This is a genomic window from Streptomyces sp. NPDC017890, assembly GCF_044328675.1.
Lineage (GTDB): Bacteria > Actinomycetota > Actinomycetes > Streptomycetales > Streptomycetaceae > Streptomyces.
The window spans coordinates 279,911-336,462 of record NZ_JBIRHU010000002.1 but is presented as its reverse complement, the minus strand read 5'-3'; the positions used below and the strand labels follow the sequence as shown (position 1 = coordinate 336,462).

Below are 56,552 nucleotides of genomic sequence, written 5' to 3'. Positions count from 1 at the left end.
CCGACCGGGTCAAGCGCGCCACCGGCCCGCGGGTCATCGACGTCGGCGACCTGACGCAGGTCGAGTGGCTGCCCAACTCCGGGTCCGAGGACGGTTTCCTGCGGTTCGTGACCCGGGAGACGGTGCTCTCCACGCTGCCGCCCGAGAAGGACCCGTACGCCCTGGCCCTGTGGGGAAGCGCGCGTCGCGATCTGCTCACCGCGCTGATCGCCACCGCGGTCACGGCCCGGCTCCCGCATCCGTCGACCCGTGCGGACGGCGCGGACACCGGGAGCGGGCCCCCGCCCCGGCGGCTCGCATCCGCCGTACCGCCGGCACCGGCCGTACGGTCCCCGGCGGATCATCACGACGTCCTGCTGCGCCGACTGCGCGAGTTGGGCGAGCTGCATCGCAGCGGCGTTCTCACGGACGCGGAGTTCGCCGTGACGAAGGCGGCCGTACTCAGGGACTTCTGAACCCAGGCACTTTTGAACCCAGGAACGCCTCGACCCGGGAACGTCTGAACCCAGGAACGGCTGACCCCAGGATTGCTGAGCGCGGGCGGATTCCGGATCGGTTCGATACCCGACACATGGTGTCGGGTATCGGGTCCACACTCGGTGCATGACATCGAGCATCGCCGCCAACTGGGCCGACTTCACCACCGCCGAACCCGCACTGGCCGCCACTGTCGAGGCACGCTTCGGCGCGTACACCCACCACACCCTCGCCACCCTGCGCAGGGACGGCTCGCCCCGCACCACCGGTCTGGAGGTGCGCTTCCTGGGCGGCGAGCTGTGGCTCGGCATGATGCCGGGCTCTCTGAAGGCGCTCGACCTGCGCCGCGATCCGCGGTTCGCGCTGCAGGCGAACCCGGGGGACGGCACCGGCATGGGCGGCGGGGACGTGCGGATCGGCGGCCGGGCGGTCGAGGTCGAGGACCCCGAGGCACGGGGGGCGTACGTGAAAGAGGTGGAACCGCCAGAGCCGTTCCACCTCTTCCGTACCGAGCTGACGGAGGTCGTGCGGACCTGCGTCGAGGGCGCCTGCCTGGTCGTTCAGGTCTGGCAGCCCGGGGAGCCCCTGCGCACGGTCAGGCGCGCGTAGGGCCGGGGATCACTCCCACTCGATCGTCCCCGGCGGCTTCGAGGTCACGTCGAGGACGACCCGGTTGACGTCCTTGACCTCGTTGGTGATCCGTGTCGAGATCTTGGAGAGCACGTCGTACGGCAGCCGGGACCAGTCGGCCGTCATCGCGTCCTCGGAGGAGACGGGTCGCAGCACGATCGGGTGGCCGTAGGTGCGGCCGTCGCCCTGGACACCGACGGAGCGGACGTCCGCGAGCAGCACCACGGGGCACTGCCAGATGTCACGGTCGAGGCCGGCCGCGGTCAGCTCCTCGCGGGCGATGGCGTCGGCCTCGCGGAGCAGGTCGAGCCGCTCCTTGGTGACCTCGCCGACGATCCGGATGCCGAGGCCCGGACCCGGGAACGGCTGGCGCTGGACGATCTCGTCGGGCAGGCCGAGCTCCTGGCCGACCATCCGGACCTCGTCCTTGAACAGCTGGCGCAGCGGCTCGACCAGCTCGAACTCGATGTCGTCGGGGAGGCCGCCCACGTTGTGGTGGGACTTGATGTTGGCGGTGCCGGTGCCGCCGCCGGACTCGACGACGTCCGGGTAGAGCGTGCCCTGGACGAGGAAGGCGACCTCGGGGCCGTCCTCCTGCATGATCTCCAGCTGCGCCTGTTCGAAGACCCGGATGAACTCGCGGCCGATGATCTTCCGCTTCTCCTCGGGGTCGGAGACCCCGGCCAGCGCCTTGAGGAACCGCTCCTCGGCGTCCACGACCTTCAGCTGCACGCCGGTCGCGGCGACGAAGTCCTTCTCGACCTGCTCGGTCTCACCCTTGCGCATCAGGCCGTGGTCGACGTAGACGCAGGTCAGCTGGGTGCCGATGGCCTTCTGGACGAGGGCGGCGGCGACGGCGGAGTCCACGCCGCCGGACAGGCCGCAGATGGCGCGCTTGTCGCCGACCTGCTCACGGATGGCCGCGACCTGCTCCTCGATGACGTTGCCCGTGGTCCAGTCCGGGCTCAGGCCCGCGCCCCGGTACAGGAAGTGCTCCAGCACCTGCTGTCCGTGCGTGGAGTGCATCACCTCGGGGTGGTACTGGACGCCGTAGAGCTTCTTCTCGTCGTTCTCGAAGGCGGCGACCGGGACGACGGAGGTGGAGCCGGTGACGGTGAAGCCCTCGGGCGCGGCGGAGCAGGCGTCGCCGTGGGACATCCACACGGCCTGCTCGGCCGGGGTGCCCTCGAAGAGGGTGGAGGACGACTTGGAGACCGACAGGTCGGTGCGGCCGTACTCACGGGCGCCGGAGTTGTCGACGGTGCCGCCGAGGGTCTGCGCCATCAGCTGGAAGCCGTAGCACATGCCGAAGACGGGGACGCCCGCCTCGAACAGGGAGCGGTCCAGGGTCGGGGCGCCGGGCTCGTACACCGACGAGGGGCCGCCGGAGAGGATGATGGCCGCCGGGTTCTTGGCGAGCATCTCGTCGACCGGCATGGAGCTCGGCACGATCTCGCTGTAGACCCGCGCCTCGCGGACACGACGGGCGATGAGCTGGGCGTACTGCGCGCCGAAGTCGACGACCAGGACGGTGTCGGGGGCGGCGGCAGCGGGAGTCGCTGATGACACGGGGTGCCTTCCGGCGGTCGGGCGGGGGTCTTGTACTCCTGATTCTACCGAGACGGTCAGGCCGCCCCGCCCCGCCTGCGGCGCCACGGCCGCCCGCCCCCATGTCTCACCATGCGAACCGGCTTGGACACCGTCCGTCCCCGGGGCATACTGACCCCATGCTCACGCACCAGACCTTCCTCTTTACCTATGGCAACCGGCCCACCGGCTGCCATGGTCGTGCTGCTTGAGCAACTGACAAGCGACTTCCCAGGCGCCCCGGGCCGACAAGGCCCGGGGCGCCTGGCGTTTCCGGGTTCTGTCGCTCCGGGGGCACCACCACCCCCTTCGACGAGGAGCCACCGAGATGACCGTCACCGCAGCGGACCAGGCGGACAAGACCGGCGCCCGCACCACCGAGGCCGCCGGTGTGATCACCGGCGCCCGTGAACGCATCGATGCGCTCGACGACCGGATCATCGGCCTGATCCAGGAACGGATGGCCGTCTCCGCCGTCATCCAGGAGGCCCGGATCACCTCCGGTGGCCGGCGCGTGAACCTCTCCCGTGAGATGGAGGTCCTCGACCACTACCGCCAGGCGCTGGGCAAGCCGGGTACGGCGCTGGCGATGACGATGCTGGAGCTGTGCCGCGGGCGCGTGTGAGTGTCGCAGCCGAGTTCGGGCGACTTCCCGGACTTCTCACCCGTACGGCGCGTTACCGGTGCCCGGGCCTTTCGTTGGTCCCGGTGTCCGTGCCAGCCAGGGGCGGGCCCGAAAGAACCACGCGTGGCTCGCTGGAGCGATGAGACGTGCGGATCGTGCCGTGCGTCGTGGGACCTCGCTCCAGAAAGTGACCGGACGGCAGGGGACAGCAGCCCGGTCACCCTAGAGAACGGCCGGCTCCGGGGACGCCCGGAGCCGGCCGACGGAATGGGTCCGAAACCGGACCGAACGGTTGCGGAGGCCTCCCCGTCCAGCCCGATGCGGTACGACGGAGAGGGCCGGAGCCCCGTACACAGCCCCACACACAACTCGTGCCACCCGAGACAAGCGGTGCAACCCCCCGGCGCCGCCCCCCAGGCACCGGCACCGCCCTGACGCCGGTGCCGGCCGAGTAAGGGCCCCGCGGCGCACACTCCGCGGGGCCCTTCGCCGTGCCATCGCCGTCCCCTTCGCCTCCCGCGCCTCCCCCTTCGCCTCCCGCGCCTCCCCCTTCGCCTCCTCAGTCACCTCAAGCTCCCCCACCTCTCCCACCTCCCCCACCTCAGACATCTCCCCCACCTCTGGCATCTCCCCCATCTCGCCCACCTCCCCGCTCACAGGCGTGACGCGGGTCACATAAAGTTCTTGTCAGGTCGGGCACAACCATTCACAGACTTCGCCGATCAAACAGGCCGAACCGATCGAGCAGATCGGTCCGAAGGGTCCACCGCGTCCCACACGCGGAGGCCTCCTCAGAGCCCCGTACCGCGAGCATGCGGTACGCCTGACTTCACGAGGTCTTCATGAAGCTTCGCCGCGCCATCGTGACCATGGCCGCGACGTCCGTCATCGCTCCGCTGGCGCTCCTGTCGGCACCGGCCGCCTTCGCGACCGAGAGCCCGGCCCCGGCAGCGAGCTCCTCGTCCGAGGCGGACACCTCCTCGGGCGACCAGAACTCCTCCTCCGACGGCAAGACCACCCCCTCGGAGGGAGAGAGCACCCCGACCGACGGCCAGTCCACGCCGTCGGACGGGCAGAGCACCCCCACCGACGGTCAGTCCACGCCGTCGGACGACGCGTCGACGCCGTCCGGCGACGCGAGCACCCCCGGCGGTTCCGAGACGACCAGCCCCGCCCCGTCGACGTCGGCGCCGACCGACGAGCCGACGGAGCCGGAGGACCCCGAGGCCGAGGTCCCGTTCTGCGAAGACGTCGACGCGGAGTACTCCGCCGCCAAGGTGTCCGCGGACATCAAGGGCCTGCCGGGCAAGATCGTCGCGGGCGACGGCCACCACGCGTTCCAGCTCGTCGTCACCAACGAGTCGAAGACCGACGTCAAGGAAGTCGCGTTCTACGCCGAGGTGGAGAACTACGAGTTCGAGGACGAGTCGAAGTTCCTCAGCTCGTACGTCGACCTGGAGTTCAAGAACCCCGAGACCGGCGCCTGGGACCGCATCGGCGACGACGAGTGGGCCGGTGACTACTTCTTCTTCGTGGAGAAGCTGAAGGCCAAGGCGAGCAAGACCGTCGACCTGCGGGTCAGCATCGACGCCAAGGCCCCGGCCGGTGACGCCTACTCCTTCGCCTTCGGCGCCTACCTGGACAACGTCGACGGCCAGGAGTGCATCGCCTCGGGCTGGGCCCAGTACGACTTCCAGGTCCTGAAGCCCGGCTCCGGCAACCCCGACCCGGGCACCGCCAAGCCGAGCGACAAGGGTGACAAGGGCGGCAAGGACGACAAGATCTCGGTGAAGAAGCCGCAGGGCAACGTCTCCGAGCTGCCGACCGGCAGCCTCGCCGAGACCGGTTCCAGCTCCGCGCTGCCGACGATCGGGCTCGTCGGCGGACTCGCCGTCGTCGTCGGTGGCGGCGCGGTGTTCCTGGTGCGTCGCCGTAAGGCCGGCATCGAGGCGTAACCAGCGGTACGGCAAGACGGGAAGGACCTGCGCTCGGAGGGGGGCGCAGGTCCTTCTGTGTGTCCGCCGCCGCTACTCCTTCGGCGGCACCGCCGGTATCCCCAGGAACGGCAGCCGCAGCGCGCCGAAGGCCTCCGCCGGGACCGCCGGGAACTTCGGCTCGACGGGGGCCATGCGCTCGTACGCCGCTCCCTGGACCGGGCGCGGGTCGCTCTCGCCCTTGTTCGGCCAGTACGACATCGCGCGCTCGGCCTGCGCCGTGATGGTCAGGGACGGGTTGACGCCCAGGTTCGCGGAGACCGCGGCACCGTCGACGACCGAGATGCCGGGATGCCCGTAGAGGCGGTGGTACGGGTCGATGACGCCCCTCTCGCGACAGGCGCCGATCGGGCAGCCGCCCAGGAAGTGCGCGGTGAGCGGGGTGCCCATCAGCTCGCCGACGTTGGAGCCGGCGAAGCCGCCGATCTCGGCCGCCAGGGCGGAGGCGCCCTCCGTCGCGGCCTTGATCTGCTTGGGGTTGGGCGAGCCGTGGCCCTGGCGTGCGGTGAGCAGGCCCTTGCCGACACCCGTCGGCTTCAGATGCGTGGTCAGGGAGTTGTCCAGTGACTGCATCACCAGGCCGATGATGGTCCGCTCCGACCAGCGCCGGTTGGACAGGGAACGCAGGACCCGCGAGGGGTGCCTGGCCGCGTGGCCCAGGAAGCCCAGGACGCGGGACGCGCCCGAGGCGTTATGCCCGGCATAGGGGACCTGGAGGATCGACAGGCCGCCCATCGAGTTGGATCCCTTGCCGTAACGGACCGGCTCGATGTGCGTGTCGGCGTCCGGGTGGATCGAGGACGTGATGGCGACGCCCCGCGTGAAGTCGGCCCGCGGCTCGCCGGTGGCCCTGCGGTAACGCCGGTCGTCGGTCTGGGCGCCGACCAGCGCCTCGGAGTTGGTGCGGGTCAGCTCGCCGAGCCGGTCGGACAGGTGGGGGAGCCGGCCGCTCGCCTTCATGCGGTGCAGCAGGGTCTGGGTTCCGTAGGTGCCGGCGGCGAGGACGACCCGGCGGGCCGTGAAGGTGCGGCCCGCGTCCTTCTTCCGCCGGTCGGTGGGGAGGGTGGCGATCGCGAAGCCGCCGCGTGAGTCGTCGGTGACGGAGACGGCCGTGGTCATCGGGTGCACGACGGCGCCCGCCTTCTCGGCGAGGTACAGGTAGTTCTCGTTGAGGGTGTTCTTCGCGCCGTGCCGGCAGCCGGTCATGCACTCGCCGCACTCGTTGCAGGCCTTGCGGTCGGGGCCCGCGCCGCCGAAGTAGGGATCGGCCGCCCGCTCGCCCGGCTCGGCCTTCGTCGTGCCGTCGCCGTCCTCGCCGTCGCCGAAGAAGACGCCGACCGGCGCCATGTGGAAGGTGTCGCCGACGCCCATCCGCTCGGCGGCGGCCTTCAGGTGCACGTCGGACGGGGTCATGGTCGGGTTCAGCCGGACCCCGAGCATGCGCCGGGCCTGGTCGTAGTACGGCGTCAGCTCGTCGTGCCAGTCGGTGATGTCCCGCCACTGGGGGTCGTCGAAGAAGGGCTTCGGCGGCACGTAGAGCGTGTTGGCGTAGTTGAGGGACCCGCCGCCGACACCGGCACCTGCCAGGACCATGACATTTCCGAGCAGGTGGATGCGCTGGATGCCGAACATGCCGAGCTTCGGGGCCCAGAGGTAGTTCTTGAGGTCCCAGGAGTTCCTGGGGAGGGTGCCGCGGGTGAAGCGGCGGCCGGCCTCCAGGACACCGACCCGGTATCCCTTCTCGGTGAGGCGGAGGGCGGAGACCGAACCGCCGAAGCCGGAACCCACTATGAGGACGTCGTAGTCGTACCCGTTCTCGTCCCGGGTCCGGGCGGATTTCTCCTGTGACACGTGCTCTCCTCGTTGAGAACGGGTACGGGTGGCGGGGTTGCTCAGCGGAGGCGGAGGGCCTTCATCAGGCGCAGGCTCCGGCTCATGAACTGCGCGTACTTCTCGTCGTCCATCCCGAGCGACGGCGCCATCGGCAGCAGCCGCTGGTGGGCGACCGTCTGGGACTCGGTGTACTTGAGGATGCCCTCGGAGCCGTGCCGGCGGCCGAGGCCGGATTCCTTCATGCCGCCCATCGGGGACTGGACACTGCCGTACGCGGACGCGTAGCCCTCGTTGATGTTGACCGTGCCGGTGCGCAGGCGGGCGGCGACCTCCCGCCCGACGCGGGCGTCGGTCGTCCACACCGAGGAGTTGAGCCCGTACGACGTGGCGTTGGCGCGCTCGACGGCCTCGTCCACGTCCGAGAAGCGGTACACGGAGACGACCGGCCCGAAGGTCTCCTCGCAGCACAGCGTCATGGCGTCCGTGACGCCTTCGAGGACGGTCGGCTCATAGAAGTACGGACCGATGTCGGGGCGGGCCACCCCGCCGGCCACGATCCGCGCCCCCTTGGCGACGGCGTCCTCCACGTGCCGCTTGACGGTCTCCAGCTGATGCCCGCTCACCAGCGACCCCATGTCGGCGCCGTAGGCCAGGGCGCTGCCCAGCCGCACAGCCCGGGTTCGGGCGGCGAAGCGGTCGAGGAACGCGTCGGCGACCGACTCGTGGACGTACAGCCGCTCGATGGAAACGCACAGTTGGCCGGCGGAGGAGAAGCAGGCGCGGACGGCACCGGCCGCCGCCTTCTCGATGTCGGCGTCCGCCAGGACCAGCATGGCGTTCTTGCCGCCCAGCTCCAGCGAGACACCGACCAGGCGGTCGGCGGCGACGGTGGCGACCTCGCGGCCGGTGCGGGTGGAGCCGGTGAAGGAGACGTAGTCGCCGTGCTTGACGACCTCGGGGCCGATCACCGGGCCGACGCCGATGACGGCTTGGAGGACGTCGGCGGGCAGCCCGGCCTCGATCAGCAGGTCACGGGCCCACAGGGCGGTGAGGCAGGACTCGGTGTCGGGCTTCATCACGACCGCGTTGCCCGCGACGAGTGCGGGCAGGGCGTCGCCCACGGAGAGTTCGAGGGGGTAGTTCCACGGCACGATCTGGCCGACGACCCCGCGCGGGTGGCGCAGTTCGGTGACCTTCGTGAGGGTCGGTACGGCGCCGGTGTGCCGCTTGGGCCGCAGGTACGCGGGAGCCTTGCGGCCGTAGTGCCGGGCGGCGACGGCGACGGCCTGGACCTCCTCGTGGGCGTGCAGGCGGGCCTTGCCGGTCTCCAGCTGGATGAGGTCGAGGACCTCGGCCTGGCGTTCGAGGACCAGGTCGTGGAAGCGCAGCAGGACGGCGGCGCGCTGCCGTACCGGGGTGCGCGCCCAGACGGCCTGGGCGGCGCGGGCCAGCTCGAAGGCGCGGGCCACGTCCTCGGGTGTCGACTCGGGCAGGTCGGCCAGCTTCTCGCCGGTGAACGGCGAGTGGTTGGCGGTGCGGCCGGAGCCGGCCACGCCCTTGGTGAGCTGGGCGACCAGCTCGGGCGTCACCACGTCGGCAGCGGTGCGGGCGCCCGCGGGGGCGGGGGCGAGAGGGTTCGTGCCGGTGATTTCCGGGGCCTGCGCATCCGTCATGAGCCGCAGGGTATGACGCCGCGAGGGCTTTGTGTACCCGTCGGTAATCGGGATTCACCGAGTGCTCACACATTGCCAGTGATCGCTGGCAACAAACCCACTGATCAGGGCGTTACGCGGGATGGCTGAACCTGACCGATTCCTGCCGCTCCGGAGCGGGGCCGGTGCCGCCGGTCACTGCCGCAAGGCCCTCGGCGGTGCGGCCGGCCGGTCCTGATCCCCCGTCAGGGCTTGTCGATCTCCCAGTTGGCGATCACCGTCCGGGCGATGTCCCGTCCCTCGTCGGCGAAGTAGCCCTCGCGCGGGTAGTCGATCGAGACCTTGTACATGTCGCCGTTGCCGGCCCGGTAGTAGACGACGTGGTACTCCCGCTTGCGGGGATTGCGCGTGTCCGTGGTCGTGTAGGCGATGACGTTCTCGGCCGCTCTGCCGTCCTTGTACTCGGTCGCGACCGGTTCGCCTTTGGGAGCGGGATCGTCGGCGAAGTTCGACGTGTACTCGCCGTCCTTGAACACGTCCCAGTCCGCCCACGCGTTGGCCATGGCGGAGTCCGGGATCTTGTCGTCATCGTCGTCGGCCTTGATGTCACGGTCCACGTGGACGGTGACCGCACCGCTCGGGTCGGCGAACGACTCGGTGGTGCCGTCCCAGTTGTCGGGGTGCTCCAGCTTCTCGAACGACGCCGGCACGCCGACGCTCATGCCGTGTTTCGCGCCGAGTTCCTGCTTCTTCCACCCCTCCGGCAAGGGCCCCGCGAAGGGGTCCGCGATCACCAGGTACGACGCCACCGCCGCCGCGACGACCGCCGCGCCGAGGGTGATCCACGCGTTGCGGCCCAGCCGGACGCTCCACCTGGACGCCGGCCCGGACGGCTCGTCCTCCTCGGGGGCCCGTACGACCTGGGTGGCCGCCGGCTCGGGCGGGTTCGCGACGGCGTCCAGCAGGGCCCGGACCCGTGCGGCGTCCGGGCGGCGCGCCGGGTCCTTGTCCAGCAGGCCCGTGATGGCCTCGGCCAGCGGTCCCCGCGCGGCGGCGGGCGGCGCGGGCGCCGCGTTGAGCACGGACTGGAGCGTGGCGGGGGTGTTGCTGCGGCGGAACGGCGAGACGCCCTCTGTCGCCGCGTACAGCACCACGCCCAGCGACCAAAGGTCGCTCGCCGGGCCGGGGCGCTGGCCCAGCACCCGCTCGGGGGCGATGTACTCCGGCGAGCCGACGAAGCCGCCGGTGTCGGTCAGGTTGGTCTCGCCCTCGATCTGGGCGATGCCGAAGTCGGTGAGGACGACCCGGTCGTGCCGGCCGAGCAGTACGTTGTCCGGCTTCACGTCCCGGTGCAGGACACCGGCCGCGTGCGCGGCCTCCAGCGCGCCGAGCACCTCCAGACCGATCCGGGCCGCCTCCCGCGGGCCCAGCGTGCCCTCCTGCAACGCGTCGCCCAGCGAGCGGCCCCGCACCAGCTCCATCACGATCCACGGCTGGTCGTCCACCACCGCGACGTCGTGCACACCGACCACCGCGGGATGATCGAGCCGGGCCGCGGCGCGCGCCTCGCGGCGCATCCGTTCGAAGGCGTTGTCCCGTTCGCGCTCGGGAAGGTGTTCGGGTACGCGGGGTTCCTTGACGGCGACCTCGCGGTCCACGGTCTCGTCCTTCGCCCGCCACACCGTGCCCATGCCGCCGTGCCCGAGCTTGGCGATCAGCCGGTAGCGGCCGGCGATGAGCCGCCCGACGCCCGGGTCCCGCGTGGACGGCGCCGCAGGCTCGGGCTGCGACCGGGGCCGCGACGGCGATTGCGACGGCGCCTGCGCCTGCGCCTGCGCCTGCGGCGGTACGACCTGGGTGGGTGCCGCGTACGGGTTGCCGGGATGCGGCACTGCGACGGCCGGATTCGGTGGTTGCAGGCCAAAACTCGTCGGCTCGTCCGTCCCGTTGCGGCGTCCCCCGTTGCTGCTCATGCGTCCATCCATATCGCGCCGGACGCGTCCGTATCCACCACTCGTGGCGCGCGGTCACAGACCCGTGACGCACGCTGCCGCTTATCTCCTGTTTAGGTCCGTTGCGGCGGACTCCCCGGGGGGCGGAGACGTGAAGGAGGCCGCGGAGGAGGCGTCGGAGGAAACCCCGGTGGACGCCCCGGAAGACGCCCCGGACGGTGGCATCGGCTCCGTCGTCGGCGTCGCGGGCGCCGAACTCTTCGGCGTACCGCCTCCGGCACCGTCGCCGTCCGCGAGCAGCGCCGCCGCCGTGACGCCCGCGCCCGCCGCCACGACGACCAGCAGCGCCACGACGAGCACGCCCCGCGTCACGCGCCGGGACGCGCCCTCCCGGTGGGGCGCGGGCGTACGGCCCGTGGTCAGGAAGGCGCGCAGCATCCGCTCGGCCTCCGCCGCGTCCAGCCGCTGTCCGGGGTCGCGTTGCAGCAGGCCCCGTACGACCGGGAGGATGGGCTCGGCCTGTGCGGGCGGGCGGATCTCCTCGGTGACCACGGCATGCAGGACACCGCCCAGCGAGTCCCGGTGGAAGGGCGACGCGCCGCTGAGGACCGCGCACAGCAGCACGCCCAGCGACCACAGGTCGGACTCCGGCCCGGTCCCGGCACCGGACATCCGCTCGGGGGCGGTGTACTCGGGGGAACCGACGAAGGAGCCGGTCTCGGTGAGCGTGGTGGCGCCCGCCACCTGGGCCACGCCGAAGTCGGTGAGGACGACCCGGCCGTCCTCGGCCACCAGCACGTTCGACGGCTTCACGTCCCGGTGCAGGATGCCGGCCGCGTGCGCGGTGCGCAGGGCGTCGAGCAGGGCGATGCCGATCCGGGCGGCCTCGGCGGCGTCGACCGGGCCGTGGCTCAGGACGCGGTCGGCGAGCGACCCGCCGTCGACCAGCTCCATGACCATGTACGCGCGCGCGTCGGCCTCGACCACGTCGTGCACGACGATGACGTGCGGATGGCTCAGCTGCGCGACCGCTCGGGCCTCGCGCAGAGTGCGCTCGCGGCGCCGCCGGGCCTCGGCCGCGGAGAGGCTCTCGTCGAGGGGCAGCGCCTTCACGGCCACCTCACGGGCGAGCAGTTGGTCGGTCGCCCGCCATACGATGCCCATTCCGCCGCGCCCGAGCCGCTCGTGGAGCTGGTAACGGCCCGCGATGACTCGCCCGCCCGCCCCCTCGGTCACCATGCGTCCCATCATGCCGCACCGGACGCGCCGACTCCGGGCCGCCGTCACACGGGTGGCCGACAACCGACGGGTGCGCGGGCGGCACCCGGCCGGTTGCCGGCCGTCGCACGGCGGTGATTCAGCCGGTCTTCTCCTGCCAGCTCCGCAGCACCGCCCCGAACTGCCGTTGCATGGTCGGCCAGTCGTTCGCCGGCCCCGACATGTTGAGGGCGTACTCGACACCGTCGCGGGACATGTACATCTCCGCCACGGCGCGACGCGGGCCGGGGAAGGGGGTGTCCTTGGCCAGCGCGGTCCAGGTGTACTCCCACCGGGCGCTGTCACGGTCGCGGTAGGTGGTGCGCTCCATGGTGACGCGCTGGTAGCCGACCAGACGGTGGAGCTGCACCTCCAGGTCGAGCTGGTGTGCGTAGGGGTCGTTGTAGTCGGGAGCGGTGTCGACGGATATACGGATGATGTGCTCGCCGCCGTCGGGGGTGTAGTCGACCTGCTGGAGTTCGCCGGAGTCGTCGAACTCCGTCCGCTGCCATCCCTCGGGCAGGGAGAGGCCGAAACCCAGCGGGTCGTCGTGGCGGACCCAGTCGGCCGGCACGGAGCTGCCGGGGTCCTTGCCGGTCGTGGCCGAGGCGGAGGGGGAGGGGGAGATGGAGGCGGACGGCGAACGGGTGGGGTCCGGACCGGCCGACGAGCCGTCTTCGTCCCCCCGTTGGAGCACCACGACGGTGCCCGCGCCGACGAGGGCCGCGACGGTCACGACCAGGGCGAGCATACGCAGCCGGCCGCGCCGGGGACGCCGGGGAGCGGCGGCGCCCACCGGTCCGGCCGGCGCTTGCGCCGTCGGCATCGGGCCCGCCGTCGCGGGGCCGGGTGCCGGATGCCCCGCCGCCGCGTGACCGGGTGCCGGATGCCCCGCCGCCGCGTGACCGGGTGCCGGATGCCCCGTCGCCGCGGGGCCGACCACCGTCGGGCCGGTCATCGGCCGGTACGGCGTCGCGGTGTTCCCGCCCGCCGGCCCCGGTGTCCCCCAGTGGGACGTGCCGCCGTGCCCCGCCGGGCCCGAGTACTGCGTCGGCACGTACGCCTGGGCCGCGTCGGACCGCCGTCCCTCCGCCGCCTCCGCGAGCATCTGCTCGGTCTCGGTCACGTCGGGCCGCGTGGCCGGCTCCTTGCGCAGCAGGGCACTGATGACGGGCCCGAGCGGTCCGGCGTACCGGGGCTCGGTGGCCTCCTCCTCGACGACCGCCTGCATGGTGGTGAGCGGCGACGTACGGCGGAACGGCGACCTGCCCTCCACCGCCGTGTACAGCGTCGCGCCGAGCGCCCACAGGTCGGAGGCGGGGCCCGGGTCGTGGCCCCGGACGCGTTCGGGCGCCAGGTAGTCGACGGAGCCGACCACCTCCCCGGTCCGCGTGATGGTGGAGTCGCCCTCGATCTGCGCGATGCCGAAGTCGGTGAGCAGCACCCGGCCGTCGTCGGCGAGCAGCACGTTGCCCGGCTTGACGTCGCGGTGCAGGACACCGGCGGTGTGCGCGGCGCGCAGGGCGCGCAGCACCCACAGGCCGATCCGGGCGGCCTCCCGTGGCTCGACCCGTTCGTCCTCCTTGACGGCGTCGGCCAGTGAGCGGCCCTCGACCAGCTCCATCACGATCCAGGGCCGGCCGTCGTGTTCGAGTACGTCGTGCACGGTGACGACGGCCGAGTGGTTGATCCTCGCCGCCGCGCGCGCCTCCCCCCGGGTGCGCGCCAGCAGTATCGCCTGATCGCTCTCGGAGACGTAGAGCGCGGCGGTCAACTCCTTGATGGCGACGATCCGGTGCAGCACTTCGTCGTGTGCGCGCCACACCCGGCCCATGCCGCCGCTGCCGATGGCGTCCTCGAGCCGGTAACGGCCCGCGACGAGCCGGCCCTGCATCTGATTCACGTTGCCCCGCAATGGTCTTGTCCAGGGTCAGACTAGGGACCGGCCCGCGTACGGGGAACGGGTGGGGGGCCATGGAAACCGCTCTGTGACGGTTGTCGCTTTCCGGGGCAGGAGGCAACCATCGGACCCAACGGCGCTCGGCTCGGCGACAACTGGCGCGCCATCAGCCGTCGCACCGAGTCGGTCAGTCTGTGAACCGGTAGCTCGCCGACGCCTGTTCGTACAGCCGGGTCACCTCGTCGCGCTGCGCCTCCGGGCCACGGACCTGAAGCACGTGGTAGCGCCCGTCGATCAGCATCGCGACGTTGCGCACGTACAGCTCGCCTCCGTCGGCCGCGGTCCAGGTGAACTGCCCCTCGGCCATGGTCCGTCCGCCGACCTCGATGGTCTTCAGGCCGCTGGAGGTGGCCCAGCTGGAGGCGCGGTACGACTCCAGCTCGGGTTCGCTGTCACGCTGGTAGACCATCGGGTCGTCGCCGAACTCGGCCGCCCGGTCCCGGCCGGGTACGACGATGAGCTCGAAGTCGCCCTTTCCGTAGACGACCTGGCCGCTGCCGTTGCGGGGCGTGCGGTTCCAGCCCTCGGCGACGGCGACGCGGAAGCCCTCGGCGTCCTTGCGCAGGGCGAAACCGTCGGCCACGTCGGGGTCGTCGGTCTGCGTCTCGGTGGAACCGCCCTCCGTCTGGGAGGCACTGGGTCCGGGCTCGGGTTTCGTCTGCTCCGGCCGGGGTTCGCTGCTGACGTCCGGGGACCGCTCGGGCGGTGCCTGGCTCGCCTCGCCGGCGGCGCCCGTCCGGTCGGTGCCGCCGGTGCCGCTCGTGTCGCTCTTCGGCATGAAGAACATGGCGTAGGCGACCGCTCCGGCCAGGACGAGCAGTATCACCAGGAGCAGTGTCCGGCCGAGGCTGCGCGGTGAACGGGCCGTCCCCTGCCTGCCCCGCTTGTGCCGTCCGTGGTGCGCGGGCAGCCCGGCACGCCGTCTGCGCACCAGCTCGCCCCGGCGACGCACGATGGGCAGCCGGCTGGTTTCGACGGGCGGGGCCGAGACGACGTGCAGGCCGGCCTCCGGTTCCGGCGCCGACCGCACCAGAGAGCGCAGCCAGCCGCTCAGCTCCTCGAAGTCGATGCGCTCGGTGGGGTCCTGACGCAGCAGCGACTCCACGACCGGCCGCAGCGGCCCGCACTCCTCGGCGAACGCGGGCGGCTCCGCGCACACGATCTGCACCAGCTCGGCCGTCGACTCCTCCGGATAGGGCGCGTGCCCCTGTACGGCGCGGAAGAGCAGCGCGCCCAGCGCCCACAGGTCGGTGGCGGGTCCGATGGGCGCGGCCAGCTGCCAGTTCTCGTGCACGGGCCCGGCCTGTTCCGGCGCCCAGCGCTCGGTGACCGGCCCGACCACGGCCATCCGCGTCTGCCGTGCCCGTTCGGCGGCGAGCGCGGTGGCCGGTCCGCGCGGCGCGGGCGCGCGGGCGACCATGTCGTCCCAGTGCCCGGCGGTGGTCGCGGGGCCGGGTTCCTGCGGCGGGGCGGCGGGCAGAGGGCGTCCGGCCTCCGGAGCGGGGGGCACGGAGGAGGCGGGCGGGGCGGTGGGGACCCGGTCGCCGGCGGGGCGGGGGGTGGCGCCGTGCCAGGAGGCCGTCCGTACGCCGTAGGGGTCGGTGATCTGCCCGGGCGGGGCGGCACCGTGACCGGGCGCTTCGGTGGGCCGGGCGCCGGAGGGGGGCGTGCCGGGGCCGGTCGTACGGGGCCGCTGGGCGGCGTCGGTGTCGTTGTCGGGGGCGGGGCGGGCGCCGGGCAGGGCCGCGCGGCCGTTCTGCGCCTCCTGGACGCGGGCCGCGGCCCGTGCCCCGGCGCGGTAGGCGGCAATCGCCCCGGCGCGCGCGGCGCGCACGTCCCCGCCGGTGTCGAACGGCGCGGGGGCGAGCCCGGCGGGGGCGCCGCCCGGCCTCTGGGCACCGGGTACCGGCAGCCCGCCGACGGTCCGCGCCTCGATGGCGGCCCGCCGGGCAGCCTCGGGATCGGCACCGCCGGGCCCGAGCATCCCGGCCCGCACGTCCCCGGGGGCGGCGCCTCTGGCCCCGGCACCACCGGGACCGGAAAACCCGGGGTCCGCACCACCGGAGCCATAGCGCCCCGGGCCCGCACCACCGGGACCAGGAAGCCCAGCGCCCGCACCACCGGCCCCGGCACCACCCGGACCAGGAAGCCCAGCGTCCGCCCCGGTCCCGATCCCAGCCCGGCCAGGGCCGAGGGCCCCGGTCCCCGTGCCGCCGCCCCGGCCGAAGGTCCCGTCAGGGGCGGTCGTCGCGTTCGTCGCGGTACCCGGGCCCTCCTCGCTCTCGGGGGCGGGCACCGGGTCGTACCCGCACAGCGCCTCCTCCGCCGCCCCGACCGCCAGGCCGGTCAGCATCACGCGCCCGTCGTCGCAGACGAGCACCGTGCGCGCGGTGATGTTGCGGTGCACCCAGCCGTACGTGTGCAGCACCCGCAGCGCCAGGAGGACGTCGGAGGCCACCTCGGCCGCCCGGTACGGCGTCAGCGGCTGCTCGGCGAGCAGGGCGGCCAGCGGCCTGGCGGCCACCAGCTCGCTGACGATCCACAGCGAACCGCCCTCGGCGAACACGTCGAAGACCTGGTCCAGGCGCGGATGGTCGGGAACGGCGGCCGCGGCCTGCGCGGCCTCGACGGCACGCCGTACCACCGGGTCGGCGGGCCGCCGGGGGCCGCCGCGCGCGTCCGGCGACCGCCTGCCGGGGTTGCGGGCGCCGCCGTCCCGGGCCGTGAAGCCCTCGGGCAGGCCGTCCGCGTCGAGCACCTCGGCCTCGACGACCTCCGGCAACGGAACCTGCCGGACCAGGACTTCCTGACCGCTGTACGTGTCGAAGGCCCGGGTCTCGGTGAGTTCGTACTCGTCGGACGGCGGCAGGGGCAGGCGGTAGCGGTCGGCGAGTACCCGTCCCGCATAGTCGTCCACGTCGCCACCCCCGGCAGCCCGTCGGTCAATTCCGTTCGCCCGGCGGGCCGTTCCGGCTGCGTACGGTCCGCAAGCACTCACGATACGTGCCGGAGGCAACCCACAAAGAGGGGATGCCAGATATCGGGCCGCTCAAACCCGGGGCCCGATGGTTCAGGACTTGGGCCGGAAGGTCTTCGTCAGGGTCTGCCAGGTGTCCCGGCGCAGGTCACCGTCCCAGTCGGCGGCCTTCGCGGTGTACATGAGCGCGTAACCCTGGTGGTCGTTGACGACGAATCCCCGGTCCACGGTCCGGTACTTGGTGCCGCCGTCCGTGTAGGTGAACTCCCAGTCCGCCGCGTTCCAGCCGCGGTAGCCCACCTTCTCTATGCGGATCTTCCGGTACTGGGAGCGGACCATGTACCGCTCCTGGTTCTTCCAGTCCGTGACGGGGTCGCCCTTGGGCGTGGACGTCCAGGCGACGAGCAGCTTCTGCCCCTGGGGGCCGGTGAACCGGTCGCCCGCGGAGCCCGTGGACTGGTACTTCCAGCCCTCGGGCAGTCCGATGCCGTAGCCCTGTTTGCCCTGGTGGGTGGTGGCCGCGCCCTCGTCGGCACCGGACTCTCCGGCATCGCCCGAGCCGGCCCCGGCGCCACCGGACGCGCTCGCTCCGGAGCCGGGCGCGCTGCCCGCGGCTCCGTCCGTCGCCGGATCCGACGCCGCGCCGTCGGTACCGGTACCGCTCTCCTCGTCCTGCTTGGTGCCGCCGCTCGCGGGGGCGGTGGCAACGGCCTTGTCACCGCTTCCGCCCTCGGCCCCGTTCCCGTCGTCGCCGCCGAGCGTGAGGGCCAGCACGGTGCCGAGCACGGCGAGGGCCACGACGACGGCGATGATCACCAGCGTCCGGCGCGGCACCACGTCGGTGAGCGGTGCCCGGGGCACGGACCGGGGCGGCAGGTCCGGCGGCGGTACGACGGGCCAGCCGGAACTCCGGGTGCCCCCGGGCGTGTTCGACGCACCGTGCTCCGAGCCCACTCCGGCGCCGACGGCACGGGCTCCCGCCCCCGTCGTCGGCGACGTCGCGGGCGCGGCGGAACCCGGGGCGCCGGACACTCCGGCGGAACCGGCCGAACCGGCGGTGTCCGACGCGGCCCGGCCGGCGCCGCCCGGCTTGGCGCGGGAGGCGGCCGCGGCACCGGCCGCGCCGGCCCCGACGGCGGCCTTGCGCACGGAGCGAAGCGCCCCGCGCAGCCGCTCCCCGGCCTCCTCGCCCCGCTTGCCCCCGGCGCCCGCCGAACCGCCCCGGCGGGTCCGCTCGTCCGGCTGTACCGGCAGCGGTACGACCTTGGTGGCGTCGGCCGGCTCGGTCTCGGCCGCCCGGTCCGGGGCGTGGATGACCTTGTTGAGCATCGCGCGGGCACCCGCGTCGTCGAGCCGCTGGACGGGGTCCTTGTTGAGCAGCCCGAAGATGACGTCCCGCAGCGGGCCGGCGTTCTTCGGCTCCTCCAGGTTCTCCGTCATCACCGCGGTCAGCGTCGCGATCGCGGAGCCCTTGTCGTAGGGCGGGGTGCCCTCGACCGCCGCGTACAGCAGTCCGCCGAGCGACCACAGGTCGGCGGCGGGTCCCGGCTTGTGGCCGCGGGCGCGCTCCGGGGAGATGTAGGAGGGGGCACCGACGAGCATGCCGGTGGAGGTGATGGACGGGTCGCCCTCGACCTGGGCGATGCCGAAGTCGGTGAGGACGACCCGGCCGTCCTCGGCGATCAGTACGTTGGACGGCTTCACGTCGCGGTGCAGGATGCCCTCGCGGTGCGCGGAGCGCAGGACGTCGAGAACGGCGAGGCCGACCTCCGCCGCGCGCTTCGGATCCAGCAGGCCGTCCTCACGGATGGCCTCGGCGAGCGACTTGCCCTCGACGAGTTCCATCACGATCCACGGCCGGTCGTCCTCCTCGACCACGTCGTAGACCGTCACGGCGCTGTTGTTGCGGATCCGCGCGATGGCCTTGGCCTCGCGCAGCGTGCGCGTGATCAGGCGCCGCTTCTCCTCCTCGTCGATGTTCCCCGGGAACCGCAGCTCCTTGACGGCGACCGTGCGTCCGAGGGTCTCGTCCTCGGCCCGCCACACCGTCCCCATGCCGCCGCGGCCGAGCACGTCTCCCAGCCGGTACCGCCCGGCGAGGAGACGTGCGCTCTTGTCCGTACGGGATGTCCCCGCCCGCTCCGCCTCCGACATGCGTCCCCTCATGCAACCCGCCCTGACAGAGCCTTCATTGTCTCTCACCCGACAAGTGCTCGACGCCCCGGGTGCCTCTGGCGCCGGCCGGGCGCGAGGGCGGGTGGCACGGCGGGGTGACCCTGAGTCACACCCGCCCCGGCAGCCCCTGCCACCTTCCCTATCGCGGCACGATGTCCGGCGCCCCCAGCCGGGCCGCGTCGGCCGTCAGGTCGTCCGGCTGGCGCTGCGACTCCCGCTCGGCCTCGACCCGCTTCTCGTAGTGCTGGACCTCCCGTTCGATCTGGTCCTTGTCCCAGCCCAGCACCGGCGCCATCAGTTCGGCGGCCTCGCGGGCGCTGCGCGTGCCCCGGTCGAAGGTCTCGATGGAGATGCGGGTGCGCCGGGTCAGTACGTCGTCCAGGTGCCGCGCGCCCTCGTGGGAGGCGGCGTAGACGACCTCGGCGCGCAGGTAGTCGTCGGCGGCGTGCAGCGGTTCACCGAGGGAGGGGTCGGCGGCGATGAGCTCCAGCACCTCCTCCGCCATGGCGCCGTACCGGTTCAGCAGGTGCTCCACGCGTACGACGTGCAGGCCGGTGCGCGCGGCGACCCGCTTCCGCGCGTTCCACAGCGCCCGGTAGCCCTCGGCGCCGAGCAGCGGCGTGTCCTCGGTGACGCAGTCGGCGACCCGCAGGTCGAGTCCGTGCACCGCCTCGTCCACGGCGTCCTTGGCCATCACCCGGTACGTCGTGTACTTGCCGCCCGCGACGACGACGAGGCCGGGCACCGGGTGGGCGACCGTGTGCTCACGGGACAGCTTGCTGGTGGCGTCGGACTCGCCGGCCAGCAGCGGGCGCAGACCGGCGTAGACGCCCTCGACGTCGTCGCGCGTGAGCGGCACGGACAGCACGGAGTTGACGTGCTCCAGCAGGTAGTCGATGTCCGCGCTGGAGGCGGCCGGGTGGGCCTTGTCCAGGTCCCAGTCGGTGTCCGTGGTGCCGATGATCCAGTGCCGGCCCCAGGGGATGACGAACAGCACGGACTTCTCGGTGCGCAGGATCAGACCGGTGCTGGAGTGAATGCGGTCCTTGGGCACGACCAGGTGTATGCCCTTGGAGGCGCGGACGTGGAACTGGCCGCGCTCGCCGACCATCGACTGGGTGTCGTCGGTCCACACCCCGGTCGCGTTCACGATCTGCTTGGCGCGGATCTCGTACTCCCCGCCCGCCTCGACGTCCTGGACGCGCGCGCCGACCACGCGCTCGCCCTCGCGCAGGAAGGCGGTCACCCGCGCGTGGTTGGCGACGGGGGCGCCGTACGCCGCGGCCGTGCGCACCAGCGTGGCCACGAACCGCGCGTCGTCCATCTGGGCGTCGTAGTACTGCAGCGCGCCGACCAGCGCGTCCTTCTTCAACGCGGGTGCCACCCGCAGGGCGTGACCGCGGCTCAGGTGGCGGTGCATCGGCAGCCCCCGGCCGTGACCGCGGGCCATCGACATGGCGTCGTAGAGCGCGACACCCGAGCCGGCGTACAACCGCTCCCACCCCTTGTACTGCAAGGGGTACAGGAACGGCACCGGCTTCACCAGATGCGGCGCGAGCCGCTCCAGCAGCAGGCCGCGCTCCTTCAGCGCCTCCCGTACGAGCGCGAAGTCGAGCATCTCCAGGTAGCGCAGGCCGCCGTGTATCAGTTTGCTGGAGCGGCTGGAGGTGCCCGACGCCCAGTCCCGTGCCTCGACCAGGCCGGTGGACAGGCCTCGCGTCACGGCGTCGAGCGCGGTGCCCGCGCCGACCACGCCCGCGCCCACCACCAGTACGTCAAGCTCGCGCTCGGCCATGGCCGCGAGCGACTCGGCGCGCTGCGCCGGCCCCAGGGTCGCTGTCCTCACTGCTGCCTCCCGCTGTCGGTCGCGTCGGCCGCACCCGTCGGGGCGAAGCCCGTGTCCTGGTACCCACCATGCCCAGATTCTGACCGGGCTGCCCGACAACGGACGCCGCGCGACCCCCAGCCTGTGGACAACTTCCCCGCAGCTCACCGCCGGGGCTCGACACTCCCCGAAACTCGCCGAACCAATACCGCAAATCGGTCATATTTACTCCTAGTCTGACGTTGTGCTCGCCCGTCCTGTCCACCGGGCTTGCGCACCTGTCCCGCTTCGGTTACTGGGAAGGACGGCCCACGCCATGCCCGCAGATCTCGCCGTCATCGGACTCGGCCCGTACGGCCTGCCCCTGGCCCAGGCCGCCGTCGCCGCAGGCATCCCCACCCTCGGCTACCGCACCGGCCCCGAGGCCGACCCGCTCACCCCCGCCGAGGTGCGCCGGATGCTCGCCACGGGCTTCCGGGCCCCCACCGGGCCGGACGAGCTGGGCCGCGTCCGCACCGCCGTCATCTGCGCCCCGACCCCGCCCGGCGCGGACGGCCGCCTGGACCTCACCCAGGTCGAGGCCGCGGCCCGCACCCTCGCCGCCCACATGCGCCCGCACACCACGGTCATCCTGGAGTCCCCCGTGCAGCCCGGGACGACGGAGGAGTTCCTGCGCCCGGTCCTGGAACAGGGCTCCGGGCTCCGCGCCGGCCGCGACTTCCACCTCGCCTACTCCCCCAGCCGCGTCGACCCCGGCAACCGCGACTTCACCCCGGCCAACACCCCGAAGGTCATCGGCGGCCTCACCCCCGCCTGCACCGAGTCCGCCGCCACCTTCTACGGCCGCCTCACCGACAAGGTGGTCCGCGCGCGGGGCCCCCGCGAGGCGGAGACGGTCCAGCTCCTGGAGACCAACTTCCGGCACGTCAACATCGCCCTCGCCAACGAGATGGCCGTCCTCTGCGACGACCTCGGCGTCGACCTGTGGGACGTCCTGCGCTGCGCGGAGACCAAGCCCTTCGGATTCCAGGCCTTCCGCCCCGGCCCCGGCGTCGGCGGCCACTCCGTCCCCCAGGACCTGACCGGCCAGGCCCCCCACAGCCTGCGCATGGTGGAACTGGCCCAGCAGGTCAACTCCCAGATGCCCCGCTACGTCGTCCAGCGCGCCGCCGCCCTCCTCAACGAGCACGGCAAGTCCGCGCGCGGCGCCCGCGTCCTCCTCCTCGGCGTCACCTACAAGGCCGACCTCGCCGACCAGCAGGCCAGCCCGGCCGAGGAGATCGCCACCCGCCTGATGTCGATGGGCGCCGCGATCAGCTACCACGACCCGCACGTCCCGTCCTGGAACGTCGCCGGCCGCCCCGTCCCCCGCGCCGACTCCCTCTACGAGACGGCCGCCGACGCCGACCTGACGATCCTCCTCCAGCAGCACCGCACGTACGACCTCCAGGGCCTGTCGGTGAAGGCCCAGCTGCTCCTGGACACCCGGGGGGCCACACCCACGGGGGCGGCGCACCGGCTCTGACCCGGGGACACGCCGAAGGGCCCGGAGCGGTCGCTCCGGGCCCTTCGGTACCGCGTGCGGGTGACTACCGCCGGTGCTGCGAGTCCCCGACCGTGACCTCCACGCGCTGGAACTCCTTCAGCTCGCTGTACCCGGTCGTCGACATCGCCCGGCGCAGCGCCCCGAAGAAGTTCATCGAGCCGTCGGGGGTGTGGGACGGGCCGGTGAGGATCTCCTCGATGGTGCCGACCGTGCCGAGGTCGACCTTCTTGCCGCGGGGCAGCTCCGCGTTGACGGCCTCCATGCCCCAGTGGTGGCCCCTGCCCGGCGCGTCGGTCGCGCGGGCCAGCGGCGAGCCCATCATCACCGAGTCGGCGCCGCAGGCGATCGCCTTGGGCAGGTCGCCGGACCAGCCGACGCCGCCGTCGGCGATGACGTGCACGTACCGGCCGCCGGACTCGTCCATGTAGTCGCGGCGGGCCGCCGCCACGTCCGCCACCGCCGTCGCCATGGGCACCTGGATACCCAGCACGTTGCGCGTGGTGTGGGCCGCGCCGCCGCCGAAGCCGACGAGGACGCCCGCCGCGCCGGTGCGCATGAGGTGCAGGGCGGCGGTGTAGGTGGCGCAGCCGCCGACGATCACCGGGACGTCCAGCTCGTAGATGAACTGCTTCAGGTTCAGCGGCTCGTGCGAACCGGAGACGTGCTCCGCCGAGACCGTGGTGCCGCGGATGACGAAGATGTCCACGCCCGCGTCCACGACCGCCTTGGAGAACTGGGCGGTGCGCTGCGGGGAGAGCGCGGCGGCGGTGACCACGCCCGAGTCGCGCACCTCCTTGATGCGCTGCCCGATCAGCTCCTCCTTGATGGGAGCCGCGTAGATCTCCTGGAGGCGGCGGGTCGCGTTGTCCGTGTCCAGCCCGGCGATCTCGTCGAGCAGCGGCTGCGGGTCCTCGTGCCGGGTCCAGAGCCCTTCCAGGTTCAGCACGCCGAGGCCGCCCAGCTCGCCGATGCGGATGGCGGTGGCCGGGGAGACGACCGAGTCCATGGGAGCGGCCAGGAACGGCAGCTCGAAACGGTAGGCGTCGATCTGCCAGGCGATCGAGACCTCCTTCGGGTCCCGCGTACGGCGGCTGGGGACGACGGCGATGTCGTCGAAGGCGTACGCCCGGCGGCCGCGCTTGCCGCGCCCGATCTCGATCTCAGTCACGTCTGTGGCCTTTCCCTGATGCGTTGCAGCGCCTTCCAGTATCCCCGACGGGCACACCGAGGGCGGCCCCGGATGCTCCGGGGCCGCCCTGGAAGGCCTTCTGCCTACTTGCTGCGGCTGTAGTTCGGTGCCTCGACCGTCATCTGGATGTCGTGCGGGTGGCTCTCCTTGAGACCCGCCGAGGTGATCCGCACGAAGCGGCCCTTCGACTCCATCTCCTCGATCGTCGCGGCCCCCACGTACCCCATGGTCTGGCGCAGGCCGCCGACGAGCTGGTGCAGCACGTTGGCCAGCGGGCCGCGGTAGGGCACCTGGCCCTCGATGCCCTCGGGCACGAGCTTGTCGTCGGACGCCACCTCGGCCTGGAAGTAGCGGTCCTTCGAGTACGACCTGCCCTGGCCGCGGGACTGCATGGCACCGAGCGAGCCCATGCCCCGGTAGGACTTGAACTGCTTGCCGTTGATGAACTGCAGCTCGCCGGGCGACTCCTCGCAGCCCGCGAGAAGGCTGCCCAGCATCACGGTGTCGGCACCGGCGGCCAGCGCCTTGCCGATGTCGCCGGAGTACTGGAGCCCGCCGTCGCCGATCAGGGGGACACCGGCGGCCCGGGCGGCCAGGGACGCCTCGTAGATCGCGGTGACCTGCGGGACGCCGATGCCGGCGACCACGCGGGTGGTGCAGATGGAGCCGGGGCCGACACCCACCTTGATGCCGTCGACACCGGCGTCGATCAGGGCCTGGGCGCCGTCGCGGGTGGCGACGTTGCCGCCGACGACGTCGACGCCGACGCTCGACTTGATCTTCGACATCCAGCTGAGCGCGTTGCTGTTGTGGCCGTGCGAGGTGTCGACGACCAGGAAGTCCACTCCGGCCTCGGCGAGGGCCTGGGCGCGGTCGAGCGCCTCGGGGCTCGCGCCCACGGCGGCACCGACGAGCAGCCGGCCCTCGGCGTCCTTCGCGGCGTGGGGGTACTGCTCGGCCTTCACGAAGTCCTTGACCGTGATCAGGCCCTTGAGGACGCCGTCGCCGTCGACCAGCGGAAGCTTCTCGATCTTGTGGCGGCGCAGCAGCTCCATGGCGTCCACGCCGGAGATGCCGACCTGTCCGGTGACCAGCGGCATCGGCGTCATGACCTCGCGCACCTGCCGGGAGCGGTCGCTCTCGAAGGCCATGTCGCGGTTGGTGACGATGCCCAGCAGCTTGCCCGCGCCGTCGGTGACCGGCACGCCGCTGATGCGGAACTTGGCGCACAGCGCGTCGGCCTCGGCGAGGGTGGCGTCCGGGTGGATGGTGATGGGGTTGGCCACCATGCCCGACTCGGAGCGCTTCACCAGGTCGACCTGGTTGGCCTGGTCCTCGATGGACAGGTTGCGGTGCAGGACACCGACGCCGCCCTGGCGGGCCATGGAGATGGCCATCCGGGACTCGGTCACCTTGTCCATCGCCGCGGAGAGCAGCGGGATGTTGACCCGCACGTTGCGGGAGATGCGGGACGAGGTGTCGACCGCGTTCGGGAGCACCGCGGATGCCCCCGGCAGCAGCAGCACGTCGTCGTAGGTCAGCCCGAGCGTCGCGAACTTCTCGGGCACTCCGTCGACGTTGGCAGTCATGACACCTTCCCCAAATGGCCTTGATCGGTGCGGATGTCCATGCTAACGGGAAATGGGCGTGGCTCATTCCACGATCAAGGACGCCTGTGACGTTCGTAGCTTCGTACGGAACCGGTCCACGCCCGTTCACCGGGCCGGAACCGAGGCCGCACCCGGGCCTTCACTGCTCCGCCAGTGCCCGCAGCCGGCTCAGCGCCCGGTGCTGCGCGACCCGCACGGCACCGGGTGACATTCCCAACATCTGACCCGTCTCCTCCGCGGTGAGCCCCACCGCGATGCGCAGCAGGAGCAGCTCCCGCTGGTTCTCGGGCAGGTTGGCCAGCAGTTTCTTGGCCCAGGCGGCGTCGCTGTTGAGCAGCGCGCGCTCCTCCGGGCCCAGTGAGTCGTCCGGCCGCTCGGGCATCTCGTCCGACGGGACGGCCGTCGAGCCGGGGTGCCGCATCGCCGCGCGCTGGAGGTCGGCGACCTTGTGGGCGGCGATGGCGAAGACGAACGCCTCGAACGGGCGCCCGGTGTCCTTGTAGCGGGGCAACGCGAGCAGCACCGCGACGCAGACTTCCTGGGCGAGGTCCTCGACGAAGTGCCGGGCGTCGCCGGGCAGCCGGGACAGACGCGTACGGCAGTAGCGCAGTGCCAAGGGGTGAACGTGGGCGAGCAGATCGTGCGTGGCCTGCTCGTCCCCGTCGACGGCGCGGTGGACGAGCCCACCGACCGTCCCTTGGTCAGGGGCCGCCTCGTCGTCACGCATCGGTCCATGGTGCCTTGCGGCCGTCCGATCCGTGGCTTCGTGCCCGTTGTTGTGCACCGAAGCGTTATGAGCAGGTGCGCCGGAACTCATCCCCTGCGCCCTCCCATTCCGCTCGACCGACTCGTCCCCGAGGAACTCCACACCTCAAGGATGCGGCATCGGCGGCGAAACGAGCAGCGGGCACCCGGCGGGTCGCCTTGTCACCCCCGCTCACCTCGCGATAAGCGGGAATCACGGCATCCCCGACGGGCCCTTTCGGCCTCCACCGCACGGGACGCCCTAGCGGACCAGGCCCCACCGGAAGCCGAGCGCCACCGCGTGTGCCCGGTCCGAGGCGCCGAGCTTCTTGAAGAGCCGCCGGGCGTGCGTCTTGACGGTGTCCTCGGAGAGGAACAGCTCGCGGCCGATCTCCGCGTTGGAGCGGCCGTGGCTCATGCCCTCCAGGACCTGGATCTCACGCGCGGTGAGCGTGGGCGCGGCGCCCATCTCGGCCGAGCGCAGCCGGCGCGGGGCGAGCCGCCAGGTCGGGTCGGCGAGGGCCTGCGTGACCGTGGCGCGCAGTTCGGCACGCGAGGCGTCCTTGTGCAGGTAGCCGCGGGCACCGGCGGCGACCGCGAGGGCCACACCGTCCAGGTCCTCGGCGACGGTGAGCATGATGATGCGCGCGCCGGGGTCGGCGGACAGCAGCCGCCGGACGGTCTCGACGCCGCCCAGGCCGGGCATGCGCACGTCCATCAGGATCAGGTCCGAGCGGTCGGCACCCCAGCGGCGGAGGACTTCCTCGCCGTTGGCGGCCGTCGTCACGCGCTCGACGCCGGGCACGGTCGCGACCGCGCGGCGGAGCGCCTCTCGGGCAAGCGGGGAGTCGTCGCAGACGAGGACGGAAGTCATGGCCGTCCTCCGCAGCTGATGCGCGTCACGTTGAGCCTCCAGGCTGGTACGAAATCGTCACCTGTGCGGTCGACCGTCCCGGACGTCCGCCCGAGCACTTGTTCCTTCAACCGCCTCCGCACTCTCAACGACGGTCACTCGAAAGAGTTACGGGGCTGTGTGTCGTCTTCGGCACTCTACGTGAGGGGTCGACCACGCAGCAGACATGCGCGTGGGACCCGCGCCGTTTCATCACAACCGGTGCCCCATTTAGCCGCTTTTCTTCCACTTCGGCGGTGTCTGAGGCTAGATTCGCAATGAGTCATATTTTCATCTCCTTAGATCGTAGTTGTACCGTCGTGGACGCTGTATCCCCGGCATCTACCCATATCGGCTACAAGGGGTCACGCAATGGCAGATTTCTCCCGCCTTCCCGGACCGAACGCGGACCTGTGGGACTGGCAGCTTCTGGCTGCGTGCCGCGGGGTGGACAGCTCCCTCTTCTTCCATCCGGAGGGCGAGCGCGGTGCGGCACGGAGCGCTCGCGAGAACTCGGCCAAGGAGGTCTGCATGAGGTGCCCGGTGCGCGCCGAGTGCGCGGCGCACGCGCTGGCGGTGCGTGAGCCGTACGGCGTGTGGGGCGGACTGACCGAGGACGAGCGCGAGGAGCTGATGGGACGGGCCCGCCACCGTTTGATGGCGACGACGGCGCCGGTCGGCGGGGAGGCCCCCGCACATCACTGACTGAAGGAACGTTTCTCCCCTTACGACCCTCCGATACGGGCACGCACGCGGTGCCCCGGACCGCCGCTCAGCGCGCCGCAGGCTGCGCCGACGCCGCCCGGGCCAGCTCGTCCAGCGTCGCCGTCACCGCCGGCACCTGGGCCAGGTCAGGCAGGGTGAGCGCGACGATCTCCCGCCGCACCGCCGGCTCCAGCGTCACCGTGCGTACACCTCGGGGCCGTACGGACTCGACGGCGAGCTGGGGCAGGACGGCCACGCCCAGGCCGGCCCCGACCAGGCCGACGACCGCCGGGTAGTCGTCGGTCGCGAAGTCGATGCGGGGGGTGAAGCCGGCCCCCTCGCAGACCTCGACCAGCTGCCCGCGGCACCGCGGACAGCCCGCGATCCACGGGTCCCGGGCCAGCTCACCGATGGCCACGGAACCGTCGGATCCCGTCCGCGCGAGCCGGTGCTGTTCGGGTACCAGAGCCACGAGGCGGTCGGTCAGCAGCGGCCGTACGACGAGGTCGTCCCACTCCTCCGCGCCAACCGCGCCCTCGTAGCGGAAGGCGAGCGCCACGTCGCAGTCGCCCTCGCGCAGCAGCTCGACCGACTTCGGCGGCTCGGCCTCCTCCAGGGAGACCCGGGTGCCGGGGTGCGCGGCGCGCAGCGCGGCCAGGGCGGTCGGTACGAGGGTGGAGCTGCCGCTGGGGAACGAGACCAGGCGGACCCGGCCCGCGCGCAGTCCCGCGATGGCGGCGACCTCCTCCTCGGCCGCCGTGAGCCCGGCGAGGATCCCGGCGGCGTGCCGCACCAGCGACTCCCCGGCCTGGGTCAGCCGCATCTCGCGTCCGGTGCGCACGAGCAGGGGGGTGCCGACCGAGGCCTCCAGGGCCTTCATCTGCTGGCTGACGGCGGGCTGGGTGCAGCCCAGCTCGCGCCCGGCGGCGGAGAAGGAACCGGTCGATGCCACGGCGCGCAGGACGCGGAGATGACGAGCCTCGATCACAGCTCAAGGATAAGCGACGCTTTGGCCTGAGCCCGGATAATGCGTCGACGCTTTGAAGCGGGTTGTCCTACGGTGCCGCCATGGAGCTTCTGTCTGTCAACCTCGGCCGTGCGAAGACCGTGCCGTACACGGACCATCCCGAGGGCGTCACCGGCATCGACAAGCAGCCGGCCGACGGGGCCGTTCGGGTGACGGCACCCGGCCCGCAGGGGGTCGGGGCGAGTGGGCTGGCCGGGGACACCGTGTGCGACACGCGTCACCACGGGGGCGACGACCAGGCGGTGTACGCCATGGCGCGCGAGGACCTGGACGACTGGGAACGCGAGCTGGGCCGGCCGCTGCCGAACGGCGCGTTCGGCGAGAACCTCACCCTCACCGGACTGGACGTCTCCGGCGCCCGGATCGGCGAGCGCTGGCGGGTCGGCCCCGACCTGGTGCTGGAGGTCACCTGCGGCCGTATCCCCTGCCGCACCTTCCAGGGGCACCTGGGTGAGAAGCGGTGGGTGAAGCGGTTCACGGAGAGGGGCGCGCCGGGCGCGTACCTGCGGGTGATCGAGCCCGGTTCGATACGGGCGGGCGACCCGGTCGAGATCGTGCACCGGCCCGGCCACGAGGTGACGGTGGCATTGCAGTTCCGGGCGGTGACGACCGAGCGGGAGCTGCTGCCCCGGCTGCTCGCGGCGGGCGGGGCGCTGCACCCGGAGTCACTGGCGGCGGCGCGGAAGTACACGGCGGCGCAGGGCGCCTGAGCGGACGTCACCGGGCCTGCGGCGAGGCCGTCTTCACCGGCTCTTCACCGGTCACGGGCCCGCCTGGTGAACGAAACGGACGTGCTCGGTCCGGACCCATAACCTAGCGCCATGACAACGGCATTGATTACGGGATCGACGGCGGGCATCGGCGCCGCGTTCGCGCGACGGCTGGCGGCCGACGGGCACGACCTGGTGCTGGTGGCCCGCGACACCGAGCGGCTGCGCGACCAGGCGACCGAACTGCACGACCGGCACGGCATCGAGGCGGAGGTCCTGACGGCCGACCTGTCGACGGACACCGGCATCGACGCGGTGGCCGCCCGGCTGGGCGAGCGCCGGAACCCCGTCGACCTGCTGATCAACAACGCCGGATTCGGCAACAAGGGCCGTTTCCTCGACGTCTCCATGGCCGACGAGCTGACCATGCTCAAGGTGCACTGCGAGGCTGTGCTGCGGCTGACCTCGGCGGCGACGGAGGCGATGCGGGAGCGGGGCCGCGGCGGCGTGGTCAACGTGGCCTCGGTCGCGGCCTTCGTCCCGCGCGGCACGTACGGCGCGTCCAAGGCGTGGGTCGTGCAGTTCACGCAGGGCGTGGCGAAGGACCTGGCCGGCAGCGGCGTACGCCTGATGGCCCTGTGCCCCGGCTTCGTCCGCACGGAGTTCCACCAGCGGGCCGGCATGGGCACGGACAGCATCCCCAACTGGATGTGGCTGGACGCGGACAACGTCGTCGCGGCGGCCCTGGCCGACCTGTCCCGCGGCAGGTCCCTGTCCATCCCCGACCCGCGCTACAAGGCCCTGATGGGGGCGGCGAAGCTGGTGCCCCGGGGGATGCTGGGCGGGATCACCTCGCGGACGGGGCGGAAGTACGGGCCGCAGTAGGAGGGGACGAGCCACGCCCCTCGTCGTCGGTCGGGCAACCGGCTCCGGAGCAGTTGTCGTAGGTGCCCGCGCGCCTGGCCGTACGGCGGCGCGCGGGCCGCGTCATGTTCGCGCCGGAGGACCAGCCGGGCGCCGACGGCCCGACTCCCGCACGGCCCGGCTCCCGCAGGGAAGCACCGCGTTCGTGCGGGCTACTTCTGGGTGACGTCGGTGCAGTGGACGTCCTTGCGCGGCAGGTGGCCGGTGGCCAGGAAGCCGACGGTGGCCTTGTCGGCGCAGGCTGAGCCCGCGCCGTAGACGTAGTGCCCGCCGTTGTCGACGCCGACGAAGGCGGAGCCGTCGCCGAGGGACTTGTGCAGTCCGACGCCGCCTTCCCACGGCGTGGCGTTGTCCCGGCGGTTCTGCAGGATCAGGGTGTTGCGCGGGCCGCCCTCCGTGATCTTGACAGTCGCCTCAGCCGGCTTGTCCCAGTAGGCGCATGCCCAGATGTTGGCGGGCATGCCCGCGGTGAGCGGCCACTTCTCGCGGTCGGCGGTGGTGCGGGCGGCGTAGCCGTCGACGTCGTGCGGCCATTCGGCGTCGCCGCAGGTGAGAGCCATGAACATGGTGGCCTGGTTGTCCGCGGGGATGCCCGGGGACGTCGGTGTGGCGGCGAACACCTCCTTGAGAACCTCGTTGTCGGCGGCCGTGGTGCTGCCGTGGCTCAGGTTGTCGGCGGCCTTCCAGAACTTGGCGAGCGTGGGAAGGGTGTCGTTGTGCTGAAGCAGGGCGTAGGTCATGTTCCGCAGCAGCGCCCCGTCCAGCGGCACCGGTGCGCCGGGCATCACCGCGGGCGTGCGGTCGAGCCGGTCGGCGAGGGTGAGGTAGGTGTGGGTCACCTCCGCGACGTTCGTGCCCAGCTTGAGGGTGTCGGCCTGCGCCGCGGCGACGCGGGCGGCGTCGGGGAACCGGTCGGCCATGCCCTTGCCCCAGGTGTCCGCCACCTGGTTGGCCCATACCTTGGTGGGGTCGACGTTGCCTTCCAGGACCATCCGGTCGGTGTGCTTCTGGAAGAGGGAGCGGTATACGGAGCCGAGGTAGGTGCCGTAGGACTGGCCCCAGTAGGAGATCTTCTTCTCACCGAGCGCCTGGCGGATGCGGTCCATGTCGCGGGCGGTGTTGGCGGTGCTGTAGTGCCGCAGGGTCTTGCCCAGCGTGTCGGCGCACTGCTTGGCGGCGGCTTTGGCGAGGGTCACGTTCTTGGTGATCGAGCCGTCCGCGGCAGGATAGGGGAAGAGCCCGGCCACGCTGGGGTCCTGCAGACCGCAGCTCTGCGGGGTGCTGTGTGCGACGCCGCGCGGATCGAAACCGATCAGGTCGTAGCGGTCCAGCACGGACTTCGGCAGTGTGGACGCCATGGTTTCGGGCATGCCGAGACCGCCCAGGGCCGGCCCGCCGGGGTTCAGCAGCAGAACACCATGTCGTTTCCCGGGCTTTGCGGTGGACAGCCGGGAGACCGCCACGTCGATCTTCTTGCCGCCCGGGTCCTGGTAGTCGAGTGGCACCTTCAACGTGCCACAGGCCAGGTGGGGGTCACGGGGCTGTCCCTCGGGCAGGGGCGGGCACTTGCCCCAGGTGATCTTGGCGTCGCCCGTGGTCCCGCCGACGCTCTTGCCGGAGACCTCGGCCGGTTGCGAGTCCTCGGCCTCGGCACTGCACGCGACCAGCGCGGCGCCTCCCAGCGTGGAAACCAGCAGGGCTGCGGCGATCCGGCGGCCCCTGGGGAAACCGTGCTGCGCGGAACTGCGTGTCGCGGTCATGGTGTTGTCCTCTGCTACGCGGCTGGTCGGCCTTGTCCGGCCGTTGTGCTCACGTTTCGAGTCAACAAGACACCACCGGTGGCGCGCGTCACCCCAGAGAGGACAATGACACGTAGCTCGCTCGGGGGACCGGTCCTGGGCTCCGGCTCTGAGAGGGCGTTGCTGAGCATTTTCAGCCGCCCGGGGTCGCCGGGAGGGAGCGGAAGGATCCCGGAGGGAGGCGTGGAACACCGGGCGGGGCGCTGGAGGGCGCCGGTCGGGGCTCAGAGGGCGTGGCGGAGGGAGTCGGCCGTCACCACGGCCCACACGGTCTTCCCCGGCGCGCCCGGCCGCTCGGCCACGCCCCACTCCTCGGCCAGCACCGACACCAGGGCCAGCCCGCGCCCGTCCTCCGCGAGGGGGCGGCCGGTCGGTGCGAGCTGTGGCCGTCCCTCCCCGCGTACGTCGCTCACCTCCACCAGGACGCGCCCCGCGCCGTCGTGAGCCAGCCGCAGCTCGGCATCCCGCCCCGGCACCCTCCCGTGGGTGACCGCGTTGGCCGCCAGCTCGCCCACGACCAGTTCCACGGCGTCATGGACCGGTGTGCGGTACGGCCACCCCCAGCGGTCCAGCTGGTGCGAGGCCAGCCGCCGGGCCAGGCGGGCGCCGCGCGGGGTGGCGCTGAAACGGAGGGTGAAGGAGGCGGCGACCGAGAAGGAGGTGACGCCGGTGAAAGCGGTGGTCATGCGTTGAAGATTCCGCTCGGAGGACCTGTCTGACCAGGCGTTCCGGCCTTACGGCAGGCATCTGTAGTGGTCGGCCCACCGGCTGTCGGGGTGGTCGGACCGGCGACCGCCGGACTGCCTCGGTGACGCGAGGTGACGAGAGGCGGCGCGTCACCGAGGAGCCGTCACAGCAACCCGCTCAGCGGCAGTACGCGCTCGGCGAGCCGTCCTCGCAGCCTTCCTCCGGCGGTGTCGGCCTCCGTGAGCCAGTCGGCGGTGACCAGCAGTCCGGCGTGCTCGGCGACCTCCTCGGGTCGCAGCGCGCAGAACGAGGCGACCGTGTCCAGCGCGAGACCGTCGCCGCCGTCCTCGCCGGCGTCTCCGAGGCGCCCGGCGGGATGGCTGTGGGCGGCGGTGTACACGGCGAGGAGCCGGGTGGCGGCGCCCGCCTTCTTCTTCCGGAGCTTCCGGTCGCCCACCACCCTCTGCGCCCATCCCGAGAGCCTCGCCCGGGTGACCTTGCCGAAGGAGAACGGGCGGGGCTCGGCGGGCAGCAGCGAGGGGACCGTGACCTGGGTGGGCTCCTCGGGCCGGGACGTCAGCGCGTCGTCGGCGGAGACGTCCTCCGGCAGCCGCAGCCAGCCGACGTCGACCAGCTCCTGGAGCACCCGTTCGGCATCTCCCTGCAGCCAGCCGCTGAGGTCCTGCCCGGTGACGTTGCCGATGCCGGCCCGCGCGGCCCGCAGGGTGAGCATCAGCACCGCGAGCCGCGCCCCGGCCTCGGGGAGCGGAGAGCCGACCCGGACGTGCTCCAGCACACTGCGGGCGTGGACGGCCTGGCCCCGGGTCAGCAACCGCTCGACCGCCGGCCCGCTCCCGTCCACCGGGACACCGAGGCGGTTGGCGTTCATCTCGCGGGTGGTCCGCGCGGCCGCCGCTGCCCGGTCCGCTTCTTCCCGCAGGGACGCGTCGTCGGTGACGGCGGCCCACGCGGCGAAGGCGCGGGCCTTGCGGTCGTGGAGTTCGGCGAGGACGGCGAGGTCCGGTTCGGGGCGCTGCTGATACGCGCGGAACGCGTCCCCGAGTTCGGTCAGCTCCAGCCGCAGCACGTCGGGCTGGAGGTCGTCGGGCACGATCCGCTGCGCGATCTTCGCCCATCGTCCCGCGCTCGGTGACCCGGCAGGGACACCGCCGGGCCGGGGACGCGGGGTGGGCCGGGCGCGGGGGACAGAGGCAGCCTTGGCACCGACGGCGCCGGGGCCCGCCGAGGCAGGGGCCGACGAGGCAGGGGCCGACGGCGACCCACTGCCGGGAGCGTGGGAGAACATCGCCGACCCCCCGCCGGCCTCCGCCCCCCGGCCCGTCTTCACCCTTTCCGTACGCCCCCTGCCGATGCCGTCCACGAACAGCTCGCCCCCGTCACCAGTGCCCGCGTTCACGCGACGCCGCCCTCTCCCTAGCCGAACCTGCGACCTCCCGCCCGCTGCGGGCGCAGCCACCTGACGTTACGTCGCCCGGCCACGAGGCCGGCCACAGACGGAGGTGGATCACACGTTCGGGTGACGCTCTGCTCCCGCGTAAGCCGACCGTTCACGGAGAACACGGTGTCAGCTCGTGTGCAGGGCCAGACGGAGTACGACATAGCTGTGGTGCTCGCGTCCGTGCGGTGAGCGGACGGTTGACACGAGGACCTCAGCAGTGATCCGACGGTTCGCGTAGGCACTCAGCAGGCTGGTGACCTCATGATCCACGCGCGCAGTGATGACGGCCCCGTCGGCCGTCTCGATCTCCACCGTTCCCCGCAGCACGCTGCCGCCGACGAGCCTGCCCGCCAACCGTTCCGAGTGCTCCTCGGGCTGCGCGGCGCGCAGCGCGTCCCGGCACCGCTGGGCGTTTCGTGAGCCGAGGCGGGAGGCACGCACCCCGTTGTACGGCGAACTCCAGGTCAGGCTGACATCGGTGCCCGAGTCAGCGAGTACCTCTGTCAGGTCGGCAAGACGATTGAAGACCCGCCCACCCAGGGGCAGCGCTGTCTCGATCACCGCGTCGATGGCTCCTGGGCCTGCCTCCGCCCGGTCGGTGATGTCAAGGACAGTCCCCATCGCACGGTCCAGCAACGACTCCGTCGAGGCCACCTCCAGTAGCGGTAGCTCGTCCTCGTCTGTCGGTGCTTCCTCCAGGACCATGCCGTACGACGAGGGATAGGTCGCTGCGGCATAGAGCCGTGTTGCTTTTCGGACGGCTTGCGGCAACGGCCCGTAGTCGTGTGTGGGGCGACTCTCATCGAGGGCGTGGGCGACGGTGGTGACGGCCTCCTGGAAGGAGGTCAGCCACTGTCCGAGCACGGACGACTCCATGCGATGTTCCCGGACGGGCGTCCCTTCGAGGGCCAGCCGGAGTGATCGCCGAGCCGTACCGGCTTCGGCGCTGCTGCTGGTGGTGCATCCCACGGTCTGCAGTAGCTTGCGCCGCTGTGCCGCAGCGAATTCATCTGCTGACCGCACCGGATGACGACCGTCTGCTTTGCCACGGTTGGCCTGCATCCAAGCCCTCAGGGCCTCCTTGTCCGAGGGGTCGGGCAGGTTCTGCGGACTGTTCACAGCAGCACCTCCACATATCCTCGCCGGGCCCCTTCGGGGATACCCTTCTGCCCGCTCCGGCAGCGCTGCCAGACCTCGTCATAGACTCCGAGGCTCTCGAAAACTTTGTGGTCGCTGGGCGCCATGGCCCCAGTCACCCCCAGGGAGCGGAAGTCCTCCGTCTCGGGAAGGCAAAGGACGTATGCGTCCACTCGCATGTCGTGGCGCGTGCACCAGTCCTTGGTGCCCAGATTGTCAAGGTAGTCAATCGTGTCGGCGTCCGCCATCGCCAGGGCGTATGCGTCTGGAGGTATGAGGTAGGTGACGTCGACGTCCTCGGGATTCACTTTGCCACTGACGAAGCTTCCGGCGAGCCATAGCCGACCCACCGCTCCGGTGGTGAGTTCCACCATGGCGTAGTGGGTCTGCAGCTCCCCGAAGAGGTCGCTGCGCGTGGACGAGTCCGTGAAGTACGCCGCCTTTACCAGTTCCGACTCGACTTCGCCCCAGGTCAGCGGAAACCTGCCCGGGGGAGGACACTCCGTGACGGGATCGAAGGTGGGTAGCGGTGACATACATGCCCTTTGGTCAGGTGGTGAACGCAGAGTCAACCTAATGGATCTCCCTGTGACGCGTGGGCCGAATGCGTGAGCGCGTGGCAAAGCCGCCGGCCCGCCGGAAGGGCACTGTCAAAAAGACCCGCGGCCAGTACGCCGGTCATGAATGCGCCCTGTACCCGGGGGGTAGATCGGCTTCATGAAGGACGGCTGGAGCTGCTTCAGCCGGCGGCTCGGCCGGTCGGACGGGAGTTGACGGTCGGGCGGCTTGCGCAGCGCGGGCAGCGGGTTTCGTCTGCCACGGGCCTGAAGAGCAGCGGTTGCACGTGGTCGCCCGCGCACTCGCGGGTGCCTGTGAGGCGGCTGGACAGGTGGGGGCCTGGGGGTTGCTGGGCGGGGCGATCGTTCGCGTGCGGTGACGTGGTGGTCGCGTGCTGGGGCTGAGGCGGCGGTGGTGGCGGTACGTCGCGGAGCAGGTGGCGCAGGAGGCCGCCGGGGCGGTGGACGGGGGTGCCGTCGTCGGGGAGGCCGCGCAGGATGTGCGTACGGACGGCGGTGAGCGGGTGCCCTGCGGCCAGCCAGCGGGCGGTGAGGCGCGTCAGCTCGGGGCGCATGGCGCGGGGGATGTGGTGCAGGTCGGGAGAGAGGGCAGGGAGAGCGTCGACGAGGGTGCGGGCTGCGGTGAGGTGGGGCTCCGAGGGTGCGTCGCCGTCCGGCTCCGGGGCCTGGGCTTCGGCTTCGGGCGGTGCGGGGGGCCTGGGGGGTTGGTTGGCGGTGTTTCCCTCACGGTCTTGAAGTGGATAACCGTCGGTGCGCGGAGGGGTCGGTTCACCGACGGCCGGTGAACGACGACCCGGTGCGGGCTGCGGCGGCGTCACGCGTTCGGTGGTGGTCGTCCCGGCCGGGCCCACGGGCATCTGGGCGAGTAGCTTGACGGCTTCGGCGTCGCTCAAGGGGACGCTGGACAAGAGCTGTTGGGTGATCCAGAGGCCGCCGGGCCCCTGGAGCCGCCGCTCGTGCACGAAGCCCTCGTCCTTGAGCTGCCGCTTGGCCCGGGTGAAGGCGCAGCCGCCGATGCGGGCGCGTTCAGCCGTACGGGAGAGGGATTCGCGGGTGCCGGGCGGGAGGGAGAGCTGCCAGGTCAGGAGGCGAACGGCGTCGGACGTCAGCCGGGGGTGCCGGATGAGGTCGTGCGAGAACTGAGTGAAGGCGCGCGGGGGCGCGATAAAGTGCCGGTAGATCACGGTGGAGGCCTATCTCCCACTGGTGGTTCAGGCCCTTGCCGACGGGTCCTACGCCGTCGGTGAGGGCTGCTTTGTGTCTTGACGCTGAGATGGACGGTAGCTCACGCAGCGTGCGCGCGTCGACGCGTTGAGTGAAGAAAGCTTTCACTGGCCGGTGTTCACCCACACGAGGCAACTTGCCCGCTCACTGCCCCTGTTGACGCACGCGCGTCCTAGCCTCCGGTTACGGAGAGTGGCTGGACAGCGCCAGGAGAGTGAGGCGGCATGGACGCGGGAGCGGACGTGGGTGGGACGGAACCGGACTCCAGCGGGCAGTTCCTGCGCTGCTTCGGCCGACAGGTGAAACTGCTTCGGGAGGTCGCGGGGCTGACGCAGGCGCAGTTGGGGGCACACGTCGGATACGGCGAGGCGCAGATCGCGGCGGTGGAGCAGGGGCGGCGCATCCCGAAGCCTGAGCTGGTCGACGCGGTGGATCGGGTGGTAGGGGCGCGCGGGGTGCTGGTGGCGATGAAGGAGGAGGTGGCGAAGGCTCGGTATCCGTCGTTCTTCCGACGGTTCGTGAGCCTTGAGGCCGAGGCCGCTGAACTTCACGCCTACGACATCCACTTGGTCAACGGACTGATCCAGTCCGAGGACTACATGCGGGCAGTCTTCACCATGTGGCGACCGTTGCTGGACCATGAGGTCATTGAGCAGCGTGTGGCAGCACGCTTGGAGAGGCGAAAGCTCTTCTCCCGGCGTCCCGCCCCGTTACTGAGCTTCGTCATCGAAGAGCAAGTACTTCGTCGGCCCGTGGGTGGCGGCTCGGTGCTGCGGGGCCAGTTGGAGCACCTGCTGCTCTACGGGCATGAACGCAACATCGAGATCCAGGTCATGCCTATGGAGCGCGACGAGCACGCGGGCCTCGGCGGTGCATTTACGTTGATCCACCTCGAAGACGAGCGCAGGATTGGGTACATGGAAGTACAGGAGGCGAGCATCCTGTACACCGCACCCAAGAAGGTCGGGCCCTTGGAAGCAACGTACGGCGTTCTCCGGGCGCAGGCACTTACTCCTCGGGAGTCGCTGGCCTTCATCGAGAAGCTGTTGGGAGAGCTATGAAGGCACGCAGCCCCGAGCCTGCCGCCGATGGACTGAGCTGGTACAAGAGCAGCTACAGCTCCGGCAGCGGCGGTCAGTGCGTTGAGGTCGCCGACGCCGGTCCGGCCGTTCTGATCAGGGACTCCAAGCAGCCAGGCGAGGGCACCCTCAGTGTTGGTACCCGTCCCTGGGCGGCATTCGTGGGGATGGCCGCGCGCGGCTGATACGACGACGAGGGGCGGACGCGCTCGCCGTGAACGCGCGGTGCCCGGCACCCCCGTAGGGGTGCCGGGCACCGTCGGCTCTGTTCAGCTCAGCTCAGCGCTGCGCTCAGTGCGAGTGGCCGTGGCCGTGGCCCGCGGCGGCCGGCTCTTCCTCTTCCTTCTTCTCGACGACCAGGGTCTCGGTCGTCAGGAGGAGGGAGGCGATGGAGGCGGCGTTCTCCAGGGCGGAGCGGGTGACCTTCACCGGGTCGATGACGCCGGCCTTGACCAGGTCGCCGTACTCGCCGGTGGCGGCGTTGAAGCCCTGGCCCTTTTCGAGCTCGGCGACCTTGGAGGTGATGACGTAGCCCTCCAGGCCGGCGTTCTCCGCGATCCAGCGCAGCGGCTCGACGGCGGCGCGGCGGACGACCGCGACACCCGTGGCCTCGTCGCCGGTCTTGCCGAGGTTGCCCTCGAGGACCTTGACGGCGTGGACCAGCGCGGAGCCACCACCGGAGACGATGCCCTCCTCGACCGCGGCGCGGGTCGCGGAGATGGCGTCCTCCAGACGGTGCTTGCGCTCCTTCAGCTCCACCTCGGTGGCGGCGCCGACCTTGATCACGCACACGCCGCCGGCCAGCTTCGCGAGGCGCTCCTGGAGCTTCTCGCGGTCCCAGTCGGAGTCCGTGTTCTCGATCTCGGCCTTGATCTGGTTGATGCGGCCCTCGACCTCGTCGCGCTTGCCGGCACCGTCGACGATCGTGGTGTCGTCCTTGGTGACGGTGATGCGACGGGCGGTGCCGAGCACCTCCAGGCCGACCTGGTCGAGCTTGAGGCCGACCTCCTCGGAGATGACCGTGGCGCCGGTGAGGACGGCCATGTCCTGGAGCATCGCCTTGCGGCGGTCGCCGAAGCCGGGGGCCTTGACGGCCACCGCGTTGAAGGTGCCGCGGATCTTGTTCACGACGAGGGTGGAGAGCGCCTCGCCCTCCAGGTCCTCGGCGATGATCAGCAGCGGCTTGGAGGCACCCGCCTGGATGACCTTCTCCAGCAGCGGCAGCAGGTCCGCGATGGAGGAGATCTTGCCCTGGTTGATGAGGATGTAGGGGTCCTCCAGGACGGCTTCCATGCGCTCCTGGTCCGTCACGAAGTACGGCGACAGGTAGCCCTTGTCGAAGGCCATGCCCTCGGTGAAGTCCAGCTCCAGACCGAAGGTGTTGGACTCCTCGACGGTGATGACACCGTCCTTGCCGACCTTGTCCATCGCCTCGGCGATCAGCTCGCCGACCTGCTGGTCCTGGGCGGACAGCGCGGCCACGGCGGCGATGTCGGACTTCTCCTCGATCGGGCGCGCGGTGGCGAGGAGGTCCTCGGACACGGCGGCGACGGCCGCGTCGATGCCCTTCTTCAGCAGCGCCGGGGAGGCGCCGGCGGCGACGTTCCGCAGGCCCTCGCGGACCAGCGCCTGGGCCAGGACGGTGGCGGTGGTGGTGCCGTCACCCGCGATGTCGTTGGTCTTGGTCGCCACCTCCTTCACCAGCTGGGCACCGAGGTTCTCGTACGGGTCCTCGATCTCGACCTCGCGGGCGATCGTGACACCGTCGTTGGTGATGGTCGGGGCGCCGAACTTCTTGTCGATGACGACGTTGCGGCCCTTGGGGCCGATCGTCACCTTCACCGTGTCGGCAAGCTTGTTGACGCCGCGCTCGAGGGCGCGACGGGCGTCCTCGTCGAACTTCAGGATCTTCGCCATGGGAGCGTGAGCCCTCTTCCGGAAATCTTGGGGTTATACGGCACTGCGCCCCCGGCACCCGGCTTTTTTATGGTCGCGGGAGCCAGGGGCGCAGCTGGAAAGCAAGGTGCTTCGGGTGAACTACTTCTCGACGATCGCGAGCACGTCGCGGGCCGAGAGGACGAGGTACTCCTCGCCGTTGTACTTCACCTCGGTGCCGCCGTACTTGCTGTAGAGCACGACGTCGCCGACGGTGACGTCGAGCGGAAGACGGTTGCCGTCCTCGAAGCGGCCCGGGCCGACGGCCAGGACGACGCCCTCCTGGGGCTTCTCCTTCGCCGTGTCCGGAATGACCAGGCCCGAAGCCGTGGTCTGCTCGGCGTCGAGCGGCTGGACCACAATGCGGTCCTCGAGCGGCTTGATGGCAACCTTGGAGCTGGTGGTCGTCACGATCCGACCTCCCCCTTCGGAGATCTCACGGGGTTAACTGTCTGAGGTGGCGACCAGGTGGATCCGTCGTCGCGGGTGCCGGACCTGCCCGTCGCGTCATTGGCACTCTCCAGTGGGGAGTGCCAGAGCCGAGACTATGACCGCGATTAGCACTCGGTCAAGCGGAGTGCCAATGTCGGCTGCGCGTCGGGGGGATCTTGTACCGAACCGGCGCCGACGTCGGCGTCGCAGTCGCCGCGTCAGAGGTAGTCCCCCAGGCGTCCCACCCGCAGACCCTGCTCCTCGATCTCCTCCAGCAAACGTCCGGTGCGCGCGCTCACGCCCACGCCCGTCGGGTGGTCCGGGTCGACGGACACGATGTCGCCGGGGCGGAGGCGGTGGTCGCCGCGGGTGTAGGTGAGACCGCCGTCGGCGTTCAGGGTCGCCCGCCACATGACCACGGCCGTGATGCCGCAGTCGGCGGCGGCGCGCAGGGTCGTGGTGTCGTACGTGCCGTAGGGCGGGCGGAAGAGGTGGGGGCGGACGCCGAAGCGGGACCTGAGCTTGGCCTGCTGGCCGCAGATCTCGGCGCGCTGGCCGGCGTAGGGCAGGCCGCGCAGGGACCGGTGGTCGAGGGTGTGGTTCTGCAGGTTCGCGCCGACCGAGCGCAGCCGGGCGAAGTGGCCGTACGCCGGTCCGGCGACGGTGTCGGTGAGGAACAGGGTGACCGGGAGGCGGTGTTCGCGGACGAGGCCGGCGAAGTGCGGGTCGCGTTCGGCGCTGTCGTCGAAGGTGAGGAAGACGACCGGGTCGGTGGTGCGGACCCGGTCCACGACGGGCGGCAGGGCCTGTTCCCGCCCGCTGCCCTGACTGCTGCCCGGCCCGTTGCCCTGGCCCCCCGCCCGGGCCTGTTCCGCGACGGGCGGGTGTTCGGCAGGGCCGGTGGACCGGGCGCAGCCGGTGAGCAGTACGACGGTCAGGGCGGCTGTGGCGACCCGGGCGGCCATGGCGGCTCCGGTCGGCCGGAGCCGCCCGCGCCTCACAGGTAGTCCTCCAGCCGGGCCACGGCGTATCCCTCCGCCGTCACCTTGTCGAGGAACTCGCGGACCATGTCGCGCATGGTGCCGCCCCAGTCCTCCTCGCCCCGGAAATGGGTGAGGACGATGTCGCCGGGGTGGATCTCGCGGTCCCACTCGCGGTAGTCCCAGTGGTCGGCGAAGACCTCCTCGTTCCAGATCGGGGCGTACTCGATGCCGCAGGCCTTGGCGGCGCGCAGGGTGTCGCGGTTGTAGTTGCCGTAGGGCGGGCGGAAGAGGGTCGGGCGCTTGCCGTAGCGCTCCTCGATCACGTCCTGCATGCCGCAGATCTCGCGCTTCTGCTCGGTGTAGGACAGGCCGGGCAGGTAGGGGTGGTGGAGGGTGTGGTTGTTGAGGGTGACTCCGCGGTCCTGCATCTTCGCGAAGTAGCCGTAGTCGTCCTTCGCCAGGTAGTCGCTGATGAAGGCGGTGTACGGGATCTTCAGCTCGCTCATCATCCGCAGGAACGCCGGGTCCTTCTCGGCGCCGTCGTCGATGGTGAGGAAGACGATCTTCTCCTCGGTGGGGATCGAGGTGAAGACGGGCGGGAGGTTCTGCTGGCCGTCCACCTCGAAGCCCTCGCGGGCCTTGATCTCCGGCTTCTTCGCGGGGGGCGGGGGTGCCGTCAGCGGGACCCTCTTCAGGTTCCAGCGCTTCGCGGCGGCGGCCCGGGCGGCCTGGGCAGCGCCCAGCTCGGACGCGTACTCGTCGAGCGCGCGGGCCGGGGGCGCCTGCAGGGGCCGGCCGGTGGCGCCCGGCCCCTGGGTGGCGTCCTGCGCACAGCCGGAGGACGCGAGGGCGGCGACGGCGAGGGCGGCGAGGCCACCGCGCGTCCGGAGCCTCGGAGAGGACGCCCGGAACACTCCGCACGCCCGGCTTTTGTCGGTTTGTACGACTGCTCGCATGGTGCCGGATCCTCGCAGCACCCGGCCCGCTCACCCCGCCCGACACCGCGCCGGAGGCACACCGTCCACCGACTGGCCCACAATGTTGCGGTGAACGACCTCGACGCCCTCCTCGCCCTGCTCACCCCCGAAGGCCGCGCCCTCCTCGACGAGGTGCGCGACACCGACCCCGCGCGGGAGCTGGCGGTCGCGACCCGGCTGCGGCGCACGCACCCGGCCGAGCTGGTGTCCGCGGCGCTCGGACAGGCACGGCTGCGGCAGCGGGCGGTGGCGAAGTTCGGTGCCGAGGACGCCGGGCGGATGTTCTTCACGCCCAACGGGGTCGAGCAGTCGACGCGGGCGAGTGTGGCCGCGTACCGGGCCGGGCGGATGTCGGCGCTGGGCGTGACCTCCGTCGCCGACCTGTGCTGCGGGATCGGCGGCGACGCGATCGCGCTCGCCCGGGCCGGGATCCGGGTGCTGGCCGTGGACCGGGACCCGGCGACCGCGGCGGCGGCCCGCGCCAACGCCGAGGCGCTGGGGCTGGCCGAGCTGATCGAGGTGCGCGAGGCGGATGTGACGGAGGTGGAGACGAGTGGGTACGACGCCGTGTTCGTCGACCCCGCACGGCGCGGAGGGCGGGGAAGGATCTTCGACCCGGAGGCGTACTCGCCGCCGCTGTCCTGGGCCGTCGAGGCGGCCCGTACGGCCTCCCGCGCCGCCGCGCTGAAGGTCGCGCCCGGCATTCCGCACGAGGCGGTGCCCGAGGACGCCGAGGCCGAGTGGATCTCCGACGGCGGGGACGTGAAGGAGGCGGTGCTGTGGTTCGGCGGCGCGCCGGGGGCGGTGGCGCCCGAGACGGTGGCGCCGGGGGCGGTGCGGGCCACGCTGCTGCCGGGGCCCCGCACCCTGCTCGGCACCGGCCTGCCCGACCCGGAGGTCCGCACCCCCGGCCGCTACCTGTACGAGCCGGACGGCGCCGTCATCCGCGCCCATCTCGTCGCCGAGGTCGCCGAACAGGTCGGCGGCGGACTGCTCGACGCGACGATCGCGTACGTCACCGCGGACGAGCTGCTGCCGACGCCGTACGCCACGGCGTACGAGATCACCGACCGGATGCCCTTCAACGTCAAGAAGCTGAAGGCGCTGCTGCGGGAGCGCCGGGTCGGCAGCCTGACCGTGAAGAAGCGGGGCTCGGCGGTAGAGCCGGAGGAGCTGCGGCGGAAGGTCAGGCCGCAGGGGCCGAACGCGGCGACCGTGTTCATGACCCGGGTCGCGGGGGCGCCGACGATGCTGATCGGACACCCCGCCCGCTAAGCGGTGTCCGTCTCCCGTACCCGGCGCAACAGGAGCGCCTGTTCGCGTGCGTTGCGGGCCAGGGAGGCGGCGCGCTCGAACTCCGTGCGTGCCTCGGCCGTGCGGCCCAGCCGGAGCAGGAGGTCGCCGCGGACGCTGGGGAGCAGGTGGTAGTCGCGCAGGGCCGGTTCGGCGGCGAGGGCGTCCACGAGGACGAGTGCCGGGGCCGGGCCCTCGGCCATCGACACGGCCACCGCGCGGTTGAGTTCGACGACCGGGGACGGGGCACGGGCCGCGAGCAGGCCGTAGAGCGCGGCGATGCGGGGCCAGTCGGTCTCCTCGTACGTGTACGCCGTCGCGTGGCAGGCGGCGATCGCGGCCTGGAGGACGTACGGGCCGGGGCCGCCGGAGCCGGTGGTGGCATGGGCGTGGTCGAGGGCGGTGATGCCGCGGGCGATGAGCATGCGGTTCCAGCGGCGGCGGTTCTGGTCCCTGAGCAGGACCGGTGCGCCGTCGGGGCCGGTGCGGGCGGCGGTGCGGGACGCCTGGAGCTCCAGCAGGGCCGTCAGTCCGTGGACCTCGGGCTCCTTGGGCATCAGCGCGGCCAGCACCCGGGCCAGGCGCAGGGCGTCCTCGCACAGGGCCGGGCGGAGCCAGTCGTCGCCTGCGGTGGCCGCGTACCCCTCGTTGAAGATCAGGTAGATGACCTCCAGGACCGAGCCGAGGCGGGCCGCGCGGTCCGGACCGTAGGGCACTTCGAAGGCGACGTTCTTGCGGGCCAGGGTGCGTTTGGCGCGCACGACGCGCTGCGCGACCGTCGCCTCGGGGACGAGGAAGGCGCGGGCGATCTCGGGGGTGGTGAGGCCGCCGAGCAGGCGGAGGGTGAGGGCGATACGGGCCTCGGCGGACAGCACCGGGTGGCAGGCGGTGAAGACCAGCCGCAGCAGGTCGTCGTCGATGTCCTCCGGGTCGGCGGGCTCCTCGGGCGGCGGTGCCGCGGCGGGCAGGTCGCGGCCGATCTCCGCCAGCTTGCGGGCGTAGTTCTCCCGGCGCCGGATCAGGTCGACGGCACGGCGGCGGGCGGTGGCCATGAGCCAGGCGCCCGGATTGTCGGGCACGCCGTCTCTCGGCCACTGCTCCAGGGCCGCGAGCATCGCGTCCTGCGCGAGTTCCTCGGCGATCCCGACGTCCCGGACGAGACGGGCGACGCCGGCGATGACGCGGGGCGACTCCAGGCGGAAGACGGTATCGAGGGCCTCGGTGGCTTCGGTGAGCTCGGTGGGCTCCGTGGCCTCGATGGCTTCGGTGGGCTCCGTGGCCTCGATGGCTTCGGTGGGCTCCGTGGCCTCGATGGGCTCGGTGGGCTCCGTGGCCTCGGTGGGCTCGGTGGGCTCCGTGGCCTCGGTGGGCTCGGTGGGCTCCGTGGCCTCGATGGCTTCGGTGGGCTCCGTGGCCTCGGTGGGCTCGGTGGGCTGTGGTCGCACAGCCCACCATGCAACACCCTCGGGCCGCCGGGGCAAAGCCGGGCCCCGGCTCTCCGTGGTCAGCTCCTCGCGGTCACTTCTCCGTGGCCGGCTACGCGGTCAGCCCTCCATGAGCTCCCGGACCTCGCAGGTCACCGTCCAGTGCTCCTCGTGCACCTTCAGGAAGCGCTTGGTCCACTCGACCGCCTCGGCCTTGTCCTTGGCCTGGAGGAGCGAGTAACCGCCGATAACCTCCTTGGACTCGGTGAAGGGCCCGTCGGTGACGGACAGCCGGCCGCCCTCGTAGTGGACGCGGGTGCCCTGGGCCGTCGGGGTCAGCCCGGCGGTGTCGAGCAGCACGCCGGCCTTCGTCATCTCGTCCATCAGCTTCTCCATGCGCTGCACCAGTTCGGGGCTGGGGCCGTCGGGGAGGGCGTCGTTCTCCTCGATCCGGATGAGGGACAGGTAGCGGGGCATGGTGGCTCCTCGGGTCGGGTCGGGGCCGGGTCCTTCCCGGCCTCTCACCCCGTGCGTCGAACGGGAGGACCGTGGATCGACACGCGTCCCGGAATTTTCCGGAGATTTCTCAGCGCAGCGATTCCCACAGGTCAGCGGCGTCCGGCTCCCGGGCCACCACCCGGTTGGCGTCCCAGGGCGCCGGCAGGACCGGCATCGTCACCGTGCGTACGTCGTCCGCCGACAGGCCCCCGAGGCTGCGGCCGAGGCTCATCAGCTCGCCCAGCGAGTCCAGGCCGGTGTCGGTGGTGAGGCTGCCGGTGACCGCGTCGGCGACCTGGTACAGCCGCGCCGGGTCGGTGAGCAGGTCGGTGGCCGACATCTGCTCCAGCAGCGCCAGGACCAGCTTCTGCTGGAGCTCGATGCGGGCGAGGTCGCTGCCGCCCTCCAGGCCGTACCGGGTGCGGGCCAGGCCGAGGGCCTCGGTGCCGTCCAGGTGGTGGGTGCCGGCGTCCAGGTGCAGGTGGCTCTTGTCGTCGTCTATGTCCACGTCCGTGGTGACCGTGACCCCGCCGAGCGCGTCGACCAGCTTGGCGAAACCGGAGAAGTCGATCTCGATGTAGTGGTCCATGCGGACACCGGTCATCGACTCGACGGTCTTGACCGCGCAGACCGGCCCGCCCAGGGCGTAGGCGGTGTTGAACATCGCGCCGCTCGCCTCCCGGGACTCGTCGCCGGACGGCAGCGGGCAGGACGGGCGGGTGACGAGCGTGTCGCGCGGGATGCTGACGACGGTGGCGGCGGCCCGGCCCGCGTCGAGGTGGACGACCATCGCCGTGTCCGAGCGGGCGCCCTCGCTGTCACCGCCGCCGAGTTCCTGGTTCTCCTCACCGCTGCGCGAGTCCGAGCCGAGGACCAGGACGTTCAGGGCGCCGGTGGGCTCCGGGGACGCGTCGGGCGAGGCGGACGGGACGGTGACCGGCCGCACGGGACGGTCGTCGCCGAGCGCGCCGTCGATGTCGACGCTCCGGATGTTGCCGTTCAGGTGCCAGTAGGCCCATCCCGCGGCAGCGGCCCCGAGCAGCAGGGCACCGGCCAGGACGAGGCCGGCCGCCTTCAGCCCCCTCGAACGCCGGCCCGGCCCGCCCAGCCCGTCCCGCGCAGCCATGCGTCCGCCCCCGCCCGTGCCGGTCCCGTTCGCGTCCCCACCCGAATGCCCCATCGGGAGGAACATAAGTCCGAATTACTGGGAACGGGCATACCCGGGTCGTCATTCTGCGGAAATTCTCAGACTTCTCAGGCTTCGGAGGACGTCGGGGCGTCGGGGCGTCGGGGCGTCGGGGCGTCGGGGCGTCGGGGCGTCGGCGGGCAGGCTTCCAGGCGCTGACGGCCGGCTCCGGAGGCGTCGACGGCCGGCTCCCGAGGCGTCGGCGGGCGTCGGAGATTCCCGGAATCCGGAAGAGTTCCCGAACGGTCAGACCACCGCGGGCGCCCCCGTACTGCTGCGCACCTCCAGGCTGGTGGCCAGCTCCACCCGGGTCGCCGCCGCGGAGCCGTCGTCGCGTCCGAGGTCCAGGACCAGCCGGGCCGCCGCCTCCGCCATCTCCATGAGCGGCTGCCGTACGGTCGTCAGCGGCGGCCCCACCCAGCGGGCCACCGGCAGGTCGTCGAACCCGACCACGCTCAGGTCCTGCGGGATGCGCAGCCCCAGCTCGCGCGCGGCCTCGTACAGGCCGAGTGCCTGGAGGTCGTTGCCGGCGAAGACGGCGGTCGGCCGGTCGGGGCGGCGGAGCAGTTCCAGGCCCTGCCGGTAGCCGGCCTCGTGGTGGAAGTCGCCGGTCATGATCAGGTCCGGGTCGACGGGCAGCCCCGCCGTCTCCAGTGCGGCCCGGTAGCCGTCGATGCGGGCGCGGCTGCACATCATCCGGGTGGGGCCGCTGATCGCGCCGATGCGGGTGTGGCCGAGGTCGATCAGGTGCCGGGTGGCGGCGAGTCCGCCCTGCCAGTTGGTGGCGCCGATGGACGGCACGTCGGCGCCCGGGTCGCCGGCCGGGTCCATCACCACGAACGGGATGGAGCGGCTGGTGAGCAGGGCCCGCTGGGACTCGTCGAGGCCCGACAGGACGAGGATCACGCCGTGCGGGCGGCGGGCTGCGACCTGGTCGGCCCAGGTCCGGCCGGGCGTGAGGCGGCCCGCGCTCTCGGAGAGGACGACGCTGAGGCCCGTGTCCCGGGCCACGTTCTCCACGCCTCGGATGACCTCCATCGCCCAGGCGCTCTCCAGCTCGTGGAAGACCAGGTCGATCAGGGGCGAGCGGGTCGACTCGGCGCGCCGGCGCCGGTAGCCGTGGCCGCGCAGCAGCTCCTCCACGCGGGCCCGGGTGGCGGGGGCGACGTCGGCGCGGCCATTGAGGACCTTCGAAACAGTCGGCGCCGACACACCGGCCTCACGCGCGATCTCGGCGAGGGTCGCGGTCTGCGCGGACCGCCTTTGCGTCCGCGTTTCAGCGGGCTGCGGGGATGTCATGGCGGCGATCGTATCCCTGTGCGCCTTCTTGACGCAGCCTCCGGTGAGCCACGGGCTCTCGGATCATTCGTTTCGATTGACGAAACTTTCGCTTCCGGGTCGCGGACGGTGTTCCGGCAAGAGGCGGGCGGCCGGGCGGGACGCGCCGTGCGGCGTTCACTCCCCTCGCTGGTACCGGCCCCGGTGCGGGAGGCGTGGTGCGCCCTGCTGCCCTTGGCATCGGCCGTCGACCGGGGTCCGCGGGCTGTGGTCATCGCCGTCCGGGAGCGCCTGGCGGGCCTGCTGCCGTGGCGGAGGTCCACGGTGGGGAACGTGGGACTCGTGACCCCCCGGTCAGTGGGCGGCCACCGACTCGAAGCGCCACCGGTGGACCGCCCGCGTGACCAGGTCACCGTCCGGCTCGGGAAGTTCCGGCAGTTCGGCGTCGTAGTCGGCGTCCCACCAGGTGATGACGAGGACCCGGTCCTGCGGGGCACGCAGGACCTCCCTGCGCAGGGGGGTGCCGTCGAGCGGCTGCGCCCGCGCCCAGGCCAGCAGTTCCTCGCCCCGGCCGGGCTCGGCCCGCGCCTCCCACATCAGCGCGACGGTCACGGGTACAGGTTCTCCTTGCTGACCTCGTGCACATGGTCATGGCCGTGGTCGTGGCCGTGGTCGTGGCCGTGCGGGTGGCCGTTCCCGGGGACGTGCGGTTCCGTCACCGGCAGGGAGGAGTCGGCCGACAGGTCCCAGTCCGAGGCGGCCCGGCCCCGGGCGACCATCTCCGCGCCGAGCGCCGCCACCATCGCCCCGTTGTCCGTGCACAGCTTCGGCCGCGGCACGCGCAGCCGGATGCCGGCGGCCTCGCAGCGCTCCTGGGCGAGGACCCGCAGCCGGGAGTTGGCGGCCACGCCGCCGCCGATCATCAGGTGGTCGACGCCCTGGTCCTTGCAGGCCCGCACCGCCTTGCGGGTCAGCACGTCCACGACCGCCTCCTGGAAGGACGCCGCCACGTCCCGCACCGGCACCTCCTCCCCCGCCGCCCGCTTCGCCTCGATCCAGCGGGCCACGGCCGTCTTCAGCCCGGAGAAGGAGAAGTCGTACGCCGCGTCGCGCGGGCCGGTCAGTCCGCGCGGGAACGCGATCGCCTTCGGATCGCCCTCGCGCGCGTACCGGTCGATGACGGGGCCGCCGGGGAAGCCCAGGTTCAGCACACGGGCGATCTTGTCGAAGGCCTCGCCGGCCGCGTCGTCGATGGTGGCGCCCATCGGGCGGACGTCGGAGGTGATGTCCGTCGACAGCAGCAGCGAGGAGTGCCCGCCGGAGACCAGCAGCGCCATCGTCGGCTCCGGCAGCGCGCCGTGCTCCAGCTGGTCGACGCAGATGTGCGAGGCGAGGTGGTTGACGCCGTAGAGGGGCTTGCCGAGGGCGTAGGCGTACGCCTTCGCCGCCGAGACGCCGACCAGCAGCGCGCCGGCGAGTCCGGGGCCCGCGGTGACGGCGATGCCGTCGAGGTCGCGCGCGCTCACCCCCGCCTCCTTCAGGGCGCGGTCGATGGTGGGGACCATCGCCTCGAGGTGGGCGCGGCTCGCCACCTCCGGCACGACCCCGCCGAAGCGGGCGTGCTCGTCGACGCTGGACGCGACGGCGTCGGCCAGCAGGGTGGTGCCGCGCACGACACCGACGCCGGTCTCGTCGCAGGAGGTCTCGATCCCCAGAACGAGGGGTTCGTCAGCCATGGTTGTCGGTTCCTTGTACGGAGTCGGCGCCCGCGGCGGGACCGCCACCGGGCGCTGTGGTCAGTCGCATCACCAGGGCGTCCACGTTGCCCGGCTGGTAGTAGCCGCGTCGGAAACCGATCGCCTCGAAGCCGAAGCGCTCGTACAGCCGCTGTGCGCGGGTGTTGTCCACCCGGCACTCCAGCATCACCTCGGCGCACTCGAAGGCGGTCGCCGCCCGCAGCAGTTCGGCCAGCAGCCGCCCGCCGAGCCCGGTGCCCCAGTGGTCGCGGGCGACGGCGATGGTCTGCACGTCGGCCTGGTCGCCGGAGGCGACGAGGCCCGCGTACCCGACGATCCGGGCGCCGCCCTCACCGTCCGCGCCGCCCTCACCGTCCGCGCCGTCCGCGCCGTCCGCGCCGGGGGCCTCGGCGACGACGTACCTCCGGGTCGCCCCGGGGCCGCGCGCGTGGGCCAGCTCGGACCAGAACATGCCCCGCGACCAGGCGTCCTCCGGGAACAGCTCGCGTTCCATCCGGAGCACGGCATCGATGTCCCACCAGCGCATCTCGCGCAGTTCGGGCCGCGCGGGCTGCGCGGGCGAGGTCACGGGCTCGGTCGCTCCGGTCACTTGGGGGTGACCACCTTGTAGTTCTTGGGGACCTGGGCGTCGGGCCGGCGCAGGTACAGCGGCCGGGGCGCGGGCAGTTCCCCGCCCGCCGCGAGCCTCTCGGCCGCCAGGCACGCCAGGGCCGAGGCGGACACGTGCTCGGGCTCGTGCGCCTTCGGGAAGGTGTCCGGGTACAGCAGCGCGCCCGCGCCGACGGCCGGGAGTCCGGCCACCTGCTCGGCGATGTCGGCGGGGCGGTCGACGGCCGGGTCGGTGAGGCGGGTGCGGGAGTCGGCGTACCGGGCCCAGTAGACCTCCTTGCGGCGGGCGTCGGTCGCCACCACGAAGGGGCCTTCCAGGTCGGCGGCGTAGGCGAGGCCGTCCAGCGTGCACACGCCGTGCACGGGCACGCCGAGCGCGAGTCCGAACGTGTCCGCGGTCATCAGGCCGACGCGCAGCCCCGTGTACGGGCCGGGGCCGGTGCCGGCGACGATGCCGGTGACGGCGTCGAGCCCGAGGCCGGCCTCGGCGAGCACCCGGTCGACGGCGGGCAGCAGCAGCTCCCCGTGCCGGCGTGCGTCCACCTGGCTCGACGAGGCGATGACGTCCGTACCGTCGTGCAGCGCGACGGTCACGGCGGGCGTGGCGGTATCCAGAGCGAGCAAGAGCACGCAAACAGCCTACGGCGCCGCGGGGCCCGTGCCGGACGCCCGCCGGCCGGCCCGGCACCGCCGGCCCGCACGGGCCCGTACCGGCCCGAAGCACCCCGTGTCGCCCGGAGCGATCGAATGATCACCGAGTGCTACCGTCGCCGGGGAACGGATGCACGAGTACGACGACGAGGTGGTCGCCAGTGGTAAGCAGCAGCGCCGGTCTCGTCGCCGGCCTCACCGCGGCGGCCCTCGCGACGATCGGCTACCTCGGCCACCAGGCGTCGACCGGCGCCCCGGCGGCCGAACCCGGCCGGACCCACGCGAGCGGCACGCCCGCCCCCGGCGCCTCCAAGGCACCCCGCGACCGGCGGCGCCCCGACGCCCTGCCCGCGGGGTCCGGGAGGGGTGAACGGGTGGTGTACTCGGTGGACGCCGACCGGGTGTGGCTGGTCGGCCCGGACAACACGGTCCGGCGCACCTTCCGGGTCACGCCCAGCGTGGTCGACCCGGCACCGGGCGCCTACGCGGTCACGTCCCGTTCCGCACGGGTCACCGGGTCCGACGGCATCCCGGTCGAGCACGTCGTGCGCTTCACCAGCGTCGGCGGCGTGGCCATCGGGTTCAGCGCGGCGGTGGACGGCTCCATGGCGAAGCCCGACCCGGGCCGGCGCACCGGCGGCATCCGGGAGACGCGCGCGGACGGCGACGCGATGTGGAAGTTCGCGACGGTCGGGCAGCCGGTCGTCGTCGTCCCCTGAGACGCCGGGAGCCGTCCGTCCGTACGGACCGCACGGGACGTACGAGCCGCACAGGCCACGCGGATCAGGCGGCCTCGCGGTGCTCCCGTACGGGGCGGCACGTCTCCGGCTCGGGCGCGCGCGGCGGCGTCGAGATCACCGACGCGGCGGCGCAGGACGCGAGCAGGTCGTGCATCGAGACTCCGGCGGGCGCGGGCGACTGCGGCCGCTGCCGGGTCTGCGACCGCGACTGCTGCGACTGCGGCTCGGTCTCTGACATGAACGCCTCCTGAAGGTCGGGGGCGGGGCGTAGTTAGGCATGCCTAACTACGGGCTGGGTACCATGTGACCACGCGCGACACCCGGAACGCAATATCTTCCCGACACGTTGTCGGAACGCCTCCCGGAAGAAAACCCGGATTCAGCCGGTGAGCACGCTCAGGTCGGCCGCGGCCCAGCGCTCACCGACACCCGTGAGCGTCACGTGCCGCACCTCGTCGGTGGTGTCGCCGACGGCCCGGTCGATCCGGAGCCGCAGCCGGTCGTCGGTCAGCTCCTCGACCTTGCCCTCGCCCCACTCCACCACGATCACCGAGTCGGGCAGGGAGACGTCGAGGTCGAGGTCCTCCATCTCGTCCAGGCCGCCGGACAGCCGGTAGGCGTCGACGTGGACGAGCGGCGGTCCGTCGCCGAGGGAGGGGTGCACGCGGGCGATCACGAAGGTCGGGGAGGTGACGGCGCCGCGTACGCCGAGGCCCTCGCCGAGCCCCCGGGTCAGCGTCGTCTTGCCCGCACCCAGCTCCCCGCTGAGCATCACCAGGTCACCGGCGCGCAGCACCTTGGCGAGCCTGCGGCCCAGTTCCCGCATCTGCTCCGGGGAGGTGACGGTGATCTCGGCCGGGCCGGATTCCGACGGGGTGTTCCACTTCGCGCTTTCTTCCATCGTCACTCACTTGCAGTAGTAGGCTTGTCACACCCCGCAAGGGGTCGGTTCGGGCCGGACCGCAGCCGGAAGGCTGGAAGCCGCTTCCGCTCAGGAAGAGGCGGAGTCACAGCCGTCAACCGTAGCGGTGGACGGTACCGCCCCAGCGCGGGCGAGCAGATCGGCGAGGCGGTCGGTGACGACTTCCGGGTGCTCCAGCATGACCAGGTGCCCGGCGTCCGGTACCAGCACCAACTCGGCGCCCGGCACGATGTCGGCGATCTCCTCGCTGTGCTCGCTCGGCGTGACCAGGTCCCGCACGCCGGCCAGGACGAGGACGGGCAGGCCGGTGAAGTGGGCGAGCGCCTCGGTCTTGTCGTGGTCGTTGAAGGCCGGGTAGTACTCGGCGACCACGTCGATCGGCGTCGACTCGATCATCCGCTCGGCGAACCGGGCCACGGCCGGGTCGACCTCCCGGGACGCGAACGAGTACCGCTTGATGATCCCGGCGAACAGGTCCGCCGTCGCCCGCCGCCCCTTCTCCACCAGCTCGGCCCGCTGCCCCAGCGCCTTCAGCACGCCCGGGAGCACCCGCCGGACCGCGTTGACACCGGCCACGGGCAATCCGAAGTTGACCTCACCGAGCCGCCCGGAGGACGTGCCGACGAGCGCGACGCCGACGACCCGCTCGGCGACCAGGTCGGGGAACCCGTCGGCCAGGGCCATCACGGTCATGCCGCCCATGGAGTGCCCGACCAGCACGATCGGGCCTTCGGGCACGGCCGCGTCGATGACGGCCTTCAGGTCCCGGCCCAGGTCCTCGATGCTGATCGGCCGGCCGTCCCGCACCTGCGACACGCCACGGCCGGACCGGCCGTGGCTGCGCTGGTCCCAGTGCACGGTGCGGACGACGCCCCTGAGTGCCTCCCGCTGGAAGTGCCAGGAGTCCTGGTTGAGGCAGTACCCGTGGCTGAAGACGACCGTCACGGGAGCGGGTGCCTTACGGCCGAACAGCCGCCGCCGACGCCGGGTGAGCGCGGACTCCGTCTCCGGGTCGACGTCGTCGACCTCGTAGTACAGCTCGGTGCCGTCGTCGGCGTAGGCCTTGCCCGGGGTGCCGCGCAGTCCGCCGTACGGGCCCGCCGAGTCGAGGGCGAGCCGGGCCTTCTGGCGTATCCCTCGACCGACGGTGAGCCGTTCTATCGCCACGCCGGCCGCGGCGCCCGCCGCGACCACGCCTATCGCGACACCGGCGATGCCGGTCGCCCGGCGCCAGCCGCCGGCGGCCGCGTCCGTGGCGGAGACGACGGCCGCAGCGACAGCCTCCGCGTTGCTCTCGCTCACGTACCGCTCCTCTTCGCCGGGCCGTCCCGCGGTTCCCCGCTGGTTGCCGATTGCCCGCTGGTCGTTGCTTCACCTGAACGCGTGGCGTGCACGTCACGCGCCGGACGGACGCGTCACTCGTTCACGTAGACGCGCGGAACGCGTGTTCCGATGCGGGTGACGATCTCGTACGCGATGGTGCCCGCCGCCTGTGCCCAGTCCTCGGCGGTGGGCTCGCCGCGGTCGCCGGCGCCGAACAGCACCGCCTCGGTGCCCGGCTCCGGCCGGTCCCCGCCCAGGTCGACGACGAACTGGTCCATCGCGATCCGCCCCGCCACCGTGCGCCACTTGCCGTCGACCAGGACGGGGCCGGTGGAGGAGGCGTGGCGCGGGACACCGTCCGCGTAGCCGAGGGGGACGAGGCCGAGGGTGGTCACGCCGGGGGTGGTGTAGTGGTGCCCGTAGCTGACGCCGTGGCCGCCGGGGACCTGCTTGACCAGGGCCAGCGAGGCGGCCAGCGTCATCACGGGCCGCAGTCCGAAGTCGGCGGGGGTGCCGATCTCGGGGCTGGGCGAGACGCCGTACATCGCGATGCCGGGCCGTACGAGGTCGAAGTGGGTCTCGGGGAGGGTGAGCGTGGCCGGCGAGTTGGCGATGTGCCGCACGTCGGGGCGCACGCCCTGCTGCTCGGCGTACGCCGTCATCTCGTGGAAGACGGCGAGCTGGGCGGCGATGGACGGGTGCCCGGGCTCGTCGGCACAGGCGAAGTGCGACCAGAGACCGGTGACGCGGAGCAGCCCCTCGTCCTCGGCCCGCAGGGCCGCCCCCACCAGCTCGGCCCAGTCCTCGCCGGGCTGGCAGCCGTTACGGCCGAGCCCCGTGTCGGCCTTGAGCTGCACGCGCGCGGGGCGCCCCGCCCGGCGTGCCGCCCCGGTGACCTCGTCCAGGGCCCACATCCCGCTGACGGACACGTCGAGACCGGCCTCGACGGCCTCCCGCCAGGGGCCGCCGGGTGTCCACAGCCAGCACATGATCCGCACGTCGTCCGGCAGTGCCGGGTCCGCGCGCAGCGCGAGGGCCTCCTGCGGCGTGGCGGTACCCAGCCAGGTCGCGCCCGCCGCGACGGCCGCGCGGGCGCACGGAATCGCGCCGTGACCGTAGGCGTCGGCCTTGACGACGGCCATGAGAGCCGCCCCGGGGGCCCGTTCGCGCAGTGCGCGGACGTTGGCCCGCAGTGCGGCCAGGTCGATCTCGGCACGGGCCCGCGACACCGCGTCCCGCCGAGCAGCTGTCTCACTCATCGTGCCCCCAGTCTCTCAGAGCACCCGGACCCCGTTCCCGCGCGCTCACCAGTCGTTAGGGTGCCCGGCATGAGCATCATCGGGGTCGGGATCGACGTGGCCGAGATCGAGCGGTTCGGGGCGTCGCTGGAGCGCACTCCGGCGATGGCCCGGCGGCTGTTCCTGGAGAGCGAGTTGCTGCTGCCGAGCGGGGAGCGCCGGGGCATCGCCTCGCTCGCCGCCCGGTTCGCGGCGAAGGAGGCACTGGCCAAGGCGCTCGGCGCGCCGGCCGGACTGCACTGGACGGACGCCGAGGTGTACGTCGAGGACAACGGGCGGCCGCGGCTGCGGGTGACGGGGACGGTGGCGGCGCGGGCGGCGGAGCTGGGGGTGGCGTCGTGGCACGTGTCGCTGAGCCATGACGCGGGGGTGGCGTCGGCGGTGGTGATCGCGGAAGGCTGACGCCCATGAACGTCAGTGGTGCGGGTGTCGAGAACGTGGGTGCGGGGACCGGGACGGGGATGGTCTGCGTACCGCCGGGACGGGTGATGCTGTCGGACCGGCGGACGCGGCGCAGTTGGCCGGTGGAGGTGGCGTCCTGCCGGCTGGGGGTGTTCCCCGTCACGCGGGCGGAGTACGCGCGGGTCACCGGTCAGCCGCCCCCGGGCGCGCGGGAGGAGCGGCTGCCCGTCACGGAGGTCTCCTGGACGGACGCGGTCGGGTTCTGCAACTCCCTGTCGCGGCGCGAGGGGCTCCGTCCGGCCTACCGCGTCGACGCCGACGGCGCCGTCGCCTGGGACACGTCCGCCGACGGATACCGCCTGCCGACCGAGGCCGAGTGGGAGCACGCCTGCCGCGCCGGGACCGACGGCCCGCGCTACGGCCCCCTGGACGACATCGCCCGGTACCGCGGCAACTCGCGGGAGCGCGTCCACGAGGTGGGCGGCAGGCTGCCGAACGCGTGGGGCCTGTACGACACGCTCGGCAACGTCTGGGAGTGGTGCTGGGACCTCTACGACGCCGAGGTGTACGGCACCTACCGGGTACTGCGC

At 72.3% G+C, this 56,552-nt stretch carries 50 protein-coding genes (2 of these 50 running past the window's edge); 14 read left to right on the top strand and 36 right to left on the bottom strand.

Features of this window, described 5'->3' with window-relative positions; all coding sequences use genetic code 11:
* Window positions 1-455 carry the 3' portion of a DUF4429 domain-containing protein gene (locus ACH4F2_RS04480; protein WP_398131165.1) on the top strand. It extends 460 nt beyond the left edge of the window, so 455 of the gene's 915 nt are visible here — the last part of the coding sequence; its start codon lies beyond the left edge, outside the window; its stop codon occupies window positions 453-455.
* 148 nt (window positions 456-603) lie between these two features.
* Window positions 604-1,086: a pyridoxamine 5'-phosphate oxidase family protein gene (locus ACH4F2_RS04475; RefSeq protein WP_398131164.1), complete on the top strand. Its 483-nt coding sequence runs from the start codon at window positions 604-606 to the stop codon at window positions 1,084-1,086.
* Window positions 1,087-1,095: 9 nt separating this feature from the next.
* On the opposite strand, the gene guaA is transcribed toward ACH4F2_RS04475, so the two are convergent.
* Entirely contained in the window at window positions 1,096-2,676 is a 1,581-nt protein-coding gene (gene guaA, locus ACH4F2_RS04470; protein ID WP_398131163.1) for a glutamine-hydrolyzing GMP synthase, read from the bottom strand.
* A 346-nt stretch (window positions 2,677-3,022) separates the two neighbouring features.
* On the opposite strand from guaA, the gene ACH4F2_RS04465 reads away from it, so the two are divergent.
* Together ACH4F2_RS04465 and ACH4F2_RS04460 are read left to right on the top strand one after the other, a co-directional pair.
* Window positions 3,023-3,319 (top strand): chorismate mutase, encoded by a 297-nt coding sequence (locus tag ACH4F2_RS04465; protein WP_398131162.1) that lies wholly within the window; start codon window positions 3,023-3,025, stop codon window positions 3,317-3,319.
* Window positions 3,320-4,161: 842 nt separating this feature from the next.
* Window positions 4,162-5,274: an LAETG motif-containing sortase-dependent surface protein gene (locus tag ACH4F2_RS04460; protein WP_398131161.1), complete on the top strand. Its 1,113-nt coding sequence runs from the start codon at window positions 4,162-4,164 to the stop codon at window positions 5,272-5,274.
* Between the two features lie 72 nt (window positions 5,275-5,346).
* Here the strand turns inward: ACH4F2_RS04460 and ACH4F2_RS04455 are convergent, their stop codons facing one another.
* The 8 genes from ACH4F2_RS04455 to ACH4F2_RS04420 form a co-directional block, all read right to left on the bottom strand.
* Complete coding sequence (locus tag ACH4F2_RS04455) at window positions 5,347-7,164, bottom strand: GMC family oxidoreductase N-terminal domain-containing protein (RefSeq protein WP_398131160.1); 1,818 nt, start codon at window positions 7,162-7,164, stop codon at window positions 5,347-5,349.
* Between the two features lie 41 nt (window positions 7,165-7,205).
* Window positions 7,206-8,819 carry a succinic semialdehyde dehydrogenase gene (locus ACH4F2_RS04450; RefSeq protein ID WP_398131159.1) on the bottom strand — a complete coding sequence of 538 codons (1,614 nt, stop codon included), beginning with the start codon at window positions 8,817-8,819 and terminating at the stop codon, window positions 7,206-7,208.
* A 224-nt stretch (window positions 8,820-9,043) separates the two neighbouring features.
* Entirely contained in the window at window positions 9,044-10,771 is a 1,728-nt protein-coding gene (locus tag ACH4F2_RS04445; protein ID WP_398131158.1) for a serine/threonine-protein kinase, read from the bottom strand.
* Between the two features lie 81 nt (window positions 10,772-10,852).
* Window positions 10,853-11,998 (bottom strand): serine/threonine-protein kinase, encoded by a 1,146-nt coding sequence (locus ACH4F2_RS04440; protein ID WP_398131271.1) that lies wholly within the window; start codon window positions 11,996-11,998, stop codon window positions 10,853-10,855.
* A 109-nt stretch (window positions 11,999-12,107) separates the two neighbouring features.
* Window positions 12,108-13,901, bottom strand: coding sequence for a protein kinase (locus tag ACH4F2_RS04435; protein WP_398131270.1), 1,794 nt, complete (start codon window positions 13,899-13,901; stop codon window positions 12,108-12,110).
* A gap of 193 nt (window positions 13,902-14,094) precedes the next feature.
* On the bottom strand, window positions 14,095-16,884 hold the full coding sequence (locus tag ACH4F2_RS04430) for a protein kinase (protein ID WP_398131157.1): 2,790 nt from the start codon (window positions 16,882-16,884) through the stop codon (window positions 14,095-14,097).
* Window positions 16,885-17,037: 153 nt separating this feature from the next.
* Window positions 17,038-19,098 carry a serine/threonine-protein kinase gene (locus tag ACH4F2_RS04425; protein ID WP_398131156.1) on the bottom strand — a complete coding sequence of 687 codons (2,061 nt, stop codon included), beginning with the start codon at window positions 19,096-19,098 and terminating at the stop codon, window positions 17,038-17,040.
* 160 nt (window positions 19,099-19,258) lie between these two features.
* Window positions 19,259-20,965 (bottom strand): glycerol-3-phosphate dehydrogenase/oxidase, encoded by a 1,707-nt coding sequence (locus tag ACH4F2_RS04420; RefSeq protein WP_398131155.1) that lies wholly within the window; start codon window positions 20,963-20,965, stop codon window positions 19,259-19,261.
* Window positions 20,966-21,260: 295 nt separating this feature from the next.
* On the opposite strand from ACH4F2_RS04420, the gene ACH4F2_RS04415 reads away from it, so the two are divergent.
* The gene (locus ACH4F2_RS04415) at window positions 21,261-22,469 is read left to right on the top strand and encodes a nucleotide sugar dehydrogenase (protein WP_398131154.1); all 1,209 of its coding nucleotides are present in this window, start codon (window positions 21,261-21,263) and stop codon (window positions 22,467-22,469) included.
* Window positions 22,470-22,533: 64 nt separating this feature from the next.
* Here the strand turns inward: ACH4F2_RS04415 and ACH4F2_RS04410 are convergent, their stop codons facing one another.
* The 4 genes from ACH4F2_RS04410 to ACH4F2_RS04395 form a co-directional block, all read right to left on the bottom strand.
* On the bottom strand, window positions 22,534-23,658 hold the full coding sequence (locus ACH4F2_RS04410) for a GuaB3 family IMP dehydrogenase-related protein (protein ID WP_398131153.1): 1,125 nt from the start codon (window positions 23,656-23,658) through the stop codon (window positions 22,534-22,536).
* Window positions 23,659-23,762: 104 nt separating this feature from the next.
* On the bottom strand, window positions 23,763-25,268 hold the full coding sequence (gene guaB, locus ACH4F2_RS04405) for an IMP dehydrogenase (RefSeq protein ID WP_398131152.1): 1,506 nt from the start codon (window positions 25,266-25,268) through the stop codon (window positions 23,763-23,765).
* Between the two features lie 160 nt (window positions 25,269-25,428).
* Window positions 25,429-26,016: a sigma-70 family RNA polymerase sigma factor gene (locus tag ACH4F2_RS04400; RefSeq protein ID WP_019329587.1), complete on the bottom strand. Its 588-nt coding sequence runs from the start codon at window positions 26,014-26,016 to the stop codon at window positions 25,429-25,431.
* 279 nt (window positions 26,017-26,295) lie between these two features.
* Window positions 26,296-26,907 carry a response regulator transcription factor gene (locus ACH4F2_RS04395; protein ID WP_003948568.1) on the bottom strand — a complete coding sequence of 204 codons (612 nt, stop codon included), beginning with the start codon at window positions 26,905-26,907 and terminating at the stop codon, window positions 26,296-26,298.
* Window positions 26,908-27,297: 390 nt separating this feature from the next.
* Between ACH4F2_RS04395 and ACH4F2_RS04390 the strand changes: the two genes are divergently transcribed.
* Window positions 27,298-27,630 carry a WhiB family transcriptional regulator gene (locus ACH4F2_RS04390; RefSeq protein WP_398131151.1) on the top strand — a complete coding sequence of 111 codons (333 nt, stop codon included), beginning with the start codon at window positions 27,298-27,300 and terminating at the stop codon, window positions 27,628-27,630.
* 67 nt (window positions 27,631-27,697) lie between these two features.
* Here the strand turns inward: ACH4F2_RS04390 and ACH4F2_RS04385 are convergent, their stop codons facing one another.
* The gene (locus ACH4F2_RS04385; protein WP_398131150.1) at window positions 27,698-28,618 is read right to left on the bottom strand and encodes a LysR family transcriptional regulator; all 921 of its coding nucleotides are present in this window, start codon (window positions 28,616-28,618) and stop codon (window positions 27,698-27,700) included.
* 80 nt (window positions 28,619-28,698) lie between these two features.
* Between ACH4F2_RS04385 and ACH4F2_RS04380 the strand changes: the two genes are divergently transcribed.
* A complete protein-coding gene (locus ACH4F2_RS04380) occupies window positions 28,699-29,367 on the top strand; it encodes an MOSC domain-containing protein (RefSeq protein WP_398131149.1) in 669 nt (222 codons plus the stop codon).
* Window positions 29,368-29,478: 111 nt separating this feature from the next.
* Window positions 29,479-30,252, top strand: coding sequence for an SDR family NAD(P)-dependent oxidoreductase (locus ACH4F2_RS04375; RefSeq protein WP_398131148.1), 774 nt, complete (start codon window positions 29,479-29,481; stop codon window positions 30,250-30,252).
* A gap of 191 nt (window positions 30,253-30,443) precedes the next feature.
* On the opposite strand, the gene ACH4F2_RS04370 is transcribed toward ACH4F2_RS04375, so the two are convergent.
* From ACH4F2_RS04370 to ACH4F2_RS04345, 6 genes are all read right to left on the bottom strand, one after another.
* Entirely contained in the window at window positions 30,444-32,051 is a 1,608-nt protein-coding gene (locus ACH4F2_RS04370; RefSeq protein ID WP_398131147.1) for an alpha/beta hydrolase, read from the bottom strand.
* A gap of 263 nt (window positions 32,052-32,314) precedes the next feature.
* Window positions 32,315-32,776 carry an ATP-binding protein gene (locus ACH4F2_RS04365; protein WP_398131146.1) on the bottom strand — a complete coding sequence of 154 codons (462 nt, stop codon included), beginning with the start codon at window positions 32,774-32,776 and terminating at the stop codon, window positions 32,315-32,317.
* Between the two features lie 164 nt (window positions 32,777-32,940).
* Window positions 32,941-33,888: a hypothetical protein gene (locus ACH4F2_RS04360; RefSeq protein WP_398131145.1), complete on the bottom strand. Its 948-nt coding sequence runs from the start codon at window positions 33,886-33,888 to the stop codon at window positions 32,941-32,943.
* Between the two features lie 474 nt (window positions 33,889-34,362).
* A complete protein-coding gene (locus ACH4F2_RS04355; protein ID WP_398131144.1) occupies window positions 34,363-35,355 on the bottom strand; it encodes a hypothetical protein in 993 nt (330 codons plus the stop codon).
* The gene (locus ACH4F2_RS04350) at window positions 35,352-35,909 is read right to left on the bottom strand and encodes a DUF6932 family protein (RefSeq protein ID WP_398131143.1); all 558 of its coding nucleotides are present in this window, start codon (window positions 35,907-35,909) and stop codon (window positions 35,352-35,354) included. The genes ACH4F2_RS04355 and ACH4F2_RS04350 overlap by 4 nt, the downstream gene beginning before the upstream one ends.
* Before the next feature lie 203 nt (window positions 35,910-36,112).
* The gene (locus tag ACH4F2_RS04345; protein WP_398131142.1) at window positions 36,113-37,135 is read right to left on the bottom strand and encodes a hypothetical protein; all 1,023 of its coding nucleotides are present in this window, start codon (window positions 37,133-37,135) and stop codon (window positions 36,113-36,115) included.
* Between the two features lie 264 nt (window positions 37,136-37,399).
* Here ACH4F2_RS04345 and ACH4F2_RS04340 point away from each other — a divergent pair, with 264 nt between their 5' ends.
* Window positions 37,400-38,236, top strand: a complete 837-nt coding sequence (locus ACH4F2_RS04340; protein ID WP_398131141.1) for a Scr1 family TA system antitoxin-like transcriptional regulator — start codon at window positions 37,400-37,402, stop codon at window positions 38,234-38,236.
* Window positions 38,233-38,439 carry a DUF397 domain-containing protein gene (locus ACH4F2_RS04335; protein WP_398131140.1) on the top strand — a complete coding sequence of 69 codons (207 nt, stop codon included), beginning with the start codon at window positions 38,233-38,235 and terminating at the stop codon, window positions 38,437-38,439. The genes ACH4F2_RS04340 and ACH4F2_RS04335 overlap by 4 nt, the downstream gene beginning before the upstream one ends.
* A gap of 106 nt (window positions 38,440-38,545) precedes the next feature.
* Here the strand turns inward: ACH4F2_RS04335 and groL are convergent, their stop codons facing one another.
* The 4 genes from groL to ACH4F2_RS04315 all read right to left on the bottom strand — a co-directional run bounded on the left by groL (window position 38,546) and on the right by ACH4F2_RS04315 (window position 42,560).
* Complete coding sequence (groL, locus tag ACH4F2_RS04330) at window positions 38,546-40,171, bottom strand: chaperonin GroEL (RefSeq protein WP_398131139.1); 1,626 nt, start codon at window positions 40,169-40,171, stop codon at window positions 38,546-38,548.
* Window positions 40,172-40,291: 120 nt separating this feature from the next.
* Window positions 40,292-40,600, bottom strand: coding sequence for a co-chaperone GroES (gene groES / locus ACH4F2_RS04325; protein ID WP_055418319.1), 309 nt, complete (start codon window positions 40,598-40,600; stop codon window positions 40,292-40,294).
* Between the two features lie 239 nt (window positions 40,601-40,839).
* Window positions 40,840-41,622, bottom strand: coding sequence for a polysaccharide deacetylase family protein (locus tag ACH4F2_RS04320; protein WP_398131138.1), 783 nt, complete (start codon window positions 41,620-41,622; stop codon window positions 40,840-40,842).
* A complete protein-coding gene (locus ACH4F2_RS04315) occupies window positions 41,619-42,560 on the bottom strand; it encodes a polysaccharide deacetylase family protein (protein ID WP_398131137.1) in 942 nt (313 codons plus the stop codon). Before ACH4F2_RS04315 ends, ACH4F2_RS04320 begins: the two co-directional genes overlap by 4 nt.
* Between ACH4F2_RS04315 and ACH4F2_RS04310 the strand changes: the two genes are divergently transcribed.
* Complete coding sequence (locus tag ACH4F2_RS04310) at window positions 42,543-43,856, top strand: methyltransferase domain-containing protein (RefSeq protein ID WP_398131136.1); 1,314 nt, start codon at window positions 42,543-42,545, stop codon at window positions 43,854-43,856. The genes ACH4F2_RS04315 and ACH4F2_RS04310 overlap by 18 nt on opposite strands.
* Here the strand turns inward: ACH4F2_RS04310 and ACH4F2_RS04305 are convergent.
* The 8 genes from ACH4F2_RS04305 to tsaB all read right to left on the bottom strand — a co-directional run bounded on the left by ACH4F2_RS04305 (window position 43,853) and on the right by tsaB (window position 51,256).
* Complete coding sequence (locus ACH4F2_RS04305) at window positions 43,853-45,133, bottom strand: RNA polymerase sigma factor (protein WP_398131269.1); 1,281 nt, start codon at window positions 45,131-45,133, stop codon at window positions 43,853-43,855. The two genes, ACH4F2_RS04310 and ACH4F2_RS04305, sit on opposite strands and share 4 nt — an antisense overlap.
* A gap of 285 nt (window positions 45,134-45,418) precedes the next feature.
* A complete protein-coding gene (locus ACH4F2_RS04300) occupies window positions 45,419-45,775 on the bottom strand; it encodes a YciI family protein (RefSeq protein WP_398131135.1) in 357 nt (118 codons plus the stop codon).
* Window positions 45,776-45,884: 109 nt separating this feature from the next.
* Entirely contained in the window at window positions 45,885-46,922 is a 1,038-nt protein-coding gene (locus tag ACH4F2_RS04295; RefSeq protein ID WP_398131134.1) for an LCP family protein, read from the bottom strand.
* Window positions 46,923-47,228: 306 nt separating this feature from the next.
* Complete coding sequence (locus tag ACH4F2_RS04290) at window positions 47,229-48,281, bottom strand: LacI family DNA-binding transcriptional regulator (protein ID WP_398131133.1); 1,053 nt, start codon at window positions 48,279-48,281, stop codon at window positions 47,229-47,231.
* 333 nt (window positions 48,282-48,614) lie between these two features.
* The gene (locus ACH4F2_RS04285) at window positions 48,615-48,872 is read right to left on the bottom strand and encodes a hypothetical protein (protein WP_398131132.1); all 258 of its coding nucleotides are present in this window, start codon (window positions 48,870-48,872) and stop codon (window positions 48,615-48,617) included.
* On the bottom strand, window positions 48,869-49,996 hold the full coding sequence (gene tsaD, locus ACH4F2_RS04280) for a tRNA (adenosine(37)-N6)-threonylcarbamoyltransferase complex transferase subunit TsaD (protein ID WP_398131131.1): 1,128 nt from the start codon (window positions 49,994-49,996) through the stop codon (window positions 48,869-48,871). The genes ACH4F2_RS04285 and tsaD overlap by 4 nt, the downstream gene beginning before the upstream one ends.
* Window positions 49,989-50,543: a ribosomal protein S18-alanine N-acetyltransferase gene (gene rimI / locus ACH4F2_RS04275; protein ID WP_398131268.1), complete on the bottom strand. Its 555-nt coding sequence runs from the start codon at window positions 50,541-50,543 to the stop codon at window positions 49,989-49,991. The genes tsaD and rimI overlap by 8 nt, the downstream gene beginning before the upstream one ends.
* Window positions 50,544-50,602: 59 nt before the next feature.
* Window positions 50,603-51,256: a tRNA (adenosine(37)-N6)-threonylcarbamoyltransferase complex dimerization subunit type 1 TsaB gene (tsaB, locus tag ACH4F2_RS04270; RefSeq protein WP_398131130.1), complete on the bottom strand. Its 654-nt coding sequence runs from the start codon at window positions 51,254-51,256 to the stop codon at window positions 50,603-50,605.
* 182 nt (window positions 51,257-51,438) lie between these two features.
* Between tsaB and ACH4F2_RS04265 the strand changes: the two genes are divergently transcribed.
* Complete coding sequence (locus ACH4F2_RS04265) at window positions 51,439-51,996, top strand: hypothetical protein (RefSeq protein WP_398131129.1); 558 nt, start codon at window positions 51,439-51,441, stop codon at window positions 51,994-51,996.
* A gap of 64 nt (window positions 51,997-52,060) precedes the next feature.
* Here the strand turns inward: ACH4F2_RS04265 and ACH4F2_RS04260 are convergent, their stop codons facing one another.
* The 4 genes from ACH4F2_RS04260 to alr form a co-directional block, all read right to left on the bottom strand.
* Window positions 52,061-52,255, bottom strand: a complete 195-nt coding sequence (locus tag ACH4F2_RS04260) for a hypothetical protein (RefSeq protein ID WP_398131128.1) — start codon at window positions 52,253-52,255, stop codon at window positions 52,061-52,063.
* A gap of 141 nt (window positions 52,256-52,396) precedes the next feature.
* Complete coding sequence (gene tsaE, locus ACH4F2_RS04255; protein ID WP_398131127.1) at window positions 52,397-52,918, bottom strand: tRNA (adenosine(37)-N6)-threonylcarbamoyltransferase complex ATPase subunit type 1 TsaE; 522 nt, start codon at window positions 52,916-52,918, stop codon at window positions 52,397-52,399.
* Window positions 52,919-53,008: 90 nt separating this feature from the next.
* Window positions 53,009-54,241, bottom strand: a complete 1,233-nt coding sequence (locus tag ACH4F2_RS04250; RefSeq protein ID WP_398131126.1) for an alpha/beta fold hydrolase — start codon at window positions 54,239-54,241, stop codon at window positions 53,009-53,011.
* Window positions 54,242-54,354: 113 nt separating this feature from the next.
* Window positions 54,355-55,521, bottom strand: a complete 1,167-nt coding sequence (gene alr, locus ACH4F2_RS04245; RefSeq protein ID WP_398131125.1) for an alanine racemase — start codon at window positions 55,519-55,521, stop codon at window positions 54,355-54,357.
* A 69-nt stretch (window positions 55,522-55,590) separates the two neighbouring features.
* Between alr and ACH4F2_RS04240 the strand changes: the two genes are divergently transcribed.
* Window positions 55,591-55,962: a holo-ACP synthase gene (locus ACH4F2_RS04240; RefSeq protein WP_398131124.1), complete on the top strand. Its 372-nt coding sequence runs from the start codon at window positions 55,591-55,593 to the stop codon at window positions 55,960-55,962.
* A gap of 5 nt (window positions 55,963-55,967) precedes the next feature.
* On the top strand, window positions 55,968-56,552 hold the 5' portion of the coding sequence (locus ACH4F2_RS04235) for a formylglycine-generating enzyme family protein (protein ID WP_398131123.1). 123 nt of this gene lie beyond the right edge of the window; 585 of the gene's 708 nt are visible here — the first part of the coding sequence; it begins with the start codon at window positions 55,968-55,970; its stop codon lies beyond the right edge, outside the window.

Bases quoted from the DNA above. Each gene is read 5' to 3' on its own strand.
- ACH4F2_RS04475 (WP_398131164.1), top strand. From the start codon at position 604: ATGACATCGAGCATCGCCGCCAACTGGGCCGACTTCACCACCGCCGAA.
- ACH4F2_RS04465 (WP_398131162.1), top strand. From the start codon at position 3,023: ATGACCGTCACCGCAGCGGACCAGGCGGACAAGACCGGCGCCCGCACC.
- ACH4F2_RS04460 (WP_398131161.1), top strand. From the start codon at position 4,162: ATGAAGCTTCGCCGCGCCATCGTGACCATGGCCGCGACGTCCGTCATC.
- ACH4F2_RS04450 (WP_398131159.1), bottom strand. From the start codon at position 8,819: ATGACGGATGCGCAGGCCCCGGAAATCACCGGCACGAACCCTCTCGCC.
- ACH4F2_RS04445 (WP_398131158.1), bottom strand. From the start codon at position 10,771: ATGAGCAGCAACGGGGGACGCCGCAACGGGACGGACGAGCCGACGAGT.
- ACH4F2_RS04440 (WP_398131271.1), bottom strand. From the start codon at position 11,998: ATGGGACGCATGGTGACCGAGGGGGCGGGCGGGCGAGTCATCGCGGGC.
- ACH4F2_RS04435 (WP_398131270.1), bottom strand. From the start codon at position 13,901: ATGCAGGGCCGGCTCGTCGCGGGCCGTTACCGGCTCGAGGACGCCATC.
- ACH4F2_RS04425 (WP_398131156.1), bottom strand. From the start codon at position 19,098: ATGTCGGAGGCGGAGCGGGCGGGGACATCCCGTACGGACAAGAGCGCA.
- ACH4F2_RS04415 (WP_398131154.1), top strand. From the start codon at position 21,261: ATGCCCGCAGATCTCGCCGTCATCGGACTCGGCCCGTACGGCCTGCCC.
- guaB (WP_398131152.1), bottom strand. From the start codon at position 25,268: ATGACTGCCAACGTCGACGGAGTGCCCGAGAAGTTCGCGACGCTCGGG.
- ACH4F2_RS04400 (WP_019329587.1), bottom strand. From the start codon at position 26,016: ATGCGTGACGACGAGGCGGCCCCTGACCAAGGGACGGTCGGTGGGCTC.
- ACH4F2_RS04395 (WP_003948568.1), bottom strand. From the start codon at position 26,907: ATGACTTCCGTCCTCGTCTGCGACGACTCCCCGCTTGCCCGAGAGGCG.
- ACH4F2_RS04390 (WP_398131151.1), top strand. From the start codon at position 27,298: ATGGCAGATTTCTCCCGCCTTCCCGGACCGAACGCGGACCTGTGGGAC.
- ACH4F2_RS04380 (WP_398131149.1), top strand. From the start codon at position 28,699: ATGGAGCTTCTGTCTGTCAACCTCGGCCGTGCGAAGACCGTGCCGTAC.
- ACH4F2_RS04375 (WP_398131148.1), top strand. From the start codon at position 29,479: ATGACAACGGCATTGATTACGGGATCGACGGCGGGCATCGGCGCCGCG.
- ACH4F2_RS04370 (WP_398131147.1), bottom strand. From the start codon at position 32,051: ATGACCGCGACACGCAGTTCCGCGCAGCACGGTTTCCCCAGGGGCCGC.
- ACH4F2_RS04365 (WP_398131146.1), bottom strand. From the start codon at position 32,776: ATGACCACCGCTTTCACCGGCGTCACCTCCTTCTCGGTCGCCGCCTCC.
- ACH4F2_RS04350 (WP_398131143.1), bottom strand. From the start codon at position 35,909: ATGTCACCGCTACCCACCTTCGATCCCGTCACGGAGTGTCCTCCCCCG.
- ACH4F2_RS04340 (WP_398131141.1), top strand. From the start codon at position 37,400: ATGGACGCGGGAGCGGACGTGGGTGGGACGGAACCGGACTCCAGCGGG.
- ACH4F2_RS04335 (WP_398131140.1), top strand. From the start codon at position 38,233: ATGAAGGCACGCAGCCCCGAGCCTGCCGCCGATGGACTGAGCTGGTAC.
- groL (WP_398131139.1), bottom strand. From the start codon at position 40,171: ATGGCGAAGATCCTGAAGTTCGACGAGGACGCCCGTCGCGCCCTCGAG.
- ACH4F2_RS04315 (WP_398131137.1), bottom strand. From the start codon at position 42,560: ATGCGAGCAGTCGTACAAACCGACAAAAGCCGGGCGTGCGGAGTGTTC.
- ACH4F2_RS04300 (WP_398131135.1), bottom strand. From the start codon at position 45,775: ATGCCCCGCTACCTGTCCCTCATCCGGATCGAGGAGAACGACGCCCTC.
- ACH4F2_RS04295 (WP_398131134.1), bottom strand. From the start codon at position 46,922: ATGGCTGCGCGGGACGGGCTGGGCGGGCCGGGCCGGCGTTCGAGGGGG.
- ACH4F2_RS04290 (WP_398131133.1), bottom strand. From the start codon at position 48,281: ATGACATCCCCGCAGCCCGCTGAAACGCGGACGCAAAGGCGGTCCGCG.
- tsaD (WP_398131131.1), bottom strand. From the start codon at position 49,996: ATGGCTGACGAACCCCTCGTTCTGGGGATCGAGACCTCCTGCGACGAG.
- rimI (WP_398131268.1), bottom strand. From the start codon at position 50,543: ATGCGCTGGTGGGACATCGATGCCGTGCTCCGGATGGAACGCGAGCTG.
- ACH4F2_RS04260 (WP_398131128.1), bottom strand. From the start codon at position 52,255: ATGTCAGAGACCGAGCCGCAGTCGCAGCAGTCGCGGTCGCAGACCCGG.
- tsaE (WP_398131127.1), bottom strand. From the start codon at position 52,918: ATGGAAGAAAGCGCGAAGTGGAACACCCCGTCGGAATCCGGCCCGGCC.
- alr (WP_398131125.1), bottom strand. From the start codon at position 55,521: ATGAGTGAGACAGCTGCTCGGCGGGACGCGGTGTCGCGGGCCCGTGCC.
- ACH4F2_RS04240 (WP_398131124.1), top strand. From the start codon at position 55,591: ATGAGCATCATCGGGGTCGGGATCGACGTGGCCGAGATCGAGCGGTTC.